This window comes from Sphingomonas sp. CCH5-D11, from assembly GCF_001557395.1.
In the GTDB taxonomy this organism is placed as follows: Bacteria; Pseudomonadota; Alphaproteobacteria; order Sphingomonadales; family Sphingomonadaceae; genus Sphingomonas.
Genome location: NZ_LSKH01000087.1, coordinates 1 through 48418 on the forward strand (window position 1 = coordinate 1; position 48418 = coordinate 48418).

General features: G+C 65.9%; 39 protein-coding genes. 20 read left to right on the plus strand and 19 right to left on the minus strand.

From position 1 onward, the window contains the following. Positions 1-13: 13 nt before the first annotated feature. Entirely contained in the window at positions 14-838 is an 825-nt protein-coding gene (locus AX702_RS05540; RefSeq protein WP_066777216.1) for a class I mannose-6-phosphate isomerase, read from the minus strand. Between the two features lie 132 nt (positions 839-970). On the opposite strand from AX702_RS05540, the gene bamD reads away from it, so the two are divergent. The 5 genes from bamD to AX702_RS05565 are packed head-to-tail and all read left to right on the plus strand — an operon-like array spanning position 971 to position 6257. Beyond that, a complete protein-coding gene (gene bamD, locus AX702_RS05545; protein ID WP_066777219.1) occupies positions 971-2017 on the plus strand; it encodes an outer membrane protein assembly factor BamD in 1047 nt (348 codons plus the stop codon). 34 nt (positions 2018-2051) lie between these two features. Next, positions 2052-3707 (plus strand): DNA repair protein RecN, encoded by a 1656-nt coding sequence (recN, locus tag AX702_RS05550; RefSeq protein ID WP_066777222.1) that lies wholly within the window; start codon positions 2052-2054, stop codon positions 3705-3707. Between the two features lie 44 nt (positions 3708-3751). After that, positions 3752-5368 carry an NAD(P)/FAD-dependent oxidoreductase gene (locus AX702_RS05555; protein WP_066777224.1) on the plus strand — a complete coding sequence of 539 codons (1617 nt, stop codon included), beginning with the start codon at positions 3752-3754 and terminating at the stop codon, positions 5366-5368. Next, a complete protein-coding gene (locus AX702_RS05560) occupies positions 5365-5904 on the plus strand; it encodes a pseudouridine synthase (protein ID WP_066777226.1) in 540 nt (179 codons plus the stop codon). Before AX702_RS05555 ends, AX702_RS05560 begins: the two co-directional genes overlap by 4 nt. Continuing rightward, complete coding sequence (locus tag AX702_RS05565) at positions 5901-6257, plus strand: reverse transcriptase-like protein (RefSeq protein ID WP_066777233.1); 357 nt, start codon at positions 5901-5903, stop codon at positions 6255-6257. The genes AX702_RS05560 and AX702_RS05565 overlap by 4 nt, the downstream gene beginning before the upstream one ends. A 7-nt stretch (positions 6258-6264) precedes the next feature. Here the strand turns inward: AX702_RS05565 and AX702_RS05570 are convergent, their stop codons facing one another. Genes AX702_RS05570 through AX702_RS05585 form a run of 4 tightly spaced genes read right to left on the minus strand, consistent with a single transcriptional unit; the run spans position 6265 to position 10568 of the window. Then, positions 6265-7197, minus strand: coding sequence for an ornithine cyclodeaminase family protein (locus tag AX702_RS05570; protein ID WP_066777236.1), 933 nt, complete (start codon positions 7195-7197; stop codon positions 6265-6267). After that, positions 7194-8087, minus strand: a complete 894-nt coding sequence (locus AX702_RS05575; protein WP_066777239.1) for a bile acid:sodium symporter family protein — start codon at positions 8085-8087, stop codon at positions 7194-7196. The genes AX702_RS05570 and AX702_RS05575 overlap by 4 nt, the downstream gene beginning before the upstream one ends. Beyond that, positions 8084-9220 (minus strand): dipeptidase, encoded by a 1137-nt coding sequence (locus AX702_RS05580; RefSeq protein ID WP_066777242.1) that lies wholly within the window; start codon positions 9218-9220, stop codon positions 8084-8086. The genes AX702_RS05575 and AX702_RS05580 overlap by 4 nt, the downstream gene beginning before the upstream one ends. Then, complete coding sequence (locus tag AX702_RS05585) at positions 9213-10568, minus strand: amidohydrolase family protein (protein WP_066777245.1); 1356 nt, start codon at positions 10566-10568, stop codon at positions 9213-9215. The genes AX702_RS05580 and AX702_RS05585 overlap by 8 nt, the downstream gene beginning before the upstream one ends. 236 nt (positions 10569-10804) lie before the next feature. Here AX702_RS05585 and AX702_RS05590 point away from each other — a divergent pair, with 236 nt between their 5' ends. Then, positions 10805-12148, plus strand: coding sequence for a M24 family metallopeptidase (locus AX702_RS05590; protein ID WP_066777249.1), 1344 nt, complete (start codon positions 10805-10807; stop codon positions 12146-12148). A 294-nt stretch (positions 12149-12442) separates the two neighbouring features. On the opposite strand, the gene AX702_RS05595 is transcribed toward AX702_RS05590, so the two are convergent. The 5 genes from AX702_RS05595 to AX702_RS05615 form a co-directional block, all read right to left on the minus strand. Beyond that, entirely contained in the window at positions 12443-13786 is a 1344-nt protein-coding gene (locus AX702_RS05595; RefSeq protein WP_066777251.1) for a M24 family metallopeptidase, read from the minus strand. 23 nt (positions 13787-13809) lie between these two features. Further along, positions 13810-15063, minus strand: coding sequence for a M24 family metallopeptidase (locus tag AX702_RS05600; RefSeq protein ID WP_066777254.1), 1254 nt, complete (start codon positions 15061-15063; stop codon positions 13810-13812). Next, positions 15060-16472 (minus strand): M20/M25/M40 family metallo-hydrolase, encoded by a 1413-nt coding sequence (locus tag AX702_RS05605; RefSeq protein WP_197420502.1) that lies wholly within the window; start codon positions 16470-16472, stop codon positions 15060-15062. Before AX702_RS05605 ends, AX702_RS05600 begins: the two co-directional genes overlap by 4 nt. Positions 16473-16539: 67 nt before the next feature. Then, complete coding sequence (locus AX702_RS05610) at positions 16540-19521, minus strand: TonB-dependent receptor domain-containing protein (protein ID WP_066777258.1); 2982 nt, start codon at positions 19519-19521, stop codon at positions 16540-16542. Positions 19522-19668: 147 nt separating this feature from the next. Then, positions 19669-21396 carry a hypothetical protein gene (locus AX702_RS05615; RefSeq protein WP_066777260.1) on the minus strand — a complete coding sequence of 576 codons (1728 nt, stop codon included), beginning with the start codon at positions 21394-21396 and terminating at the stop codon, positions 19669-19671. A 248-nt stretch (positions 21397-21644) separates the two neighbouring features. Between AX702_RS05615 and AX702_RS05620 the strand changes: the two genes are divergently transcribed. Beyond that, positions 21645-22466: an IclR family transcriptional regulator domain-containing protein gene (locus AX702_RS05620; RefSeq protein WP_177178965.1), complete on the plus strand. Its 822-nt coding sequence runs from the start codon at positions 21645-21647 to the stop codon at positions 22464-22466. 40 nt (positions 22467-22506) lie between these two features. Here AX702_RS05620 and AX702_RS05625 read toward each other — a convergent pair whose 3' ends face one another. Further along, positions 22507-23604 (minus strand): NADH:flavin oxidoreductase, encoded by a 1098-nt coding sequence (locus AX702_RS05625; protein ID WP_066777262.1) that lies wholly within the window; start codon positions 23602-23604, stop codon positions 22507-22509. 147 nt (positions 23605-23751) lie between these two features. Here AX702_RS05625 and AX702_RS05630 point away from each other — a divergent pair, with 147 nt between their 5' ends. The 3 genes from AX702_RS05630 (at position 23752) to AX702_RS05640 (ending at position 26679) form a co-directional block, all read left to right on the plus strand. Beyond that, positions 23752-24846 (plus strand): acyltransferase family protein, encoded by a 1095-nt coding sequence (locus AX702_RS05630; protein WP_066777264.1) that lies wholly within the window; start codon positions 23752-23754, stop codon positions 24844-24846. Beyond that, positions 24843-25721 carry a hypothetical protein gene (locus tag AX702_RS05635; RefSeq protein ID WP_066777266.1) on the plus strand — a complete coding sequence of 293 codons (879 nt, stop codon included), beginning with the start codon at positions 24843-24845 and terminating at the stop codon, positions 25719-25721. Before AX702_RS05630 ends, AX702_RS05635 begins: the two co-directional genes overlap by 4 nt. 163 nt (positions 25722-25884) lie before the next feature. Next, a complete protein-coding gene (locus tag AX702_RS05640; RefSeq protein ID WP_066777268.1) occupies positions 25885-26679 on the plus strand; it encodes a TerC family protein in 795 nt (264 codons plus the stop codon). A gap of 172 nt (positions 26680-26851) precedes the next feature. Here AX702_RS05640 and AX702_RS05645 read toward each other — a convergent pair whose 3' ends face one another. Then, positions 26852-27658 carry an acyl-CoA thioesterase gene (locus tag AX702_RS05645; RefSeq protein ID WP_066777269.1) on the minus strand — a complete coding sequence of 269 codons (807 nt, stop codon included), beginning with the start codon at positions 27656-27658 and terminating at the stop codon, positions 26852-26854. A gap of 358 nt (positions 27659-28016) precedes the next feature. Between AX702_RS05645 and AX702_RS05650 the strand changes: the two genes are divergently transcribed. From AX702_RS05650 to AX702_RS21535, 7 genes are all read left to right on the plus strand, one after another. Then, positions 28017-29423: an amino acid permease gene (locus tag AX702_RS05650; protein ID WP_156455370.1), complete on the plus strand. Its 1407-nt coding sequence runs from the start codon at positions 28017-28019 to the stop codon at positions 29421-29423. 286 nt (positions 29424-29709) lie between these two features. Then, positions 29710-30633 carry a hypothetical protein gene (locus AX702_RS05655; RefSeq protein WP_066777278.1) on the plus strand — a complete coding sequence of 308 codons (924 nt, stop codon included), beginning with the start codon at positions 29710-29712 and terminating at the stop codon, positions 30631-30633. 83 nt (positions 30634-30716) lie between these two features. Then, positions 30717-31571 (plus strand): hypothetical protein, encoded by an 855-nt coding sequence (locus AX702_RS21995; RefSeq protein ID WP_156455371.1) that lies wholly within the window; start codon positions 30717-30719, stop codon positions 31569-31571. After that, positions 31568-32908: a hypothetical protein gene (locus AX702_RS05665; protein ID WP_156455372.1), complete on the plus strand. Its 1341-nt coding sequence runs from the start codon at positions 31568-31570 to the stop codon at positions 32906-32908. Before AX702_RS21995 ends, AX702_RS05665 begins: the two co-directional genes overlap by 4 nt. Continuing rightward, on the plus strand, positions 32909-34636 hold the full coding sequence (locus AX702_RS05670) for a hypothetical protein (protein ID WP_066777287.1): 1728 nt from the start codon (positions 32909-32911) through the stop codon (positions 34634-34636). A gap of 36 nt (positions 34637-34672) precedes the next feature. Next, complete coding sequence (locus AX702_RS05675; protein ID WP_066777290.1) at positions 34673-35806, plus strand: hypothetical protein; 1134 nt, start codon at positions 34673-34675, stop codon at positions 35804-35806. A 32-nt stretch (positions 35807-35838) separates the two neighbouring features. Beyond that, positions 35839-36147, plus strand: a complete 309-nt coding sequence (locus tag AX702_RS21535) for a helix-turn-helix domain-containing protein (RefSeq protein WP_082745997.1) — start codon at positions 35839-35841, stop codon at positions 36145-36147. A 131-nt stretch (positions 36148-36278) separates the two neighbouring features. On the opposite strand, the gene AX702_RS05680 is transcribed toward AX702_RS21535, so the two are convergent. The 7 genes from AX702_RS05680 to AX702_RS05710 all read right to left on the minus strand — a co-directional run bounded on the left by AX702_RS05680 (position 36279) and on the right by AX702_RS05710 (position 43657). Next, positions 36279-36941, minus strand: a complete 663-nt coding sequence (locus AX702_RS05680; protein ID WP_231731740.1) for a DUF2189 domain-containing protein — start codon at positions 36939-36941, stop codon at positions 36279-36281. Positions 36942-37290: 349 nt separating this feature from the next. Beyond that, positions 37291-38880: a DUF5597 domain-containing protein gene (locus tag AX702_RS05685; RefSeq protein ID WP_156455373.1), complete on the minus strand. Its 1590-nt coding sequence runs from the start codon at positions 38878-38880 to the stop codon at positions 37291-37293. A gap of 57 nt (positions 38881-38937) precedes the next feature. Next, positions 38938-39873: a Gfo/Idh/MocA family protein gene (locus AX702_RS05690; RefSeq protein WP_066777297.1), complete on the minus strand. Its 936-nt coding sequence runs from the start codon at positions 39871-39873 to the stop codon at positions 38938-38940. Then, positions 39870-40862 (minus strand): AraD1 family protein, encoded by a 993-nt coding sequence (araD1, locus tag AX702_RS05695; RefSeq protein WP_066777300.1) that lies wholly within the window; start codon positions 40860-40862, stop codon positions 39870-39872. Before araD1 ends, AX702_RS05690 begins: the two co-directional genes overlap by 4 nt. Next, entirely contained in the window at positions 40859-41473 is a 615-nt protein-coding gene (locus AX702_RS05700; RefSeq protein WP_066777303.1) for a 2-dehydro-3-deoxy-6-phosphogalactonate aldolase, read from the minus strand. The genes araD1 and AX702_RS05700 overlap by 4 nt, the downstream gene beginning before the upstream one ends. After that, positions 41470-42345, minus strand: a complete 876-nt coding sequence (locus tag AX702_RS05705) for a 2-dehydro-3-deoxygalactonokinase (RefSeq protein WP_066777306.1) — start codon at positions 42343-42345, stop codon at positions 41470-41472. Before AX702_RS05705 ends, AX702_RS05700 begins: the two co-directional genes overlap by 4 nt. After that, entirely contained in the window at positions 42338-43657 is a 1320-nt protein-coding gene (locus AX702_RS05710; protein ID WP_082745998.1) for a sugar MFS transporter, read from the minus strand. Before AX702_RS05710 ends, AX702_RS05705 begins: the two co-directional genes overlap by 8 nt. 143 nt (positions 43658-43800) lie before the next feature. Here AX702_RS05710 and AX702_RS05715 point away from each other — a divergent pair, with 143 nt between their 5' ends. The 3 genes from AX702_RS05715 to AX702_RS05725 form a co-directional block, all read left to right on the plus strand. After that, complete coding sequence (locus AX702_RS05715) at positions 43801-44922, plus strand: aldose epimerase family protein (RefSeq protein WP_066777309.1); 1122 nt, start codon at positions 43801-43803, stop codon at positions 44920-44922. Between the two features lie 15 nt (positions 44923-44937). Then, complete coding sequence (locus AX702_RS05720) at positions 44938-46737, plus strand: IlvD/Edd family dehydratase (RefSeq protein WP_066777312.1); 1800 nt, start codon at positions 44938-44940, stop codon at positions 46735-46737. Between the two features lie 144 nt (positions 46738-46881). Next, on the plus strand, positions 46882-48418 hold a 1537-nt coding region (locus AX702_RS05725; protein WP_082746002.1), incomplete at its 3' end, for an alpha-L-fucosidase.

The window sequence follows — 48418 nt, forward strand, 5'->3', positions numbered from 1 at the left end:
CCGCCTCAGCCGATCAGAGCCGCGCCGTTCCGGTATAGGCAAACAGCAGATCGGCATCTTCGGAGGCGTGGAGCAGCTCCGGCCCCGTTACCAGCACGCATTCGCCCGCGCGCCAGGCCACGCCGCCGACTACGCCTTCGCCGCGGATCGGCACCAGCCAGCCGGGCTTCCCATCGGGCAGATTGATCTGGCGCTTGCCGCCGTTCCAGCGTTCGAGAACGAATTTGGGCCCTTCCACCAGGATCGTCCGCCCCGGCTCCACCGTGCCGGGCCGAAGCGGCGCGACATACGGTTCGAGATCCGCCACCGCGATGCCGTCATCCAGATGCAGCTCGCGTGGCCGGCCATAATCATAGAGGCGGTAGGTCGTGTCCGAATTCTGCTGCACTTCGATCAGCGTCAGCCCGGCGCCGATCGCATGCACCACCCCGGAATGCGAATAATAGAAATCGCCCGGCTTCACCGGCTTCCAGTCGAGCTTGTCCTCGATCGAGCCGTCGAGCGCGCTGGCCCGCAGTTCCTCCGCCGTCATTTTCTGCTTCGGGCCGATCGCGATGGTCGAATCCGGCTCCGCATCCAGGATCAGCCAGCATTCGTCCTTGCCGCGCGGCAGGCCACGCTTCTGCGCCTCCTCGTCGGACGGATGATCCTGCACCGACAGTTTTTCGCTGGTGAACAGATATTTGATCAGCATCTCCGGCTCTTCGGGATGCGGCGACTGGAACCACACCTCCCCGATCGGCTCGCCTTCGGGCGCCGGGTCGGGAAAGCCGGGGTATAATTTGTGTCTGCCCCACGGCTTTTCGACGCGCTTGGTGGCCAGCAAGGTTGCAGTCATGTGGATCCCCGCAAAGATGGGCTTTGTCTCTAACTCGTGAACGCCGTCCGAACCAATGCGTTTCCCGCCAGATCACGCCTTGCGCGTTTCAGCATTGTTCGCATGCGCGGCCCTGCGCTAAAGGCCCCCTCGATGCGTAACATTCCGTCTCGCCCACTCGTCGCCCTGCTGCTCGCGGCCATGGCTCTGCCGATCGCCGGTTGCGCCCGTAACCGCACCGGTGGCGACCTTCCCTATGTCGCGCGCGATGTGGGCACGCTGTACAGCGCCGCTCGGCAAAAGCTTGACCAGCGCCAGTATAAGGTTGCCGCCGCGTTGTTCGACGAGGTGGAGCGCCAGCATCCTTATTCCATCTGGGCGCGCCGCGCGCAGCTGATGGGGGCGTTCAGCAACTATCTGGCGCGCAACTATACCGAGGCAATCCAGGGTGCGCAGCGGTTCCTGTCGGTTCACCCCGGCAATCGCGATGCGCCTTATGCTTATTACCTCATCGCGATGAGCTATTACGAGCAGGTCAACGACGTTACGCGCGATCAGAAGATCACGGCGCAGGCGCAGGACGCACTGGGTGAGCTCACGCGCCGCTATCCCAACACCCGCTACGCCGCCGATGCCCGGCTGAAGATCGATCTCGTGCGCGATCACCTTGCGGGCAAGGAAATGGAGATCGGCCGCTTCTACGAGCGTCGCGGCCAGTGGCTTGCCGCCACCCTGCGCTTCCGCCGCGTGGTCGACGAATATCAGACAACGACGCACACGCCCGAGGCGCTGATGCGCCTGACCGAGACTTATCTGGCGCTCGGCGTGCGTGAAGAGGCGAAGCGGGCTGCGTCCGTGCTGGGTGCCAATTATCCGGAAACCTGGTGGTACCAGCGCGCCTTTGATCTCCTGGGCGAGAACCCGGCGCAGACGGTTCGCCCGCTTGCTCCCGGGGAGCAGGTGATCCCGCAGGCCACGGTGCCCAAGCCGGAAACGCCGATTCGCAAGGAAGTGGAGGTGCTGCCGGTCGACAGCGCGCCGACGCCGCGCGCGGAATCGCCCGGTGCCCCCACCCCGGCCACGCCGTCGGGCGGCGCCGGTGCCACGCCGGCCGGCAACAATCCGTCCACCGCCACGCCCACCGGCGTTCAGCCCGGCGCGCCGCCGACGTCGTCGAGCGACGTGCCGCAAGACCAGTGAGGCACCGCCCGGCTCGCCGGGCGTTCGCCCCTTCATGCTGACCGCGCTCTCGATCCGCGACGTGGTGCTGATCGAGGCGCTCGACCTCGAATTCGGCGCCGGCCTTGGCGTGCTCACCGGAGAAACGGGTGCCGGCAAGTCCATTCTGCTGGACGCGCTCGGCCTTGCGCTGGGCGGACGCGGCGACAGCGGGCTGGTCCGCCACGGCTCCACCCAGGCCAGCGTCACCGCCACGTTCGAGGCGCCGGCCGATCTCGCCACTTTGCTTTATGAGAACGGCATCGATGCGGAGCCGGGCGAGCCCTTGATCGTCCGCCGTGTCGTGAAGGCCGATGGCGGCAGCCGCGGCTTCGTCAACAATCAGCCCGCGTCCGCGGCGCTCTTGCGGGAGCTTGGCGCGCGGCTGGTCGAGATCCACGGCCAGCATGACGACCGCGGCCTGCTCAATCCGCGCGGCCACCGCAATCTGCTGGACACGTTCGCCCGGATCGACACCGCCACGGCAAGCGCCGCATGGCAGGCGTGGCGGGGGGCGGAAACGACGCTGGCCAGCGCGCGGGAAGAGATTGAGGCGGCAGCGCGCGACCGCGAGTGGCTGGACCACGCCGTCGCCGAGCTTGATGCGCTGGCACCACAGCCGGGCGAGGAAGAAACGCTCGCCGAACGCCGCCGCACGATGCAGCGGTCCGAGAAGATCGCCGAGGATCTGAACGCGCTGATCGACGCGCTGGAAGGCTCGGACGGCGCCCTTGCCCGCATGCGCCAGGCCGCGCGCATCCTGGACCGCATCTCTGCCGATCATTCCGCACTGGCTGAGGCGCTGACGGCGCTCGACCGCGCGGTGATCGAGGCTGGCAATGCTGGCGAGCAGGTGAGCGAGGCGATGCGGGCGCTCGCCTTTGATCCGCGGGCGCTTGAGGACGATGAGGCGCGGCTGTTCGAATTGCGCGGCATGGCGCGCAAGCACCGCGTGCAGCCGGACGATCTCGCCGCCCTCGCCGAAGAGCTTCGCGCCCGGCGCGAGCGGCTGGAGGCCGGGGAGGAAGGGATCGCCGCGCTCGAGGCAAAGGCAGCCGCCGCGCGCCAGGTCTATGCCACCGCCGCCGCCACGCTGTCGCAGGCACGCGCCGCCGCCGCGCAGCGGCTCGACATCGCCGTGGCGGCCGAATTGCCCCCGCTGAAGCTCGATTCCGCCCGGTTCCGCACCGCCGTCGCGCTTTTGCCGGAGGAGCAATGGGGCCCGATGGGCCAGGACCGGGTCGAGTTCGAGATCGCCACTAATCCCGGCGCCCCCTTCGGCCCGCTTATCAAGATCGCCTCGGGGGGCGAGCTGTCGCGCTTCATCCTGGCGCTGAAGGTCGCGCTGGCGGAAGAGGGCGGCGCGGCGACCATGATCTTTGACGAGATCGACCGCGGTGTCGGCGGCGCGGTGGCTTCCGCTATTGGCGAGCGGCTCCACCGCCTGGCGCAGCAGACTCAATTGCTGGTCGTCACCCACTCGCCGCAGGTCGCCGCGCGCGGCGCCGAGCATTTGCTGATCGCCAAGCGCAACGACGGCGTCGTCACCCGCACCGGCGTGCGTCAGCTCTCTTCGGCGGAGCGGCGTGAGGAAATCGCCCGAATGCTGTCGGGCGCGACCATCACCGAGGAAGCGCGCGCCCAGGCCGATCGCCTGATCGAAACGGCGTAAGGACGCGTTAGCGCGAAGCCTGTCATCGGTGTAAGGGCGCGCCGATGATCCGCCTCAGTGAATTGAAGCTGCCCCTTCACCATGCCGACGAAGCGCTCCCGGCTGCCATCTGCCGCCGCTTGCGGATCACCCCGCGCGAGTTGATCCGCTTCACGGTCGCCCGGCGCGGCCATGACGCGCGCGACAAGAGCAACATCAGCCTCGTCTATTCGGTTGATGTCGCGGTCAAGAACGAAGGCAATGTGCTCGCGCGGTTCCGCAAGGATCGCGACGTGCAGCTCACGCCGGACACCCGTTACCACCCGCCGGTCACCGCCCCCGTCGATGCGCCCCGGCCGGTCGTCATCGGCGCTGGCCCGTGCGGCCTCTTTGCCGCGCTGATCCTCGCGCAAGCTGGCTTCCGCCCCATCGTGCTGGAACGCGGGAAGGTGGTGCGCGAACGCACCAAGGACACCTGGGGCCTGTGGCGCCGCAGCGAGTTGAACCCCGAATCCAACGTGCAGTTCGGCGAAGGCGGCGCCGGCACCTTCTCGGACGGAAAGCTCTACAGCCGCATCAAGGATCCCCGGCACCTCAATCGCAAGGTGCTGACCGAGTTCGTGAAGGCCGGCGCGCCGCCCGAAATCCTGACGGAGGCGCACCCGCACATCGGCACCTTCCGCCTCGTCACCATGGTCGAAAGCATGCGTGCCTCGATCGAGGAACTCGGCGGGGAGTATCGTTTCTCCACCCGCGTCGACGGTCTCGACATCGAAACCGATGGCTCGGGCAACCGCAGGCTTCGCGGCCTTCACCTTCACAATGGCCAATATCTCGCCGCCAGCCATGTCGTCCTGGCGATCGGCCATAGCGCGCGCGACACCTTTGCCATGCTGCTGGACGCCGGCGTCCATGTGGAGGCGAAGCCGTTCTCGATCGGCGTCCGTATCGAACACCCGCAATCCTGGATCGACCGTTCGCGCTTCGGGCACGAGGCCGGCAACCCGATCCTGGGCGCAGCCGAATATCACATCTCGCACCATTGCTCGAACGGGCGCACCGTCTACAGCTTCTGCATGTGCCCCGGTGGCACGGTGGTCGCCGCCACTTCGGAAGAGGGCCGCGTCGCCACCAACGGCATGAGCCAATATTCCCGCAATGAGCGCAACGCCAACTCGGGCTTCGTGGTCGCGATCGATCCGGCGCGCGACTATCCGGGCGATGCCCTCGCCGGCATCCGGCTCCAGCGTCATTGGGAAGAGCGCGCCTTTGTCCTGGGTGGCAGCAACTACAAGGCGCCGGCACAGCGCGTGGGCGATTTCCTGGCCGGCCGGGCCTCCACCTCACTCGGCACCGTCGTTCCGTCCTATCGCCCGGGCGTCAACCCGACCGACCTTGCCGAATGCCTGCCCGATTTCGCAGTGGCAGCGATGCGTGAGGCACTTCCGGTGTTCGGCCGGCAGATTAAGGACTATGACCATCCCGATGTGGTGATGACCGGCGTCGAAACGCGCACGTCCTCCCCGGTCCGCTTCACCCGCGGCGAGGATGGGCACAGCCTCAACACGATCGGCCTCTTCCCCGCGGGCGAGGGCGCCGGCTATGCCGGCGGGATTCTCTCGGCGGCGGTAGACGGGATCAAGACGGCGGAAGCCGTCGCTTGGAGCATCGTCGGGGGATGACGCTTCTCCTGTTCAACAAGCCTTATGGCGTGCTCAGCCAGTTCACCGACCGCAGCATGTCGGAGGCGCGCGCCACGCTGTCCGACTATATCGACCGGCCCGGCGTCTACCCTGCCGGGCGCCTTGATCGCGACAGCGAGGGCCTGCTGCTGTTGACCGACGATGGCCGCCTGCAGGCCCGCATCGCCGATCCGAAGTTCAAGCTGCCCAAGACCTATCTCGTGCAGGTGGAGGGCGATGTCGCGGACGACGCCCTCGCCCGCCTGCGCGGCGGCGTCACCCTGAAGGACGGCCCGACCCGCCCTGCCGAGGTCGAGCGGATCGACGATCCGGCCTTGTGGCCACGCGATCCGCCGATCCGCTATCGCGCCGCCATCCCCGATTGCTGGCTTTCGCTGACGATCCGGGAAGGTCGCAACCGGCAGGTTCGCCGGATGACCGCCGCGGTCGGCCACCCCACCCTTCGCCTTGTGCGCTGGAGCATCGGCGACTGGACGCTGGCCGATCTGCCGCCGGGGCAGTTTCGCCACGCATGAAGATCTTTTTCGACGGTGGCCTGCGCCCCGCTCCCGCCGGCATGGAGCTGGCGGTCGTCGCTGCCGGTCGCAGCCATGTCGAGCGCGGCCTCGGCCCCGGCACCAGCATGGAGGCGGAGTGGCTGGCGCTGATCGCCGCCATGCGGCTGGTGGAGCGCCTGTCGCTCACTGACGCCGTTCTCCTCGGTGACGCCGCCGCCGTGATCGCGCAGGCGAATGGCACCATCAAGGTGCCGCGCGCCCATGTCGATCATCACGCCGCCTATCTGGCGCTGCCCCGCCCAGCGCGTTTCCGCCTCCGCCATATCAAGCGGACGCAGAACCTCGCCGGGATCGCGCTTGCGAAGGGCTGATCCGCCCTCAGCCGCGCTCTTCCCCGCATAGCCAGGCGGCGCAGGCGAGATCCTGAACGATGCTGCCCAGCGACTTGTACAGCGTCACGTCCTCGCCCGAGGTCCGGCCCGCGAGTGTCCCGGCAAATACCTCGCCAATCTCGCCCAGCACATGATGGTCGTCCACCAGGCCTTCCGCCTTGGCGCGCAGGAACTCCGCCCCCTGGTTCAGCACGCCGGCGCGGTGATCGGCGAAGAAACGGCTTCGCACCACCAGATCAGTCGCAATCTCCGCCGGCCCCGCCCGGCTTGATCCAACCGCGTTGATGTGCGCGCCGGGCCGAACGTCGCTGGCGCTCAGGATCGGCTCCGGCGCGGCGGTGACGGTGCAGATGATCCCCGCATCCGCCACCGCCTCGCGCACCGATGCCGCCACGTCGCACCCCAGTTCCTCCGCCAGCGCGGCGGCCTTGCGCGCGTCCCGGCCCCAGATCGTCACCCGCTGCAATGGTCGCACGGCGCGGATCGCCAGGATGTGGCGCTGCGCCTGCTCGCCCGTCCCCAGCACCGCCAGATGATCCGCGTCGCCACGCGCCAGCGCCTGTGTCGCCGCGGCGGATGCCGCCGCGGTGCGGATCGCCGTCACTTCTCCCGCGTCCACGACTGCGCTCGGCGCACCGCTCTCACGGTCGAACGTCACGATCAGCCCCTGGTGCGACATGCCGCCACGCGCGACGTTGCCGGGAAAGACGCTGACCAGCTTGGCGCCAAATGGCCCGGCGTCCAGCGCCCCCGGCATCACGCCAAAGGCATTCTCTCCGTCCAGATCGATGATGCCGCGAAGCAACTGGCGCGTCCGCCCTTGCGACAGCGCGATCATCGCCTCGCGGACCAGCGGCACCGCCACGTCGTAGCGCAGCCGCTCGGCAACCTCGCCCGCATCGATGAACCGGATGCTCATGCCGCCACCGCTTCGCGCGTGATCCGTCCCCGGAACCAGCGGATCAGCAGACTGGCATTGAAGAGCATGACCATTCCATAAATATTCTGCGTCACCGCCAGCGGCAGGCTCTCCAGCACGGTCAGCGTCAGGAACAGCGCCAGCGTCGCATTCTGCACGCCCGTCTCGATCGCCAGCGTCATGCGATCGCGCGCATTCAGCCCCAGCACCCGCCCGACCATCAGCCCAAAGGCCATGGCTGCGATGTTCAGCGCATAGATCGCCGGCGTCGCCGCGATCAGATTCTGCACCACCATGTCGAAGCTGACGACAACGGAAAAGCCGATCACCGCCACCAGCACGACGAACGCGGTGGGTCGCAGCCGCTGTGCGATGCGTGCCGCCGCCTCCGGCGCAAACCGGCGCACCACCATGCCCAGTGCGATCGGCGCCAGCGTGATCCGCGCCAGCTGCCCCATGGTGCTGACGATATCGAGCTGCGGCACCGTCGCGCCCGTCCCGCCCAGGAACCATGGCACCGCCCAGCGCAACAGGATCGGAATCGTGAACACAGTAACCACGCTGGTCATCAGCGTCAGCACCACCGCCAGCGCCAGATTACCCCGCCCGACGAACGTCAGCGCGTTGGATGTCGTGCCCGCCGGGCAGATGGATATGATGAACAGCCCCAGCGCCAGCTCCGGCGGCAGGCCGAACAGCGCGCCGACGGTGAGGCCAAGCAGCGGCAGCACCACCAGATGCGTGGCAAAGCCCGCCGCCGCGGCCCGGCCGCCCGAAAGGATCGCCGCAAAGTCCCGCAGCGCCAGCGTCAGCCCCATGCTGAACATGATCAGCGCCAGGCCGCACGGCACCAGCGCCTGATTGACGAAGGCGATCGCCTCCGGGCTCATGCGCCCCACACGTCGCCGGCGTAGCGGTGGAAGTTCGTCCCCATGACCTTCTCGATCCGCGCCGCCTTATGGCCCCGCTGCTCCAGCAACCCGATCAGCTTTTTGAACTGCCCCGGCCCGCTCAGATCCTCCACGAAGGGAAGCGTGTCAGGGTTCTCGCCCTTGGCTCCGATCCCCGCCGCGCGGCGTTCCGCAATCTCCTGCCGGATCGCGGCGCGGTAGGCGGCCATGTCGTCCACCGCGGTGGTGCCGCCATCGGTACCGAACCCGACATGATCCTCGCCGCACACGTTGATGGCATGTTCGATATGGGCGACCACGTCGGCCGCGCTGGCGACGCTCCGGGGATTGAGGAACGGCATGAAATAGATGCCGACGAAGCCGCCGCGTTCCGCCACCAGCCGCAGCTCCGCATCGGTCTTGTTGCGCGGCAGATCGGTCAGCGCGCGGCAGCCCGTGTGATTGATGGAGATCGGCTGGGCGGAATGGCGCGCCGCCTCCAGGCAGGTACGCTCGCCGCTGTGCGACAGGTCCACCATTACGCGATTGGCGTTCAGCCGCTCGATCACCGTGCGGCCAAAGGCGGTCAGTCCGCCATTGTCCGGCGCCATCGATCCGCTGCCCACCTTGTTGGCCGGATTGTAGGTCAGCTGGATCACGCGCACGCCAAGATCGGCGAAGGTGTCGACGCGACTGGCGTCATCGCCCAGCATGGTCGTGTTCTGGAAGCCGTAGATCACGCCGATCCGGCCGGTGTCGCGCGCGCGCAGGATGTCCGCCGCGGACGTCACCTTGATCAGCGCCTCCGGCCGCGCGCGGATGCGCCGCTCCCACACGCCGATCTCCCGCACCGTCAGCGTAAAGGGTTCGTCCGGTCCCGACACATGGCCCAGCGTGATGTTGATCGCGTCCATGCCCGATGCGCGCGCATCCGCGATCACGCGGTCGCTCAGCAGGCTCCGCGGCTCCACCGGCACCGCCCCATCGCCGCGCCGCGCGTTCGGATCACTGAAGCCGCCCAGCGCATTTACGATCAACATGTCGCGCTTGCCGCGCGCCTGCGCCGCTGTCGGCAGGGCACTCACGGCAACGGCAGCGCCGGCAAGCTGAAGAAAGGAACGTCGATCAGTCACGGCCCAGCTCCTCCGCAGTCACCGGCTTGAATTCCTCGCGCCCGTACGTGCGGCCGCGCTTCACCGTCATCACCACGCTGCGCATGTTCCCGATGTCGGCCAGCGGATCGCGGGCTAGCACCACCATATTGGCAAGCTTGCCCGGCGCGATGCTGCCCATGTCGCTTTGCTGCCCCATCGCCTGCGCCCCGACGAGGGTGGCCGAACGGATCGCCTCCGCCGGCTTGAACCCGGCTTTCGATACCAGCAGCTCGATCTCGTCGAACAGGGCCGGATAGGGCGCGCCCGCTTCCGTGTCGCCATCGGTCCCGGCGGAAATCTGGACCCCCGCCTTGTGCGCCTGCGCGGTCAGCGCGGCGGCGAGATCGAGCGAGCAATAGGCCGGCGCCCCGCCCTTCTGCGCACGCTTCTCGCCCTCCTGATACACCCGCAGCGTGGCATCCAGCAGCATGCCGCGTTCGCGCATGGTGGCGAACAGCCCCGCCATCACCCGATTGTCGCGCGCCATGAACGGCGCAGGGTCGATCGCCACGCGCTGCTGATAGGTGGCGGGCCGCTTCTCCACCGCCTGATAGGCCAGGTAGCAGCTGTGCGACACGACGTCCGGCCCGGCGGCGATCACGTCGGCCGGCGGGGTCGGAAATACCATGCCATGCGCCCACACCTGCATGTTCTGGCGATGTGCCTCCTGCGTGATCCGGGCGATCAGATCGGCCGGCAGGTTGGCGTAGATCTTGATCGCGGTGGCCCCCGTGCCCTTCGCGCGCGCAACCGCGAGCGGCAGGTCGGTCTGGTGATCGATCGCCTGCATCCACGCGCCGGTTCCGGGCTTCACCCCGGCGCTGACGGCCAAGGTTCGCGGATCATCGAAGAAGCTCGGCCCGGCAAACAGCGCGGCGTAATAAAGGTCAGGCGAGGCGATCTCCCCCACCAGGGCGGCGCGCGCGATCTCGGCCACCGATCGCAGGTCATCGGCCATGATCCGCGTGCCGGTGACGCCGCTGTAGAGATCCCGCCGCATCAGCGCCTCGGCGCGGCGGCGGTTCGGCGGCGTCGCGATATGCTGGTGGCTGTCGATCAGCCCGGGCAGCAGATAGCGGCCGGTGAGGTCAACGATGCGCGCGCCCTTCAGCATCTCCGGCGTAACCTTCGCATCGGGCACGACCGCCTCGACCCGTTCGCCGCGCGTCACCACGGTCATTCCGCGCGATGCGGCGCTGCCGGTGCCGTCGATCAGCGTGGCATGGCGATAGATGGTCGCCGGCTTGGGCGCGGCGGATGGCGCACCTGCGCTGGCCATCGTCGGCATGGCCACCGCCAACGCCGCCACCAGAAACTTCAACCGCATCTACTCCCCCTGCTCCCCCGGGCGAACCGCACCGATCGCGGCTTCGCCCTTTCCCCAGCTTCGCGCGTACGGCACCGCTGCGCCAGCGCCATAACGCTTCCTCGCCGATGCAGTGGCTGCATGACCAGCACCGGGCAAGCCGCGCCCGGTCAGAAATTTCGCTTTTCAGCCCCTGTTCTTTGTCACATTAGCGAACAAAGGTGCGAAGTGTGAACATCTGCAACGGGGGGATATGAATGTCGGCACTGCTTTTGGCTCTGGCGCTGGCGGGATCGCCAGCCACTTCGCCCGCTCGCCCGGCCGAGCTTCAGATGCCGGCGATCCTGCCGCTCGAGCGGCGCGCCGAAACCGAGGACCGTTGGCTGAAGCTGCGCTTCGAACAGGTCCTCCCCACGCTGATGCGGCGCGACAAGGTGCAGATGTGGGTGCTGGTCGCCGGCGAGTATAACGAAGATCCGGTGATGGCGACGATGCTGCCGGCCACCTGGCTCCACGCGCGCCGCCGCACCATCCTCGTCTTCTTCGATCCGGGCGAGGGCAAGCCGATCGAGAAGCTGGCGCTCGCCCGCTATCCGGTCGGCGACTTCCAGCCGGCCTGGAACCCGGACGAGCAGCCCGATCAATGGGCGGAGCTGGCCAGGATCATCGCTGAGCGCAATCCCGCAACCATCGCGCTCAACCGATCGGAGGGTTTCCCGCTCGCCGACGGCCTCAGCTCCACCCATTATGAGGCAATCGTCCGCGCACTCGGCCCTGACATGGCGAAGCGCCTCGTCTCGCACGAACGGCTCGCGCTCGGCTGGCTGGAGACCCGCATCCCGGAGGAGATGGCGAGCTATCCGATCGTCTCGCGCATTTCGCATTCGATCATCGAGGAGGGCTTCTCCGAACGCGTCATCACCCCGGGCGTCACCACCTCCGACGATGTCGTCTGGTGGTTCCGCAATCGCATCAACGCGCTCGGGCTGGACACCTGGTTCCAGCCCAGCGTCGCGATCCAGCGCGCCGACGGGGGCAAGTTCAGCGTGCAGGAGATGGGCCACCGCGGCGACACGATCATCATGCCGGGCGACATGCTGCACGTCGATTTCGGCATCACCTATCTCGGTCTCAACACCGACATTCAGCGGCTCGCGTATGTCCTGAAGCCGGGTGAGACACAGGCGCCCAAGGGCCTGCGCGATGGCATGGCGGCGATGAACCGCGTGCGCGCCGCCACCATCGCGGCGCTGAAGCCGGGCCGCACCGGCAATGAGGTGCTGGCAGCCGCACGGCGCCAAGTGGAAGCCGAGGGGATCGACGGCACGATCTATTCACACCCGATCGGCTATCACGGCCACGGCGCCGGCACCTGGATCGGCGCCTGGGAAAGCCAGAAGCCGGCGCCCGGCCGCGGCGATTATAGCATCGATCCGAACACCGCCTGGTCGATCGAGCTGAATGCGCAGGCGAACGTGCCCGAATGGGGCGGCCAGAAGGTCCGCTTCATGCACGAGGAAGACGGCTTCCTCTCACCGGACGGCACCTTCCGCTTCCTCGACGGCGGGCAGGAGGAATTCATCCTCCTACCACGCCCCTAGGCCACAAACGCTTCGTCCGCGCGGCCCAAACACAGGCAAAAACGATACTAATCACCAAAACTTCGTCACCCCGGCCCTGTGCCGGGGTCCAGGTTTCCGCGCATCCTCCCGCTTAAGGTCTGCGGCACGCTGGATGCCGGGACAAGCCCGGCATGACGGGTCGGATGATGCACAACTTCCCCGTTATCCTGACATTCGATCTAACTCTCGCAACTCTACCACCAAAAAGAAGGGCCTCACCCGTCGCCGGATGAGACCCAGTTTTGGGCAAGGGAGTTAACCGCCGGCGCCGCCTCAGCGCGCGTCGATCAGGTGAAACTTGGTCTGCCGGCCATCGATGTAGCGGACAGTTTGGCCGTCGAAGAAAGCGTCCTCTTCCGTCTTGAAGTCGACCATCTGCCCGCCCCACTCGGGCACCGCCTTGGTCGCCATCAGCTCGATCGACCAGGCGATGTTCGGCCGCAGCTTGTATTCGCCGGTCGGCACGAACTTCTGCTCTTCCGACAGGCCGATCGAGCTGCCCGCACCATGGCCGTGATAGCCGATCGGGTGCGAATAGATCGTCGGCTTCAGCCCCGCCGCAATCGCCTTCGCACGCGCGCGGTTCAGCACTTCATTGCCGGTCACGCCGACGCGAAACTCGCTGGTCACCGCATCCTGAACGAGGTTGTTGTCGCGAAGTCCCGCCTTCAGCCCGGCCGGCACGTCCGTCTCGCCGTCGCGCAGCACATAGGCGACATGCTGCGTATCCGTGCTGAAGTTCAGGTAGTGAATGCCGAAGTCGACGCGCAGCATGTCGCCCTTCTGGATCACGCTCGCCTTTTCGCGCAGCACGCCCGGCACGCCTTTGCGCGTCACTTCCACCGAAGGGTGGAACCACGATGCCAGGCCAAGGTCCGCGACGCGCTGGCGATACCACCACACGAGATCCTCGTTGGTCGTCACGCCCGGCTTCACCACCGCGGCCGAGAAGCCTTCGCCGATGATCGCATGCGCCACGCGCACGATCTCGGGATAGACCTTCATCTCTTCCGGCGTGCGCGTCTCCAGCCAGCCGATGGCCAGTGGATAGCCGGAGACGATGCGCCCCTGCTGCTCGGGCGTCAGCGCCTTCATCAGGTCGGTATACTGGCTGTGGGTCAGGCCATCGCCGAACGCCGTCAGGGAGGAGATGTTGAGCGCGATCTTCTTCGGGTTGCGCTCGGCGATCAGCTCGCGGACGCTCGCGAACTGGTCGGGCTGCTTCTCCATGTCCCACACCGGCTGGTACAGGGCGCCCATGCCGTGCTTGCTGACGACCAGCCGCTCGATCGGCTTGCCCTCGCCCGGATCGAAATAGATGAGGATCGTCCGACGCCGCGCCCGCAAATTGGTCGCGTTCAGCATGGTCGAAACGACCGGGTCCTCCAGATACTCCCGCGCGATCAGCACCCACATGTCGATGCCATTCTCGCGCATCAGCTGCGGCAGCACCGTCTGGAAGCGGCGCTCCAGCCAGGCGTCGCGCAGCTGCGCCTGATCGCGCAGGCTCATGATCTTCGGCAGTGCCGGCGACATGGACTGTTCTTCCTGCGCCATCGCTGCGGGCGCGAGCGCCATCATGGCGAACGCCGCAGCGCCGCCCAACAGGCTCTTCATTCCTGGCATCACGCCCTCCCCTTCTATCCGAATGGCTTGTCGAGCGAGGATGGCGGCTGCGTGAAGAAGCGCGGCCCCTGCTCGGTCATGAAGAAACAATCCTCGATGCGGATGCCGAACTTGCCCGGCAGGTAGAGGCCCGGCTCGTTCGAAAAGCACATGCCCGGCGCCAGCGGCGTGGTTTCGCCATGCACCAGGTTCACCGGCTCGTGCACGTCGAGGCCGATGCCATGGCCGGTGCGATGCGACAGGCCCGGCAGGGCGTAGCGCGGACCGTAACCCAGCTTCTCGTAATAGCGGCGCACGGCATCATCCACGCTGCCCGCCGGCGCGCCGACCTTCGCCGCCTCCATCGCCACCGTCATCCCCTGGCGCATATGGCCGAACACGCGCCGCTGCTCCGCCGTCGGCTCACCGAAGACGAAGGTGCGGGAAATGTCGGAGACATAGCCGTGCACGCTGCAGGTGCAGTCCATCAGCACGACGGTGCCTTCGGAGACCTTCAGTCGCTCCTTGGACCCATGCGGCAGTGCGCTGCCCGGCCCCACCTGCGCGCTGCTCGACGCGCGCTGGCCACCGTTGCGGGTGAGTTCCCGCTCCATGATCGCGTTGATCTCATTGCCGGTCATGCCCGCCTGCACCTGGCCATAAGTGGCGCGATAGGCGGCGATCATGATGTCGTTTGCCCGCTGCATCAGCGCGATTTCGGCCGGGCTCTTGATCATGCGCAGCGCATTGACCGGCGCGGCGCCCGATACCGTCTTCAGGTCCGGCAGCAGCCGGCGGACGCCATCGACGATGAAGAAGCGCGTCGTCTCCTCTACCGCCAGCGTGCCGGCGTCGAGCTTCTTCTCCTTCAGCCACCCCGCGATCACCGCAAAGGGGCTTTCGTCCTCCTGCCACACGCGCACCTCGCCCGGCACGTCCAGCATCTCGCGGATCGAAGGCTCCTCGAAGAAGGGCGTAACGATCAGCACCGGGCCATCGGCGGGGATCACCGCCGCGGTGGTCCGCTCGCTGCGCCACCAGTCGACCCCGGTGAAATAGACGAGGCTCGATCCCGCCTCGACCAGCAGCGCCGACAGGTTGCGCCGGCGAAGCTCCGCCTGCATCCGCGTCAGCCGCGCCTCGCGCTCGGCCCGGCTGATCGGCGCGACGGGGGTAAGCGACGCTGCCGCCGCGCCCTGCCCGGCGAACGCCGCGCCCGGCAGCGCCGCAAGCGCGCTCCCCGCCGCCGCGCCGCGCAGCACGTCGCGTCGTGCCAGCGCGCCGATCACTTGCGACCTCCCAGGTCGCGCAGCAGCACGTCCCAATAATCGAGCTGCTTCAGATACGCCGCGATCGGCACGCGCTCGTCCGTCCCATGGGCGCGGGAATCGTCCGCCCCCAGCGCCAGCGCGCCCGCGCCATAGGTCGGGATGCCGGCGCTGCGGAATTCGCGGCCGTCGGTGCCGCCGGAAGACATGCTCGGCTTCAGCGTCACGCCCGGATAGGTCGCGTCCATCGCCTTCTGGAGCCGGGCGAACAGCGCTGGATTGACCGGTGACACCGGGCTCTCGACGCCTTCGCCGACCAGCGCCACGCTCAGCTTGTCGTCACCGATGGTCTGCGCGATCCTCGCCCGCACATCCTCCACCTTGGTGCCCGGGAAGATGCGGCAGTTCACGTTCGCGGTCGCATTCTGCGGCAGCGCGTTGGGCGCATTGCCCGCCTGAAGCATGGTCGCCACACAGGTCGTCCACAGGATGTTCGCCTGGTGCGGGTATTTCTCCGCCACCGTGCGCGCCGCCGCATCGTTCGGGTTCGCCAGCAGCGTGGTCAGCGCATTGCCCAGCTCGCCGCCCTTCTCCTTCGCCATGTCGGCGACCATGATGCGGGTGATCTCGTTGAATTCGACCGGGAAGCGAAGCGCCTCCAGCTTGGTCAGCGCGCGGGCGAGATCGTAGATCGCATTGTCGGCGCGCGGCGCGGAGCTGTGCCCGCCGGGGTTCTTCGCGGCGATCACATAATTGGCGTAGGTCTTCTCGGCCGCCTGGATGTTGAAGCGATATTTGCCGTCCGCGCCGATCTGCCCCGATCCGGCGTCGGAATTCAGCGCGAACTCGGCGCGCGAGACGAGCGGATGCTTGGTCAGCGCCCGCGTCGTCAGCATGCCGGTCTCCTCGTCGCCCGAGAAGGCGAGCAGCAGGTCACGCTCCGGCACGAAGCCCGCGCGCTTCAGGCGAATGAAGCTCGCGACCAGCGCGGTCACGCCGGCCTTGTTGTCGGTCGAGCCGCGCCCGTAAATGTACCCGTCCTTCTCGGTCGGCACATAGGGGTCGGTGGACCAGTTCTCCTTCAGCGCATCGACCACGTCCATGTGGCCGAGGAACGCGATTGGCTTCGCGCCCGGATTGCGCCCGGCATAGCGCACGACGAGGCCCGCGGTCTTCTCGCCATCGATCTCGACCGGCACGGTCATGATCTCGTCCGCCTTGAAGCCCGCCTCGCCCAGCCGCGCCGAATATTTCTCGATCAGCGCCGGCACCTGCCCGCGCCCTTTGGCGGTCGGCGTGGCGATCGCCTCTTCCAGCATCTGGCGTGCCATCGCCCGGTCGGCGTCGGTCACGGGCGCGGCCGTAGCCGCCATGGCACCCGATGACAGGACAAGCGCCATCGCGGCACCGGCACACCAACGCAATTTCATGATCATTCCCCACCCAAAAAGATGCCGGAGGCGCTACCTTGCGCCCCCGGCCGTTGGCAATGTTTCCTCAGAAGCCAACCGATGCGCTGAGGAACAGGTACCGTCCCGTCGCATCGTAGAATTGCGGATAGGTGTTGCCGTTGCCGCCGTCCTCGATCGCCGCGGTGGTGGTCAGCGGCGGATCCTTGTCGAACAGGTTGTTGATGCCCGCGCGGAAGGTGAAGTCCTTGCGCACCTCGAACGAGGCCGCGAGGTCGAAATAACTGCGCGCGCCCAGTTCGCGGTTCACTTCGGAGAAGCTGCCCGTCAGTGCCGGCTGGTCGCTGGTCTGCGCGATCTTCACCGACGAGACGTAGCGCCACGTCGCGGTCAGGCTGAACCGGTCGGCCGGTGCCCAGGTGGTCATGAACTTGTGGCGCCATTCCGGGCGCGGACGACCGCACAGGCCGGCATAAAGGCCCTTGCACTCATAGATGTCGCTCTCGGGCGAATTGGGCAGCGGCACCGTCTTGTAGGAGTCGAGATAGGTGCCAACCAGGTTGAAGTTCAGGCGACCGGCATTGAGCCCCAGGTCGTTCAGGTTCATGCGGTAATCGACCACCACGTCGACACCCTTGGTCTGCAGCGAGCCGGTGTTGACGTTGAAGCGCCGGAAGTAACCGTTCTCTCCCTGCCACAGCGATCCGCTTTGCGGGCTGCGCTGGATCAGGCTGCAGAAATAGGGATCGCCATTCGCCAGGCAGTTGGCGATCGACAGGTTCGGGTTGACGCTGCCGACCAGGTTCTCGACCTCGATGTCGAAATAATCGACCGAGATGGTCAGGCCCCGCACGAAGCGCGGCTCGAACACGGCGCCCAGCGACAGCGTCTTGGCGGTTTCCGGGTCCAGGTCCGGGTTGCCGCCGATCAGCGAGTTGAACTGGCCGGCCGGATTGTCGACGATGTTGCCATATTGCGCGGCGGTCACGCCGGTGCGTGCGCATTGTTCAAGGGTCGCGATCGGGTTGGCGCCCGAGCAAGGATCATAGGAGCCGTCGGCATTTTCCGTCAGCTCCACCTCGAACAGCTGCTGGCTGGAAAACAGCTCGATCACGTTCGGCGCGCGGACGGCGCGCTGGTACGATCCACGGAAACGGAAATCATCGACCGGGGACCAGTTCAGGCCAAGCTTGTAGGTGTCCGTCTTGAACCCGCTGTCATAATCCGAATAGCGATAGGCGCCTTCGAACGACAGGCTCTGCACGAACGGCACCTGCTCGACGAGCGGAACGATCAACTCGCCGAAGAACTCCTTCACCGAAACCGAGCCGTTGATCGGCAGTTCGGGGCTGGCCGCCGCCTGGTAGATTTCGTCCGGCTGGTAATCGACCGAATTCTTGCGGAATTCGTAACCGAACGCCACGGCCACGCCGCTGTTGGCGAGCGGCGATTTGATCCCCCATTCGCCCAGGTCACCGTCCACGGCCGCCACCACGTTGACGAGGTTGGTATCGCCCGTGATGCTCTTCACCTCGGCGACATAGTCGACGGCATCGGCGCTCGCCTGCGGCCCGAAATAGTCGAGCGGCGAGCAGTTCGCGTCATTGTTGTTCGGGTTTGCATCGGCGTTGATCGCGCAGACGATCTGGCCGGCGGAATTGCGCACCGCGTTGAAGGCGTTCGCGGTCCGCTGCCGGTTCGCATCGCCCGAGAAGCGGCTGCGATAGCTCACCTTCGAATAGATGCCGTACACATCATATTTGAACGGCCCGGCGATGTCGCCACGCGCGCCCAGCACGATGCGATAGCTCTGGTGCTGGATGTCGTCCTGGCGGTTGCCGCCTTCCACGTTGCGACGCGCCACCAGCACGCCCTGCGCCACCGATTGCGGGCCGACGTAATTGCCCGACGCGTCATAGATGCTGCCGGTGGAAAGCCCGCGGCTGGTGCACAGGAAGCTCGCCTGCTGCGCGCTCAGGAAGGGATTGTCGCAGTTGATGCCGCTGATGCTGCCCGCACCCACGGTGATGCCGGCGCTGTTGGTGCCCGGCGCGATCTGCGCGACGGAGCGGTCCTCCATGAACGACGCTTCGATATAAGGGGTGAAATTCTCGTTCACCTCGTAATGTGCCATCGCGCCCAGCGCGTAGCGCTCGTCCGGGCGCTGGTAGTAATTGTACGGCGCGAAATTGTACGTCAGCGTGCCGGGCACGAACTGGCTGTCGCCCGTCGCGCGGAAAGACGTGGGCAGGCCGGGGATGCCGCCCGCATTGGTGAAGTTCGCCGGGGCGTTCGTTGCCGATCCGCTGCACGAGAAATCGGCCCCGCCCGGTCCGCTCGCGCCGAGTGCGCATGCGCTGTAGTCGTAATCCGCCTGCAGGATCGGGTTCACCTTGCGATAGGTCGCATAAGCGGTGACGTTGCCACGGCCCTCGCCGATGTTGCCGCCGGCGACGGCCGACAGCTCGGTTGTGAAGCCGTTCCAGATCCCCTTGTCGGGCTTCAGATACGCGCCCGGCACGTTGGCATTGTTGCGGTCCAGCAGGTCGCGCAGCTCGTCGCGGTCGTTGGTGTGCTGAAAGCCGGCGATGCTGCCGGTGAAACGGATGCCGCTGAAATTGTCCATCAGCTTGAAGTTCACGACGCCCGCGATCGCGTCCGATCCGTACACCGCTGATGCACCGCCCGTCAGCACCTCGACCGACTGGATCAGCGGCGTCGGCACCTGATTGAGATCCGACGGAATGTTCTTGGGCGAACCATAAGGCAGTCGGCGCCCGTTGATCAGCACCAGCGTGCGCGACGGGCTGAGACCGCGAAGGTCGACCTGCGCGGTGCCGGTCGCCTCGTTGGAGTTCGCCGCGCCCTGCGCCGCGAACACCTGCGGCAATTGGTTGACGAGGTCCTCGGTGCGCACCGTGCCGCGTACGGCGAACTCCTCCGCCGCCACGGTCGTCACCGGGCTGACGCTCTCGAGGTTGGGCGAGCGGATGCGCGAACCGGTGACCACGATGTCCGCGTCACCCGTGCTGCTGCTGGTGGTGCTATCCGCCGGGATATCCTGCGCCATGGACGGCATCGCCGCCCCGGTTATCATCACGGCGGAGCAGAGCAGCAACCGACGCAAGTGTGACCTGTTAGCCATCATCAAACTCCCTGATTTCGAGTGAATGCCGCACGTCGCCGGCTCCCCAGCCGGCGCGGCGAACCGTTCTTTTTACTTGTACCGCCAGCTCGTAAGGTCAGCGCCCTTGGGTGCCGCCGCCTCGATCCGCTTCAGGATCTTGGGCACGTACATCCAATTGTATCGGAGGCGCCCGACGGAATTGGGCTGGGTGGGATCACCATTCCAGCAATGTTCGTCACGATCGCCGTACAATATTTCCCCGCCATAAGCGGGCTGTGCCTTCTTCAGGAAATCTTCCATCAGATACACGGCATTGTTCAGATAGAAGTTGTCCATGTCACCGACATAGATGTGGATCTTGCCCTGCAACTTGGGGGCAAGCTTCTGCCAGTCACGTTCCAGGATGTGACGCATGTCGTAATTGTCGCGCCAGTAGGTCGCGACAGCGGGATCGATCTCGCCGCTGGCCTTGTCCCAGATCCGCTTGGGATAACCGTCCTCGCCCATCGGCGAATACACCGCTTCCCACACGTCCCACTGGCCGCCCGAGCGCGTCTTGTCGCCCAGCACCAGCTCCAGACGGTTCTCGTCCTCGATCGTGTGCGACAGATGGCCCAGGTAATCGCGCTTGCCCGGCTTCGCGACCTTCCCGAACGGCCCGGTCCAGAAATAGGCGTTCTTGTCCGTGTAGATGTCCGTGACCATCGTCTGCCGGAAATCGATCGGATCCGGGCAGGCGGCGAAGGCGCCATTATATTCGTCGGGGTAGAAGACCTGCGCGGCCAATGCTTCCCACCCGCCGGTCGACCCGCCGTACAGGAACCGTGCCCAGCCCTGGCCGATCCCGCGGAATTTCTTCTCCAGCGCCGGGATGAAATCATACGTGATCGCATCGCCATAGGGGCCGATGTTCGCCGAATTCACGGCATAGCTGTCGTCGTAATAGGGGTTCGAGTGGTCGATCTCGACGATCAGCATCCGCGGGAAGTCGGGCGACACCCATTTCTGGTAGAAGCCATACGCCTCCTGCTGCTCGGTGCGGGCGTAGCAGGTCTCGTTGATGAAGCGCTTGTTCGGCGCGCACTTGATGTTCGCGTCCGGCGGCGTGGTGCGAAACCCGCCGAAATCCTCGGGAAAATGCCCGTGGAAGATCGCGATGGGATAACGGGCCTCGGGATGCTTGTCGAAATCCTTCGGGACCAGCACGTGGCCGCGCATATAGACGTCGCGGCCCCAGAATTTCGACAGCCGCTCGGACTTGAACTTGAAATGACGGACGAACTCGGTGTCCTTCGGCTCCTCGACCGGGCCGATCACGTCGGTCAGCGCGATCCTGATCTCACCGGCGCGCTTCGGATCGAAGTTCACCTTGATCGGCTTGCTGATGATGTTGCCCGGCTCCTTGCGCCAGTTCTGCCCCGCGCCCCGCGCGGCGGGCAGCTTCACCACCTTGCCATTGCCCAGCTTGAACGTGTCGTACTTATGCAGAACGGCCTGCACATTGTACGTGCCCGCCGGAATGTCGGACAGGCTGCGGCCCGGATAGCCCAGCACGTCCGTGCCGATCACCTTGGCCTGCCCGTTGCGGAAATCCTCGACCTGGATGCCGAACACCTGCGCCGCGTCGTGGCTGGCGTCGACCTGAAAGCGCGGCTCCGTCTTGTCGTCCGCCGCCAGCACCAGGATCACCCGGCCCTCATAGGCAGGCTCCTTCGCCCCCGGCGCCGACAGCTCGACCCGAAAATCCTCTGCATGCAACGCATGCGTTCCCATCGTCAGCGCCGCCAATGCAGCGCCGACTGCGAACGTCTTTCGCATGTCACATCCCCTTGTCGCGGCTAGCTCCCCGCTCCGCCGCACGTTGAATGTGACGTACCTGAAATCATTGTCAACGGAATTTTGATCGCATAGCGAACGGACGTTGCAATAGCGCACACATTCGCTCATTGCCGGATCATGGCTGCTGGCCTCGGTCTCGGCGGCCGCGTTCTTGATTCTTTGGCCTGATCCGGCTTTTCCGCAACGGATCGTTAGCCACGCAGCAGCTATTCCGGAGGATGTACGCAATGTCAGCCAGCGAAGGCGACCAGATGGCGGATGATGAAGCGTCCCTGCCGAACGAGGCGGAAGACGGCGACCGGGACTATGTCGCCTCGCTGGCACGCGGCCTGGAAGTCATCTGTGCCTTCACGCGCGACACCCCGTCGATGACGCTGAGCGATGTCGCCAAGGTCACCGGCATGTCACGGGCGACCACCCGGCGCCTGCTGCTCACGCTCGTGCGTGAAGGCTATGCCGAAAAGCGCGACCGTCACTTCTCGCTGCGGCCCAAGGTGTTGCAGCTCGGCTATTCCGCTCTGTCCTCGGTCGGCATTCTGGACATCGTTCAGCCGGTGATGAACGATCTGTCGCAGAAGACGCAGGAATCGATCTACACCGCCGTGCTGACCGGCGACGATGTCACCTATCTCGCGCGATCCACGCCCGATCGCGTGATCTCGGTCAGCATCAATATCGGCAACCGCCTGCCCGCTTATGCGGTGTCGACCGGCCGGGTGTTGCTGGCCGGCGAAAGCGACGAGACGCTTGAACGCTATTTCGATCGCGTGAAGCTGGAAAAGCACACCACCAGCACGGTCAGCTCGGTCAAGCAGTTGCGCGCGATCATCGCCGAAACGCGGGAGCTCGGCTATTCGCTGGTCGATGAGGAACTGGAGGTTGGCGTGCGGTCGCTGTCGGTGCCGATCTACGACGCCAGCGGCCATGTGATCGCCGCGCTGAATGCCTGCTGCCCGTCCATGCGCTTTCCGGTGGCGGACATGCGCGAAAAGCTGGTGCCGGAACTGCGCACCGCGGCGCGAAGCATCAACGAGCGGTTTCAGCAATGACGGGCCGGCGCCGCGAACGGCAGCACCGGCCCTTCCACGCTCAGGCCGCCGCTTCCTCTTCAACAAAGCCCTTCCAGTTGCGCATATAGGTCACGAACTGCGGGCTCAGCCCCTCGTCCAGCAGATGCTGCGCGGTGACGGGAAGCGCCGGCGACACATAGTCGTGCTCGCGCCGCACGCGCTCGGGGAAGTCGTGCCGCAGGATCGCGCCCCGGCCGATCACCACGAAGTCGCAGCCGGCCTCCAGAACGCCGCGTGCATCGGCCGCGCTCATCACCTTGCCCGCCGCCCCCAGCCGAACGTCGCCGCGCGGCAGGTCCGTGAAATAGCTCATCAGCGAGCGGCCCTGGAATTCCGGCTCCACCGGCTCCTTCGCGACATCCCACAGCGACATGTCGAGATAGTCGATCTGCGCCTGCCGCAGCAGTTCGGCCGCAAGATCACGGATTTCGGCCAGCTTCAGGCCGAAACGCTCCGGTGACAGCCGCAGACCAACCTGGAAGTCACTGCCGCAGGCCGCGCGAATGCCATCGATGATCTCGAACAGGATGCGCGAACGGTTCTCCAGGCTGCCGCCATAAAGATCGTCGCGCTTGTTGATCTCGGCCGACAGGAACTGCGCCAGGATGTAACCGTGTGCGCCGTGGATCTCCACGCCGTCGAACCCCGCCTGTTCCGAACGCTTGGCGGCGGCGATGAAATCGTCGCGCAGCTGCGCCACTTCGTCCCCCGTCAGTCCGCGCGCGCCGGTTTCGGGGTCATCCGAAGGACATACCGGCGTTCCCACCAGCTCCTTGGGAGAACGGTTGCCGGCATGATGCAATTGTACCGACGAGATCGATCCTTCGGCGCGGATCGCCGCCGCCAGCCGGGTCAGCCCCTCCAGATGTCGGTCGTCGAACACGCCAAGCTGGCCGGCAAACCCCTGCCCGACCGCCTGAACATGCGCCGCAGCCGTCATCGTGATGGCAAAGCCGCCCTTCGCCCGCATCGTCAGCCAGTGCTGCTCCTCCGGCGAAAGCCGCCCATCGTCGAAACTTTGCTGGTTGGTCAGCGGCGCCAGCATGAAGCGGTTCTTCATGGCGGGTCCGCGCGGCAGCGTCAGCGGTTCGAACAGCTCGTCTGTGCCCACGATCATCTCCTCAGATTCGGTTGCGCACTACCATATGGGGTGTGACACTTGCAGGCGCCCTCGCCCCTTCGCGCGCATCGGCCGGTTCACCGATAATCTTGGCAGCCATTGCCGATCGGGTACAAGCCGCCAGCACGCATTCGGAGATCCTTGATGACCTTCCCACCAGGGCGCGCGGGCGTCGATCACGCGCCGTTCGCTCCCGGTCATCACCAGGGCGTCTTTTACTCCATCCAGTATCTCCGCGGCATCGCTTCCCTGATGGTGCTGCTCTATCACGCCGGTTATGATCTGAACCTGATCACCGAGCAGGGCCGCCCCCACTGGCTTGCGGCGGGCGTCGACATCTTCTTTGTCATCAGCGGCTTCGTCATGGTCGCGTCGACCAGCGACCGCGCGGTGACTGCCCGCGGTTTTCTCGCCTCCCGCATCGCCCGCGTTGTTCCGATTTATTGGCTCGCCACGCTCGCGATGGTGGCGGTGCTCGCCGTGCGCGGCAAAGAACTTCCCGGGATCGGCGAAGTCGTCCAATCCTTTCTGTTCATTTTCTACTTCAATGAACGCGTGCAGGATACCAGCCCCATCCTTGGCCCCGGCTGGACCCTGAACTATGAAATCTACTTCTACTTGGTCTTTGCCGCGCTGATCCGCTTGCCGATTGCGAAGCGGATTGCCGTGATGACCGTCCTCTTCGTGGTCATTACCGGCCTTCGCCCGCTTGTCCCGTCCGACCATGCTTTTCTGACCCGGATGACGAGTCCGATCCCGCTGGAATTCGTCGCGGGCATGGTGATCGGCTATTGCCGTGCCCGCATCATGCACGCGCCGGCGTCGCTCGGTTTCGCTGCCGTCCTCCTTGGCTTTGGTGCGCTCGCGCTCCTCGATCCGCCGCTTCCCCGCGTCGCGTTCTTCGCGCCGCCCGCGGTGCTGATCGTCTTTGGCAGCGTGATCCTGGAACGGCTGTTCGGCCGCCGCCGCTTCGGGCCGCTCGGGGCGCTGGGCGACATCAGCTACAGCCTGTACCTGACGCACCCGCTCCTGCTGGCCATCTTCATTCCGATCGTGGTTCCGCCGCACCTGGCGATGCCGCTGGGCGCGCTGATCGTGGCGGCCTCGATCGGCATCGGCTTCGTGACCTATCGCTGGGTGGAGGTTCCCGCCACGCGCGCCGCTCGCCGGCTCCTTGGCGGTCCAAGGTCGCCGTCGCGATCGCCCGGCACCACCGATATGAAGCCGACCGCCGATTGATCCACGCGCGCTGGGGCGATAGCGGTGCGTTCGGCTTCAATTGCAACGCGCAGGATTTCAACGTGAAGTGGCTCAAGATCCTGCTCGCGGTCGCGGCACTCCTGCTTCTTGCCTTTGGCGTGTTCGTCTGGGCGACGCGGCCTGATGCCGGCCCTGGCAAGGTGGTGGTGCCTGCGAAAACCCCGTTCACCAAGGGCTCCTATTTCGCCTTTGCCCAGCCATGGGGTGGTGAGATGGTGACCGTGTTGAAGCCCTGGTCGCCGCACGCCGACTCCTTTGTCGTCGATCTCGATCGCTTTCCTGCGAACACGACCTTTCACTGGCGCTGGCCCCCGGTCAGCGCCGGCTTCGGGCCGGGCGTCTGGGGCTATGATGCGGTCATGTACGGCAATTACGATGGCGGCGAGCCGGAGCGGCCGTTGCCGCAAATCCGGATGCGCGACCTTCGCGAGCTTCGTCAGCGCTTTGCCTGGACCATGGAAAACCGGTTCGGCGACGGCAACGTCCTGACCGAATTCTATCTTCGTTCAAGCACCACGGATGTGAATGCTAAGGTGATCGAGGTCGGCTGGTTCCTCCACATGCCTGCCAGCACCCGCGCCTTTTTCGAGCGGTCCGCCCCGGTCGGTGTGTTCGTTGATGCGCAGAAGCGCCGCTGGATGGTGCGGATGGCGGAAAAGTTCTGCATGTTCGCGCCCGAGAAGTCCGAGGATCTCCGCAGCGGCACGCTCGATATGCTCCCGGCGCTCGAATGGCTGCGGCAAAAGGGAAAGATCAGCGGCGACGAGTGGATGTCTGGCCTGGCGATCGGCGTCGAGCCGGTGCGCGGCCTGGGAAGCCTCTCGGTTGACCAATGGTCGGTCACGATGCGCTGAACGACGGCGGGGGCGGCAGTCGCACGCTCCTGCAAGCCAACGGTTCAGGCATCCGCACTCCCGGATCAGCTGCCGGGGAAACTAAAGCCTCCGTCCGGATTATTGTTACGCAGCCGCCACGTCATCGTCAGGGTCGGCTGGCCGGAATGGAGAGGAATATGCGATGGAAAGTCTGCTGGCGCTCTTTTCCGATCCCACGGCATGGGCCGCTCTGGTCGCGCTGGTGGTGATGGAAGTCGTGCTGGGCATCGACAATCTCGTCTTCATTTCCATCCTCTCGAACAAGCTGCCGGAGGAACAGCGTACGCGGGCACGGCGGATCGGCATCGGCCTCGCACTGGCCATGCGCCTGATCCTGCTGTCGATGATCGCCTGGCTGGTCGGCCTGACCGCCGTCGTCTTCGATCTCGGGCTGCGCGGCCCGCTGAACGATTATGGTCAGCCTGCCTTCGAGACCGCATTCTCCTGGCGAGACTTGATCCTGGTGGCCGGCGGCCTGTTCCTGATCTGGAAGGCAACCAAGGAGATCCATCACAACGTGGACGCGACCCCCAGCGACGACCTGTTGGACAAGAAGCAGGCGGCCGCGATCACCTTCGGGTCCGCGCTGGTGCAGATCGTGCTGCTCGACATGGTGTTCTCGATCGACTCCATCCTCACCGCTGTCGGGATGACGGACAATCTGGCGGTGATGGTGATCGCCGTGCTGACCGCGGTCGGCGCCATGGTCCTCGCCGCCGACCCGCTGGCGAACTTCATCGCCCGCAATCCGACGGTGGTGATGCTCGCGCTCGGCTTTCTTCTGATGATCGGCGCGGTTCTGATTGCCGATGGTTTCGGCGTTCACGTGCCAAAGGGATATATCTACGCGGCGATGGGGTTTTCGGTGCTGGTCGAATTTCTCAACATCCTCGCGCGGCGGGCGCAGCACCGGAAATCGAGCGGTCCCGGGGCTTGATCCCGGTCGCCTGAACTACCTGCCTCGTCCGTCCTCAGCCTGTCCAAGACCACGGCTGAAGGAAATGGCCGGGCAGGTTCCGGTTGAGGCCGATCTGCGCCGAAAGGCGGCCGAAACGGGCCGCCCGCACGACCTTGTCGGCCGCTCTCACCCCGGTGAAAGGGCGAGCAGCTCAGTCCATGAAGCGCAGGATCGCTGACTGGCTGCCGCTTGCCATCATCGTTCCATCCTCGGCGAACATATGGATCGCCCCATGCCCAAAGCCGCGGCTCGCGGCACTGATCCTGACGTCGCAAAGCACCCATTCCGTCGGCACGATCCGTGCGATCCGTAAGGTGTTGTCGAGACTGTTGCCGCCGCCGCGCCGCCCAAACGCGGATGCCAGGCCCGATGGCACGAAGTCGGCAAAAATCGCGAGCAGGCTGGTATCGACCGGTGCATTCTCCTTCGTGCGGATCCACACCACCATGCGCCCGTCACTGGAGGGCGTTCCGTCGAGCGGCCCCGCGCCATAGCGCCCGGGCGCCAGCCGCACGTCCAGCCGATCCATCAGCGCCGCATCCTGCACGGGCCACAGCGGCCGCGGCTTGCAATCCTCCGGTCGCGGCATGTCGGGCGGTGTTATCCATTGCCCGTCAGGCAGGCCCTCCCGGTCCCCAAGCGCCGCATTGACGGTGAGCACCAGCTTGCCCGCGTCGGTGCCAAGTACCCGAACCTGGCTGACGTTGCGGCCGGCGGACAGGACCTCCACCGTCAGGTCAAGCGTGTCGCCGACGCGTGCATAGGAGATGAACTGCGCGCTGGACCAAATCACCTTCCGCCCGGTGGCGCGCTCCGCGGCAATGGTCGCGGCGCCAAGGCCAACGCCGCCGAACATGAAGACATTGCCAGGCGGGCCGACGCAAATCTGCTTCGTGATGTGAAGTCGAAACACTCCAGCATCGGGTGTTTGCTGCACGTCGAGGAATTGTTCGGTCATTCCTCTGCGTTCACAGGTTAGCAGGCGGCTGTCCAGACAGCTCACTTGCTGCTCTGCATAGCGCTGCTACGCGCGCAGCCGGGGCCGGAAGATCGTCACCCGCGACATTACAGCGTGGAACGCTATGGCATTGCCTCATCGTCCTGATCACCCAAAGAATTTGACAGCGAGGCCAATCGCCGACTTACCGCATGGAGCGGATCCGCTGCCGTCAGGCGGGCCGCGCAAGAGGGGCTTTCGTTGCGTCGTCGCCGTCCATGACCGAAGCTCGCACGCGTGCTGCGGTGCGGACCGGGCCTGAAAACATGCGCATGGACATCAGGATCGACGATCAGCGCGATCGAACGGGGAGAATATAGTGAGCTGGAATTCCCGAAAATCGGCTGTGTCACACGAGGATGTGAAGCCGGAACATCGTCTAACGCAGAGCCTGTCATGGCCACATCTAATCGCGCTTGGCGTCGGTGCGATCGTCGGCACGGGCATTCTCACGCTGATCGGCGTTGGCGCCGACAAGGCCGGCCCCAGCGTCATCCTGTCATTCGTCATAGCCGGCCTGATCTGCGCCTGCGCTGCCCTCGCCTATGCCGAAATGGCGACGATGATCCCCGCCTCGGGCAGCGCCTATACCTATTCCTATGTCGTGGTTGGTGAACTGTTCGCCTGGGTGGTCGGCTGGAGCCTGATCCTGGAATATTCACTGGTCGTCAGCGCAGTCGCGGTTGGCTGGTCCGGCTATGCCGCTCCCCTGTTACACGAGGCGTTCGGCGTCCCGATGGCGCTGATGCAGGGGCCGGAGATCGGCGGGATCGTGAACATCCCCGCCGTCGTGATCATCTTTGTCGTTGCCGGGCTGCTGATCCTTGGCACGCGCGAAAGTGCGACGCTGAATGCGGTGCTGGTGCTGGTGAAGCTTGTCGCGCTCGTCGTGTTCGTGGCCGTGACGCTCCCCGCATTCAACAGCGCGAACTTCGATCCGTTCATGCCCTTTGGCTTCGGCAAGGCGATGTCCGCCGATAGAGTTGAGCGAGGCGTCATGGCCGCCGCGGCGATCATCTTCTTCGCGTTCTACGGCTTTGATGCGATCGCAACCGCGGCGGAGGAAACCAAGAACCCCAGCCGTGATCTTTCGATCGGGATTGTCGGCTCCATGGTGATCTGCGTCTTGATCTACATGGCGGTTGCCGCCGCGGCGATCGGCGCGCTTGCCTATACGTCCTTCGCTAACAGCCCGGAACCGCTGGCGCTGATCCTGCGCGAACTCCAGCACCCTTGGGCGGCGCGCTATCTCGCCATTTCCGCCGTGATCGCCCTTCCCACCGTGATCCTCGCCTTCTTCTACGGGCAAAGCCGCATCTTCTTCGTCATGGCGCGCGACGGACTTCTTCCGCAAAGCCTGGCGAGGGTGTCGGAGCGCGGATCACCCACGCGAGTCACCTTGTTCACCGCAGCGATCGTGGCCGTGCTTGCCGGTCTCATCCCGCTGAACGAGCTTGCCGCCTTGGCTAACGCAGGCACGCTCGTGGCGTTCGGCGCGGTCGCCGGTTGCATGCTCATCATGCGGCGGCGTGCACCGGAGGCCGAGCGCAAGTTCCGCGTGCCAGCCGCCGCGCTGGTGGGCGCCATCGCGATCTTCGGCTGTGCTTACCTCTTCTACAGCTTGCCCCGCACCACGCAGATCTACTTCGCCGTGGCGCAGGTCGCCGGCCTGGTGATCTACTTCACGATCGGCCGTCGCGGCAGCGTAGCCGGAACACGTGGCTGAGCGCCCAACCGAAGCAAAGGAATGCTATTGAAAACGCGAGAGTTCCCGCCGGAAGCGGCGGGACTTTTCGCACCCTCGAAACGTCCTACTGAGGAACCGCGCCGCGACGCCGGACGTCGCGGGCGTTCATGCCCTATAGCATGGATGAGCTACCATAAGCGGGGTAGTTGGTCGGTGCGACTAGATCAGATCAGGTATGCGGAGCGATCCTCCCGCGTGACTTTGGAGTCGACCAGAGGGGTCCGGCTCCCAAGCTCAAGCCGTATCGCGCGGAGGAGCCCAGACCATGTACGAAACCCAGACATATGGCGAAATGGAGACCGATCCCTTTGAGCTGAACGAAGCGGACGGGTACGGCTTCATGCAGGCCGAGAGCGAGACCGGCGCCGGGGCAAACGGCGGACTGGCCGAGTATGAAGCGCTTGTCGGCGGCAGCAGCAGCGACGGCTTCGATGGCTTTGACGGGTTCGACCAGGAAGCTTGGGAGGGAGAAAGCTTCGACCAATTCGAGCCGTTCGACCAATTCGATCAGTTCGGAGACATGGAAGGCGACCCGTTTTTCGGCAAGATCTGGAATGCGGCGAAAAAGGCCGCAAAGGTTGTCGCCCCGATCGCCAAGAAGTTTGCCCCCGCCATCGGTAGTGTCATCGGCGGCGCATTGGGCGGACCGGCCGGCGCGGCCATCGGCGGCAAGCTCGGCGGCTTCGTCAAGAACATGGAGGCGGAGGATGAGGGCGAGACCGAGGATGAGCTGAACGCTCCCGTCCGCGTCCCGGCGACCGACGATCAGCTTTCCGAGGCGATGGCTGCCGCGGCTGCCAGATCCACACCGCTGGATGCCAGCGCCCTTGGCTCGGCACTCACCGTGACCATCGCGAGCAGAGCGCCACTTCCGGTGAAGGCCGTGATGCCCGTGCTGGCCAAGGCCGGAAGCGATGTGGCGCGGCGCCTTGCCACCAGCCGTGATCCCAGGGCCAAGGCGCTGATCCGCACCCTTCCGACCATCCAGAAGAAGACGGTGGCAACGCTGACCCGGAAGGTCCAATCCGGTCGCCCCGTAACTCCACGCACGGCCGTTCGCGTGATGGCACGCCACGCCAGCCGCACGCTTTCCAACCCCCAGGTGATCGCAAAGGCGCTGGCGGACAATGCGGCGAAAAAGCGCGGCATTGACAAGAAAGCCGTGGCTGCTGCGGAGCGTTTCTTCTAAACTCCTCCCACCCCCAACTGGGGAGACGAGCCGTGAGAGTCGAGGATGTCGACCGACTGGTAAGCGACGCGGGGCTCGCCCTGGTGAACGCCCAGCATTACGCGGCTACGGTAGCGGCCGTTACACCGCGGCAATATGCGGCGCGGCAGCTTGCCGCCACGCGCGAGGTGCAGGGCAACTTCGTCGCCAAGCTACAGGGAAGATTTGGCGCTGTCCTTCCCTTCATGCACCTTCTGGACGGTGGACGGCGGCAAGCTCTGGCTCGCGTAGCCGGCATGTTGAACCACAGCCGCCAGTTGCTCGCCACCCGGCCCGGCCGGACGGACACGCTGCCGGGCATCGGGCCGGCACGTCCGCCTAAAGGGAAAGCCAACGCCGAACTGCCGTCTCAAATGTCCGGTCAATCTGACGGCGAACTCAGGCCCGGCGCGCGTCGCCGGGCCGGACTTGCCCCTTCTCGTGAACGGATTCGGGTAGATCGGCTGCGGACAAGTCGCGCTCAAATGCGCAGCCGTGCCGCGCAGAGCAAGCGCGAACACCGTCGCGCGCTCCTGGTCCGTTATCGGCGCGTGGCGCCCTCCGCGTTTCGCAAGGGGGTGGAGACCACCCTGGTGCGCCGAGGTTATCCGCTTCGCTTGATCGCACTCGTCATCTCCGTCGCGGCGAGCGACTTTGTGCAAACCATGGGCAAGCTGCTGGGAGACGCAGACGGATCATCCCCGCTGACTGACACGGTCGTGAACGCGGCCATCGCCTCCGCGCTCGCCGTGGCTGCGAACCGGGCCGGCATCATTGACCCGCCGGCGATCGAGGCTGCTGCCAAACTGATCAGTCAGTTCCTGTCCGCCACCTCGGCGATGCGCGAGCAGGAGTCTGAACCACGCCGGTTGGATGAGAATACCGGGCAACAGTCGCTGCGCTGGGGATTGGCGTCGTGACCAGCATGGCCGCCCTCCGCAGCAGCAAACCGGATGCGGCCGGCGTGATCGCACCGACGAGTGCGACGCTCAGTCCTGCCGATCCGCCTGCAGCTCTCACCTATTTCGCCTGGCGGACGGCGGTGAACTCGCGCCGCTATTTGGATGGCCTGCGCCCATTCAGGCCCGGTGAGTTTGGCTCCGGCCCATCCTCCCCCAGTGCCGCCCATCTCGATGCTGTTAATCGCATGATCGGTGCCGCACGGCTCCGTCAGGAACGTGAGGAGCGCAAGCTGGCGCTCCAGGCCCGCGACGTACTGAGAGGCGGTGATGCCGCCCGCGCTACGCTCCTGACCGTGAAGGAACGCAGCGAGACTCTGGCGCGCGAAACCGAGCAGGTCTGGGAATTTTACCTGAATATGTTCGGTCAACGGACCGGCCCGTTTGCCGCCTGGCTAGGCGCCCTCGATCGGGTGGCTCTCGACTGCTACCAAGCGGTCTATCTCGGCCTTGGTCGAGCCCGCTCCATCCCCTCCCCCTCGCCGTTCTCCTACATGGAGACCGGCTTCGGACCCGCGACATTCCGACGGGGTGTCCGGCTGGCCCGGCTCGGCCGGCAGCCAAACCCGTTTCCTTTAGTGAAGATACCCTATCACCGGCTGCTGAATCCGTGGTCGCTTGGCGCCGTCCCGCACGAGGTGGCCCATAACCTCCAGAGTGATCTCGGACTGTGGGAGGTGATGCCCGATCGCATCGGTGCGCAGTTCAAGCGTAAGGGCTTGCCGCCCCGCAATGCCGCCGTGTGGCAGCGCTGGCACAAGGAGACCTATGCCGATCTCGCCGGGGTGCTGCTGATCGGCCCCGCTTACGTCGGCTCGCTGATGGATGTGGTGGGGCGGTCGCGCGAATCCAGCGCGGCATGGAACGACGAAGCAGTTCATCCGACGCCAATCATTCGCGTGCCGCTCGGCCTGCGATTGTTGGAGCGCATCGGCTTCGGGGGAGACGCCCGCGCGTTCCGCCGCGCCTGGGACGCCTTGTACCCGCGCGCTGCGTGGGAGCCGGTGCCCGCCTGGGTTCGTGCGCGGCTTGACGAACAGATCGACGCGGTACTCGACGCCATCTGCTTTCAGCGTTTCGATCAATATGGCGGCAAGGCATTGTGCAACGTCGTCCGCTTCGAACCGAAGCACGCCTCGCTGGTACGGGAGGCAGCGGAGCGGCTGCAGGTGGGAATGGACACGGGCGTCTTGCCGGAGCGGTTCCTGATCGCCGCCGTGCGCCAGGCGCTCGCCTGGGCCAAGACGCCGCCGGACGTGCTCGCCCGCAATTTCTACGCCGCTTTGGGGAGAGGGTGAATGATCGCCGCCTCCACATCCCGGCGAGAGCCGCATGATCTGCCACTATCCGGCTTCCGCGACGTGCTTGAAACCACGTTGCGGCAGATCCGGCAGGCGCGCTTGCCGATCGGCAAGCTACGTCATCGGGGCGAAACGCGGCTCCTTACCAATCTGATCGAGGCGTTGCGGGTGGCGGAACGGCGCGGATCAGAGGCAATCGCTGCCCTGACCGAGCACCAGCCAGGCGCAGCCGTCAGCCACGCGGTGGAATTGTGCGACGTGCTTCGGGACGGCGTGCTCAATCGCGACAATTCCGATGATCTGGACCGGGAACTTCAGGGTGAAGGAGCAGCGGGCCAGAACGCGGCGCTATGGTCTTTGACCGAGCGTTATTTCGAGGCGCTGCAGAAGAGCTGCGGAGAACTGGCCGAAACGATCGTGGCGGTCTCGCCTGGCCTGGATGTGAAGGAGGCATATGTCATGAGCACCACGGACGATCCCGTCGGGCGGCAATTCAGCGACATGAGTGAGATCGCCGCGGCGGTGGCGCTGCTCGGCGGGGGATCGGCAGCGATCGGCCGCACATCCGGGCGCCGGTTCGATACCGTCTCCGATCAGATGTCGGCGACGCTCGATGCCATCGGATTGCCGCATGACGGTGTTCAGCTGTCCTCCGGCAGCAACCCGGATGCCGCGCGCACGCGCCTGGTAGAGGCGCTTTCGCGCAATTTCAGCTCGCGCGAACGAGACGGCAATCGGATCTACCAGCGCACCGCCCCTCAGCCGTTCAGCCGGGACACCTATGGCTCAAGCCAGCTTCTGCGCGGTCGAGGCCTGGTCAACGCAAACCTGTTGCGGGCAGAGGCCGATGCGCTCCTGGGCATCCTTGATCGCCTGCCCAGCATGGCCCGCTTCCAGCTCGCATCTCCAAGATTGGAGGGGCCAATCGAACGGGAGATCATCCGGGCCGAACTCGATGCGCTTGTGGAAACCGCTCGAGACCCGATGGGCGTGAACCCGCCGCGCGCCCGTTTCCAGTTGCGCCGGCTCAATCAGGCGATCGGCGACTATCTCGACAATGCGGAGATCATCGAGATCGACGGTACTGCCCGACCCTGCCTCTCCGACGCGCTTGCCGCGGCAGAAAGTGTGGAAAAGCAAGTCGATCTCATGACCGGCTTCCGGGACAACGAACTTTGCGCCCCCACCAGCGTGGTGCGCGATGAAGAAGTTCGCACCGAACTGGCGAACCTCATCTCGCTACAGGAGTCGATCTGCAAGCGTCTGACCGCCAGTCGGAACAGCCCGCAATTGGGCGTAGCGGCAGCGCGGCTGGAGGAACTGCTCACCGCTGCGCTGACCTCGGTGGATCAACTCGAGGCCTATCTGGAGCAATCCGGCACGGACATTCCCGAACAGGACGTGCAATTAGAACCCGAAAGCGAGGACGGTGGCACCGTGCGCCTCTCGATTGGCCAGTTCATCCGTTGGGTCCGTTCAACGGCGCTTCCCTATGCGGACGCCGAACACCGCGCGGCGACACTGCGGCGCAATCACGCGCGATTGCTCGCTGGCGAGTTGCAAAGCCTGTCGGAAGCGGCGGGCCGCTTCGCCGAAAGTCGCCGTCTCGGGCTGTCCCGCCCCTTGCCCCGAATCCAACTGCTTGAGCTTGCCGGCTACCTCAACTCGGCTGGCGAGCAAGCCCGGATCCTCGCTGGAAAGCAGGCAAGCGACAGCCAGGATTGATCTTCATGCGTTGTTCTCGAACCGGAGCCGCACACCATGGCCGACCATCCGCAAACCCTAGGTGAGCTGAACGACCTGCTCGCGAAACTGCAGGCTCTTCGCGCCACGATGGTTCGTGACGCCCGAGACGAGTTGGCGAAGACGCCTGCGCAGGCAGAGCTCATCAACCAATATATCAGCGATGCGGAAACGCTGCTGATGGATGCCCTGAAAACGGTTCCCGGCGTTCCCGAAGACGATGGCGGGCTCGCCAGCCTGATCGGCCTTGGCGATCGTGTCGCGTCCCGACTGGATGAGGTGAGGCCGGCGCCGCTCGTCCCTACCTATGATGATCAGATCAGCCGCGATCGGCTGACCGCGGTTGCCGACCTCTATTACATCTATCAGCATGAGCGGGCGGGGGTGTTCCGAGGCGTGCTGAAGCTGCAGCAGCTTTTCCAGTCGGGGGAGGTGCGGCTGTCGGACGGGCCGGGAGCGCTCTCGCTCTACCAATTCGATCGCAAGCGCGTACTGCGTTACACGCAGCGCGAGCGCCGCTCCGTGTACCGCAAGGTCTTCGGATATACCGAGTCCCTCCCACCGGATGGCGCAGAACCCAATACCGCCTTTCACGCGCTGCTCAGCACCTTCTGCCAGCACGTCTCCCGCTTTTTCGAGGACAAAAGGGTGTCCGAGGTTCTCCGCCCCGATGGCGGACGGGAAACCTTCGGTAGCATGGCGGTGGTGCGCCGATCCGGGCTGGACCTCAGACACAATCTTAAGCAGGTTTCATACGGCCACGTGGCCGTGCTTCGCAGCGAGGTGATGACGCTGCTGCAGGAAGCCTTCGACATTCTAGGGTCGAACGACGTGATCAATCTTTTCGGCGCCGACAATGCCTGGGACGCGCTGGAAGAAATCATGAAGCGCTACCTGAAGGAGATCCCGGTCACCTCGCAGCGCAGCCGAATGGCTGTCACCGGACGCGAGATCCTGCGCTGGCTGGCCGAGGACTATCTTCTCAACACGGTGAGGATCGACTTCGAATCCTTGCTGGAGGCGATCGTCGACGCGTGCGACGATTGGCTGACCAGCGCGGAGTCGCTGGGGCTGCGAAACCAGCCAGGTGCATTGCGGGACAATGTGGTCACGTTCAGGCCGGCGGCGCGGGCGTCGCGGAGAGTGCCTTAACAGGGCTGCGAACAGGCGGCTGGGGAAGCTAGATGCGGTCCGGTATCCACTTTTCAGGGCAGGAGCGGTTCGAGCCGTGGCCCGCGCCTGAACGATCGCCGTGGAGCCCCGCAGGGCTACCGCTCGGGGCTCCCTCGCTCACGTCGCTGGATGCTCTTTCTCCCCGCGAGCGTGAGATCGCTGACATGGTCGCGCGCGGACTTTCCAACAAGGCGGTGGCGATTCATCTGGGGATCAGCCACTGGACAGTTTCCACGCACTTGCGGCGGATCTTCGCGAAGCTGGACATCAACGGCCGCATCGAGCTTTGCCGACTTGTGATTACGTGCACACGGTTGTGAGGCACACCAAAGGATGCGGCCGACCGACATGATCCAGGCTCACAGGCGGGTTGCGGCATGCACTCGAAGAACTCGAACTTGAACAAGGCGCCACCGGCACGCACCGGCATTTAGCGGCACGCAGCCTTCGGTCAGCGTTCAACCAGCATGTCGTAGAGGTGCCATGTGGCATAGCCGAGGACCGGGAGTGCCACGGCCAGACTCACAAATAACGGGATACAGGCTGCCGCGAGGATGAGCGCCACCATCAAGCCCCAACGGCTCATCGCCATCGGGTTTGCCGAGACGGCGCGGATCGAGGTTCGCACGGCGGTTATTCCACTAACGGGTTTGTCCACCACCATCGGCACGGACACGACGGTCAGCGCAAGCGTCAGTGCCGCGATACAGGCGCCGACCGCATTGCCGAGCACGATTAGCGTCCACCCTTCCGGCGTGGTGAACAGAGCATGTAAGAACCCGCCCAGACCGCGAGGCTCCAGCCGGCCCAGCGTGGCTTGATACAATGTCCACGCGATCAACAGCCACGCGAAGAAAAGCATGATCAGCATCGCCCCAATCGCAAGGATGCCGTGCCGTCGCGCCGGTCGAAGCGGATCCAGGAAGTGGGACCAGCCGGCTTCCTCCCCTTCTGCGCGCCGTTTCGCGATCTCATAAAAGCCGGCTGCGACCAAAGGACCGACAATGGACAATCCCGCGACCAGCGGGAAAAACAAGGGGAGCAAGGCGCCTTCCAGCGTCACTGCCGCGACAAACAGGCCGATAAGCGGATACAAGACGCCGACGAACAGCACGTCGCCCCGCTTGGCGAGAAAGTCTTCCCAGCCCAGCCGCAACGCGCGACGTAGATCGGCAGGTGCGATCGTCCGTACGCCGGGCAGTTCAGCCGTGTCGCTCGTATGAGTCGAATGAACGGTGGCTCTGATCATGGCAGACACTCGCGCTCTGCAAGCGGGGGTCTCATCCCTCTGTCGCCATCATGCTCGCGGCACCTTCGGTGGCGATGGCGCCTGTATACACCTCAACGCGCGCGCTTTCGAGTCCGGACAGATCGGATTATTGCTGTCATCCGATCGCTCTGCCGCGGTTCCGATCAGCTGGTTGCCTAAGAACCGCCACCAGCACCAGCTTCAGCGCCTCCCGCTACCGCTTCGGATAGCTGGCGAGCTTGACGCGCAGCAGCTGCGGCGCGGCGGTGAAGTTCAGCCCCCAATCGGCCTGATCGCCGTTCCACACGCGCTCGAACACCCATTTGCCGGCTTCGTCGTAATGGCCTTCCTCGATCCGGTCGTAGAGGATGTTGGCGCGGGCCTCGTCGGTCAGCGCGAAGTCGATGCGCGCGCGGTAGCCGGTGACGAGATATTCGTCGGGCGCTAGTTCCGCGATAGCCACGCCGCCCGAGGGCTCCGGATTGCCCTTGGGCGGCGCCATGCCGAAGTCGGAGCGGCCGAAGCTGGCGGTGGCGACATATTTGCCGAGCTTCATCACCTGCTGGTGCTGGTCGGCGGGATCGTTGGGCTCGGCAGCGCCCCAGGTCTTACCGGCAAAGGCGCGCTCGGCCCATAGCCGCGCGATCGGACGGAACAGCGCGAAGTTCGCGGCGAACGGAGCGATCACTTCGGCGTTCAGCTTGGGGGTCAGCGGCAGCGTGGGCAAATAGCGATTGCCGTCCACGCCGAAAGGCGCCCAGCCGATTGCGCCGCGCCCGACCGCCTCGAAGAAGTAGCGGGCGTATTCCTTTGAGTGGCCGGTCTCAGGCACCATCAACGGATTGTCCGGCCGATCATAGGCGGCGAGGAAGCCGCTATAAGCCTTGTGATCGGGATTGTAGATGTCGGGCGCGAGCACGTCGAGGTGCGGGGCGGCGGCCTTGTACACGTCGATCACGGTGTTGGCAGGCCCGCCGCTCGCGTAGCTTTTCGGCTCCTGCCAGGTGAATGGATCGCCGGGAAGCGCGGCGTTGACGTACATCGGGATCGGCTTGATCGCCTTCCCGGCCGCGGCGACCTGATCAATGTATCGGGCGACGTGCCAGGCGTGGAAGTAGAGCTCAGCATCGCGGCCGAAGACGCTGGTCCAGTCGCCCGGCTGCTTTTTCGTCTGCTTGAGTAGCGCGGCGGGCACCGGCGCGGCGAAGGCGGCATTGGCCTCGGGCGAATGGTCGCGCGGCAGGCCGTAGGAGCCGGGCTCGTTCTGCACCTGCACCATCACCACGGTGTTCTGCGGATCGGCCTGCTTCAGGTGGCGGATGAAGGCGGCGAACGCGCGGCTGTCCGCCGCAAGCGTCTCGCGGCCGAAGGGCGAGAGCGCGTAATGATTGGTGCCGTCCGGCTTGCGCATGCGCGGGAAGCGCTTGTTGTCCAGCTTGACCCAGCTGGGCGTGTATTGCGGGTTGGTGTTCTTCCATGTGCCGAACCAGAGAAGGACGAGGCGCATCTCGCGTTCGCGCGCCTGGGCGAGCAGGAGGTCGAGGTAGGAGAAGTCGAACTTGCCTTCCTCCCGCTCGATCTGTTCCCAGGCGATCGGCACCTCGACGGTGTTGACGTGGAGCGCCTCCATTACCGGCCAGACCTTTGCCATCGCGGCGGGCCAGGCGCTGCTATTGTTGACCTGCGCGCCGAGCATCAGGAAGGGCGCGCCGTCGACGATCAGCGCATGGCGGCCGTTGCTGCTCGCGATGCGCGGCACGGGCGTTTCCTGCGCCGCCAGCGGCGCGGCGAGCGCGAGCGCCATGGCCGTGACGGCTCGAATGTTTTTCAGCTTTCCTCTCCTGGCGACTGTTCTTGTTGGCTATTCGATGAGGGCCTCGACCCTGTCGTGGCGACCGGACAGGAAGGCGTCCGCGACCAGCCGCAACGGTGTGACGTCAACATCACTGGCGCCGACCTGCACGAGATCGGCGAAGCGGGCGTAGAGCGCGGCATATTCGGCATGGTCCCCCGCGGCGGGGAGCGTGGCGTCGCCATCGGGCAGCGCGAGTTCGTCGCCGCCCTTGGACAGCGTCAGCGTGCCGGCGTCGGTCTCGACCGCGATATCCCAGCTTTGCGGGCCTTCCTGGCGGAAATCGAGGTCCATCACGACCGGCACGCCCGCGGTGTCGCGGAGGGACACGCGGGCTGCGATCGGAGCGGCGAGGTTCTCGGGGATATCTAGCGCCGCCTGTTCGACGACGAGCGGACGCGGCAAGATATGGGTGACGATCGACAGCGCATTGATGCCGGGATCGAAGACGCCGAAGCCGCCGGGCTGCCAGATCCACTGCTGGCCGGGGTGCCAGACGCGCACGTCCTCACGCCATGTCACTTTTACAGCGCGGATTTCGCGCTCTGCCAGCCAGGTGCGGGCGGGTTCGACTGCGGGAGCGTAGCGCGAGTGCCAGCTGGCGAAGAGGGTGACGGCCTGCTCCTCGGCGGCGGTGCGGAGCAGTTCGACTTCGGCGAGGGTGGAGGCGGGCGGCTTTTCGAGGAAGACGTGCCAGCCCTGCGCAATCGCCTGCAAGGCGACGGCACGGCGGACCTGAGGTGGGGTGCAGATCGAGACGGCGTCGACCGCAATGCCGCTGGCGATCAGGTCGGCGAGATCCTCGAAATGCGGCGTGCCATCAATCCCTTGGCCGTGCTTGCTGACGGTCGCTGCAAGCGTGAAGGCGGGGCTGGCCTGCACCACGGGGAGGTGCTGATCCTGAGCGATCTTGCCGAAGCCGATCAGGGCGAGGCGGATGGTCATAGCTGGTGCACCGTGACGGTTTCGGCGGGAGCGATCTCGAGGCGGTTGCGGAGCGGCAGGGCGAAGGGATCGGCGGTGATCTCGAACACATCGCCCGGTTGCGTTTGCACGTCGTCGCTAAATGACAGGGTGGCGGTGCCGAAGAAGTGGACGTGAATGTCACCCGGGCGGCGGAAGGGCGCATATTTGAAATGATGCGCTTCGAGGTTGGCGATGTAGTGAGACATATTGTCTTCGCCGGTCAGGAAAGGCTTTCTCCACAGACACTCGCCGTTGCGCATGATGCGGCTGGTGCCGCGGATGTCGGCGGGGATTGGGCCGAGCAGCAGTTCGGCGCCGAGCGCGGCTTCGCGGAGCTTCGAATGGGCGAGCCAGAGGTAGTTGTGGCGCTCGGTCACATGGTCGCTGAACTCATTGGCGAGCGCGACGCCGAGGCGATACGGGGTGCCGTCCTCGCCGATCAGGTAAATGCCGGCGAGTTCGGGTTCCTCGCCGCAATCCCGGGCGAATGCGGGCGAGCGCAGTGCTTCGCCGGGCCCTTTCAGGCCGTCACCGGGGCCCTTGTAGAACCATTCGGGCTGCTGACCCTGCTCGCCGGGCCGAGGCTTCCCGCCTTCGACTCCTTCGAGGAACATGCGCATCGAATCGGTCGGGTGGTCGGCGCTGGCGGCGGCCTTGTGCATCGCGTCGCGGCCTTCGGCGGAGCCGAGATGGGTGAGGCCGGTGCCGGCCATCATCAGCCGGGCGGGGTCCGGATGGTCGATCGCCGCGAGTAGGCGGCCGGCGTTGAGCTCGGCGGGCAGATCGACGGCGCGGTTCGTGCGACGGGCGCGGGCGGCGTCGGCAAGCGTGGTGGCTTCAGCGATGGCGAGGCGCGCGAGATCGCGAGTGGTCGCCACGCTATCGAGGAAGACGGCGGTGGTGGCGTCGGCGAGGATGACCAAGCGGGTGCCGTCTTCGGCGCGGTGCTGGAGCAGGCGGTCGGTCATGCGAGGGCCTTGATGTAGCGGCGGGCGTCTTCCGCGACGTCGGCGGCGGGCTTGCCGGGTTTGTAGAGGTTGGAGCCGAGGCCGTAGCCGTTGGCGCCGGCGGCCTTCCACTCGGCCATATTGTCGGGGGTGATGCCGCCGACCGCCAAGACGGGTACGTCGCGCGGCAGGACGGCGCGCTGGGCCTTGAGCATGGCGGGCGTGGTGCCGTCGGCGGGGAAGAGCTTCAGCGCAGCGGCGCCGGCGGCGAGCGCGGCGAAGCCTTCGGAGGGGGTGAAATAGCCGGGCATCGAGATCAGGCCGGCAGCGACCGTCGCGCGGATCACGTCGGGGTTGGTGTTGGGGGAGACGACCAACGTACCGCCGGCGTCGGCGACCTGCCCGACCTGCTCCACCGTCAGCACGGTGCCGGCGCCGACGAGCGCGCGGCCGGCGAGGCGATCGGCCATCGCGCGGATGCTGGCGAAGGGATCGGGCGAGTTGAGCGGTACCTCGATCAGCGTGAAGCCGGCGTCGGCGAGCGCGTCGCCGACCGTGGGTGCATCGGCAGGGGTGAGACCGCGCAGGATCGCGACGAGCGGACAGGCGGCGAAGGCCTCGGCGAAATTCATGACAATTGCTCCCGAAGGGCGTGGATGCCGGCGAGAAAAGCGGTTTCGCTGTCGATCGTGACGGGGCGGGCGCCGGCCTGCGCGATGGCGACGGAATAGAGATCGGCGAGCGCACCGCTGCCGAGCAGATGGACGTCGTGGCCGGAAAGGTCCGGGCGGGCGGCAACGTCAGCACCGATCAGGATGCCGCTGGCGAAGCTTGCCGCATCCTCCGCAAGCCGCGTGCCGAGCAGGACGGAGGCACGAACCTCGAACAGCGCCGCAGGGAGATCCCCTGCCCCCCCACGCGCGAGGCCGTCGCGAAAGGCCGGGCCATCGATGACCGCACCGTCCAGCATGCCGGCAAGGATGCCGTGCGCCTTGAGCAAGGCGAACAATTCGCCGGTCATCGCGGTGGTGAAGTCGGCAATCGCGCCGGCTGCCGCGACGATCCACTTGTTATGCGTGCCGGGCTGGCAGAACAGAGCGTCGGCGGGCGCGAGGCCGGCGGCGATGGCGCCGAATACCTGCACCTCCTCGCCGCGCATCACATCGGCACGACGATCGTCGCGGTACGAGATGCCGGGGAGGATCGTCACCCCCTGCCCCGCCTCCAACGCGCCGACGGCGAGCGCGGCGGGATCGGCGGGGGCGGCGACATAGGGGACGTCGTGCCAGCCGCGGGTCGACCCGATCATGCCGGCGGCGAGGATCGGCAGGTCGCCGTGGGTCGCGCGTATGGCGGCGATCTCGGCCGGGTAGCCGCCGGCCGGGACGGCGAGGACGCCGCGATCGTCCTGCACGCGGTGGAGCAACGCGCCGTCCGCCGCCAGCGCATAGACGCGACGGTTGGTGGTGCCCCAGTCGAGTGCGAGATAGGCGGCTTCAGGCACGCGGGGCCGCCTCCGCCTCGACGGGCTGATCGAGCGATACGGTGACCTTCGATCCCCAGAGCGCGTAGAAGAGGATGTACACCTCGCACGCGACGGTGATCAGAAACGAGGGCTGGAGGCCGATCGTGTCGGCGATCTTGCCCTGGAGCGGCACCAAGGCGCCGCCGGCGATCGCCATGATGAGCAGGCCCGAGCCTTCCTCGGTCAGCGGGCCGAGGCCCTTGATCGCGAGGGTGAAGATCGTCGGGAACATGATCGAGTGAAACAGGCCGACGAGGATCAGCGACCACATCGCGACGGGTCCGTCGAGGAACACCGCGCCGAGCATTACGACAAACGCGCCGATCGAGAAGCCGGCGAGCACCTTCGCCGCATCGACCTTCTGCATGATTGCCGAGCCGATGAACCGGCCAACCATCATGCCGCCCCACAGGAGCGTGAGATACTGGCCGGCGCGCTCGGTGGTCATGTCGCCGATGTCGGGCTGGCTGACGAAGTTCACGAAGAGATTGCCGACACCGATCTCGGCGACGAGGTAGATGAAGATCGCCGGGATGCCCCACACCAGATTGCGGTGCTTCCACAGCGAATGGTTGTGGCGATCCTCCTTGGCGACGCGGCTGGTGGCCGAGCCCATCGTGGGCAGCGGGAAGCGCGCGATGATGATCGCGAGGACGACCAGCACGGCCGCGACGATGGCATAGGGCAGCACGACCGACTGCGCGTCGGCGAGCCGCTCCGCCTCGGTCAGTACGGTGCCGTGCGCGGCGGTGCCGCCCTTGGAGCGGCCGAGGATCAGGAAGGAGCCGAACAGCGGCGCGAGCATCGTGCCGGCGGAGTTCATCGCCTGGACGAGGTTGAGGCGCGAGGATGCCGTCTCCGCCGGGCCGACGACGGCGACATAAGGGTTGGCCGCGACCTGAAGCAGCGTGATGCCGCTGGCGATGACGAACAGCATGGCGAGCGTGACGCCATAGGATGGCAGGCTGGCGGCGACCGTCATGCCGAGCGCGCCGGCGGCCATGATGCCGAGGCCGGTGACGAGCGACTTCTGGTAGCCGATCCGCTCGATCAGCTTCGCCGAGGGGATCGAGGCGAAGAAATAGGCGATGAACCACACGCCCTCGATCAGCGTCGCCTGGAAATAGCTGAGGTCGAACACGCTCCTGAGATGCGGAAGCAGCGTCCCGTTGATGACGGTGATGAAGCCCCACATGAAGAACAGGCTGGCCAACAACGTCAACGCGGAGCGATACGACGCCCCCGCTGGCTGCGGCGATACACTGCCGATTGAACCCGGCACCTGAGGCATTCCACTCTCCCCTTCAACTTATGGTAGCGCTATCGTCTTGTGCACCGCCTGTCCATCGGCGTAATGGGAAAAGCAGGCCGGTGCATTCGCAAATCCGGTTTCCTGCGTGGAGGGGTTCGTTGAACAGGCGTACCGCAGCATTGATGGCCGGCTTGGGCCGCAGCGCTACCATCGTGGCGGCCCCGGCGGCTGCCGCCACGGCGCAGCGCGCGGCGTTCGGTGCACTGGCGGACGGCACCGCGATCGAGGCGGTGACGCTGACGGGGACGAATGGCGTCAAGGCGCGGATCATGACGCTGGGCGCGACCTTACAGGCGCTGGAAGCGCCCGATCGCGACGGGCGCGTGGCCGACGTGACGCTGGGGCATGACGATGCCGCGAGCTACATCAGCAAGCCCAATTACTGGGGGCAGACGATCGGTCGCTATGCGAACCGAATCGCGGGCGGGCGCTTCACGCTTGATGGCAAAGCCTATCAGCTGACGCTCAACGAGAAAGCGGCCTCGCTGCATGGCGGCACGACCGGCTTCGACAAACGGGTATGGCGGATCGTGTCGGTGGAAGGCAGCAAGGCCGCGAAGGTCGTGCTGGCGCTGACCAGCCCGGCGGGCGACCAGGGCTATCCCGGCAAGGTCGAGGCGCGCGTGACCTATGCGCTGGACGATGACGGCGCGCTGACGATCGACTTCGATGCGACCAGCGACGCGCCGACGATCGTCAACATGACCAATCATGCTCTGTTCAACCTGGCCGGCGAGGGATCGGCGGGCGGCGCGACGGGGCACCGCCTGACCATTCCCGCCGCGCGCTATATGCCGGTCGATGCCGCGCTGATCCCGACCGGTGAGATGAAGCCGGTGGCGGAGGGTGCGTTCGACTTCACGAAGCCGCGCGTGATCGGCGACGCAATCCGCGACGGCCGCGATCCGCAGATCGTGCTGGGGCGCGGCTACGACCATAATTGGGTGCTCGACAAAGGCATCACCGCAGAGCCGCAGCTGGCGGCGCGGCTAGAGGATCCCGCTTCGGGGCGCGTGCTGGAGGTGCTCTCCACCGAGCCGGGTGTGCAATTCTATGCCGGCAACTTCCTCGACGGGACGCTTCGGGGAAAGAGCGGTCACGTCTATCGCATGGGCGACGGCATCGCGCTGGAGCCGCAGAAATTCCCCGATACGCCGAACCAGCCGGCGTTCGGATCGGCCCGCGTCGCGCCCGGCAAACCTTACCACCACCGCATGATCTATCGCGTCTCCGTGACGCGCTGACCGGAGTATCTGTCAATGACCGACCGCACCAACCCGCCCAAGCTCCGCAGCCGCGCGTGGTTCGACAATCCCGACAATATCGACATGACCGCACTGTATCTGGAGCGGTATCTGAACTTCGGGCTGAGCCTGGAGGAATTGCGGTCGGGCAAGCCGATCATCGGTATCGCGCAGACCGGCAGCGACCTTTCCCCCTGCAACCGCCACCATCTGGTGCTCGCCGAGCGCGTGCGCGAGGGCATCCGCGAGATGGGCGGCATCGCACTGGAATTCCCGGTGCATCCGATCCAGGAGACGGGCAAGCGGCCGACCGCGGGGCTGGATCGCAACCTCGCCTATCTCGGGCTGGTCGAGGCGCTCTACGGCTACCCGCTCGATGGCGTGGTGCTGACTACGGGGTGCGACAAGACCACGCCGGCGCTGCTGATGGCGGCGGCGACGGTGAACATCCCGGCGATCGCGCTGTCGGTCGGGCCGATGCTGAACGGCTGGTTCAAGGGCCAGCGCACCGGTTCGGGCACGATCGTGTGGAAGGCGCGCGAATTGCTCGCCGCGGGGCAGATCGATGACGAGGGCTTCATCAAACTCGTCGCCTCGTCGGCGCCGTCAACGGGCTATTGCAACACGATGGGTACGGCGACGACGATGAACTCGCTCGCCGAGGCGTTGGGCATGATGCTGCCGGGGTCGGCGGCGATCCCGGCGCCCTATCGCGACCGGCAGGAAGTGGCGTGGCGCACCGGACAGCGCATCGTGGAGATGGTGCGCGAGGATCTGAAGCCCTCGGATATCCTGACGCTGGATGCGTTCCACAACGCGATCATGGTCAACAGCGCGATCGGCGGGTCGACAAATGCGCCGATCCATCTGGCCGCGATCGCGCGGCATGTCGGCGTCGAGCTGCCGCTGAAGGACTGGGAGGATGTCGGGCACAAGATCCCGCTGCTGGTGAACCTGCAGCCGGCGGGCGAGTATCTGGGCGAGGACTATTATCGCGCGGGCGGCGTGCCGGCGGTGGTCGGCCAGCTGATCAGCCAAGGGCTGATCCGCGAGGGCGCGATGACGGTCAACGGGCGCACGATGGGCGACAATTGCCGCGACGTGGCGATCGAGGACGAGGAAGTGATCCGGCCGTTCGCGGCGCCGCTGAAGGAGGAGGCCGGCTTCCTGGTGCTGTCGGGCAATCTGTTCGATGCGGCGGTGATGAAGACCAGCGTGATCTCGGACGAGTTCCGCGAGCGCTATCTGTGCAATCCGGACGATCCCAATGCCTTCGAGGGGCCGGCGGTCGTCTTCGACGGGCCGGAGGATTATCATGCGCGGATCGACGATCCGGCGACGGGGATCACGCCCGAGACCTTGATGTTCATGCGCGGCGCGGGACCGGTGGGGTATCCGGGTGCGGCGGAGGTCGTGAACATGCGGCCGCCGGCTTACCTCATCACCGAGGGCGTGCATGCGCTGCCGTGCATCGGCGATGGACGGCAGTCGGGGACGTCTGGGAGTCCGTCGATCCTGAACGCCTCGCCCGAGGCGGCGGCGATGGGGGGCCTGGCGCTGCTCGAGACGGGGGATCGGGTGCGGATGGACCTCGCCAAGGGTGAGGTGAACGTGCTGGTTTCGGACGCGGAACTGGCGGCGCGGCGCGAGAAGCTGGTGGCGGCCGGGGGGTATCAATACCCGGCTTCGCAGACGCCTTGGCAGGAGATCCAGCGTGCGGTGGTTGGCCAGCTGAATACGGGCGCGATCCTTGAGGGGGCAGAGAAGTATCAGCGCATCGCCCAGACGATGGGGCTGCCGCGGGATAACCACTGATCTGATGTGATCGGAACGCCCCTCCCCCGTTCGTACTGAGCCTGTCGAAGTACGTGCCCAACACGGTTCGCGCGCTTGGGACACGCCCTTCGACAGGCTTAGGGCGAACGGGGCTTAGGTGGTGCAATGAGGGAGAGGACACCGATGACCCAAGGACCGTCACGGCGTGCCGTGATCGCTGCCGCGATGGCGGCCCCTGCCCTCGTCGCCGCGCGGCGCGGCGAGCGGGTGCAGCCGAACTGGCCGTCGCTGGTGCAGCATTATAGCTATCCCGACTGGTTCCGCGACGCGAAGTTCGGGATCTGGTCGCACTGGGGGCCGCAGGCGGTGCCCGAGCAGGGCGATTGGTACGGCCGCTTCCTGTACATGCAGGGCCATCCGATGGCCGACTTCCACCGCAAGACCTACGGTCATCCCACCAAATTCGGGATGAAGGACCTTTTCCCGCTGTGGAAGGCCGACCGATGGGAGCCCGAGGCGCTGATGCAGCGCTTCGTGAAGGCGGGCGCCAAATATTTCGTGTCGCTGGCGACGCATCACGACAATCTCGATTGCTTCGACAGTAGCCACCATGCGTGGAACACGACGCGCATCGGGCCGAAGCGGGATGTGGTCGGCACCTGGGAACGTGCGGCGAGGACAGCGGGGCTGCGCTTCGGCGTCTCCAACCACATCTCGCACGCCTGGCATTGGTATCAGCCGGCCTATGCGTATGATCCGGTCGGCCCGCGCAAGGGCGAGCGCTACGACGCTTATCGGCTAACCGCGGCCGACGGGCGCGGGCAGTGGTGGGACGGGCTCGATCCGCAGGAACTGTACACCGGCCGCCATGCCGTCGCCCCCGACGGGATCGACAGTATCGAGGCGATGAACGCCTGGCACGACAAGCACAACGGTCAGTGGATCGAAACGCCGCCGCCGGGCGACCGCCGCTTCGTGCGCCAATGGCTCTTGCGCCAGCAGGAGCTGATCGAGAAGTACAAACCGGACCTTTGTTACTTCGACAATCACGAACTGCCGTTCGGCCAGACCGGACTGGAAGCGGCGGCGCATTACTACAACAAGTCGATCGACTGGCACGGCAAGATCGACGTGGTGCTGACCGCCAAGCAGCTGAAGCCCTATGCCCGCTTCGGCGTGGTGCAGGATGTCGAGCGCGGCTTTGCCGACAAGTTGTGGGACGAGCCGTGGCAGACCGATACGTGCATCGGCGACTGGTTCTACAACCGCAGCCGCTTCACCGATCGCAGCTACAAGAGCGCCGAGGACGTGGTGCAGCGGCTCGCCGACGTGGTGTCGAAAAATGGCAACCTGCTGCTCTCGGTGCCGCAGCGCGGCGACGGCAGCATCGATGCTGAGGAGGAACGGATCCTCGACGATCTCGCCGGCTGGATGGCGGTGAACGGCGAGGCGATCTTCGGCTCGCGGCCGTGGCGGGTCTATGGCGAGGGCCCGACGCAGCTGACGGCGGGGATGCAGAACGAGGGCGCGTTCACGGGCTTCGACGAACGCGACGTGCGGTTCACGACGAATGGCGGCGCGCTGTACGTGCTGTTCCTGAAGCGGCCGGCGCGGCCGGTGACCATCGCGGCGCTGGCGGGCAAGCGGGTCGCGCGGGCGACGCTGCTGGGCGGCGGGCCGGTGACGGTGGCGCAGCGCGCCGGCGGGCTGGCGGTGACAG

What these genes read in the sequence shown, in the direction of transcription:
- AX702_RS05540 (WP_066777216.1), bottom strand. Translation starts at nt 838, where the DNA reads ATGACTGCAACCTTGCTGGCCACCAAGCGCGTCGAAAAGCCGTGGGGC.
- bamD (WP_066777219.1), top strand. Translation starts at nt 971, where the DNA reads ATGCGTAACATTCCGTCTCGCCCACTCGTCGCCCTGCTGCTCGCGGCC.
- recN (WP_066777222.1), top strand. Translation starts at nt 2,052, where the DNA reads ATGCTGACCGCGCTCTCGATCCGCGACGTGGTGCTGATCGAGGCGCTC.
- AX702_RS05555 (WP_066777224.1), top strand. Translation starts at nt 3,752, where the DNA reads ATGATCCGCCTCAGTGAATTGAAGCTGCCCCTTCACCATGCCGACGAA.
- AX702_RS05560 (WP_066777226.1), top strand. Translation starts at nt 5,365, where the DNA reads ATGACGCTTCTCCTGTTCAACAAGCCTTATGGCGTGCTCAGCCAGTTC.
- AX702_RS05565 (WP_066777233.1), top strand. Translation starts at nt 5,901, where the DNA reads ATGAAGATCTTTTTCGACGGTGGCCTGCGCCCCGCTCCCGCCGGCATG.
- AX702_RS05570 (WP_066777236.1), bottom strand. Translation starts at nt 7,197, where the DNA reads ATGAGCATCCGGTTCATCGATGCGGGCGAGGTTGCCGAGCGGCTGCGC.
- AX702_RS05575 (WP_066777239.1), bottom strand. Translation starts at nt 8,087, where the DNA reads ATGAGCCCGGAGGCGATCGCCTTCGTCAATCAGGCGCTGGTGCCGTGC.
- AX702_RS05585 (WP_066777245.1), bottom strand. Translation starts at nt 10,568, where the DNA reads ATGCGGTTGAAGTTTCTGGTGGCGGCGTTGGCGGTGGCCATGCCGACG.
- AX702_RS05590 (WP_066777249.1), top strand. Translation starts at nt 10,805, where the DNA reads ATGTCGGCACTGCTTTTGGCTCTGGCGCTGGCGGGATCGCCAGCCACT.
- AX702_RS05595 (WP_066777251.1), bottom strand. Translation starts at nt 13,786, where the DNA reads ATGAAGAGCCTGTTGGGCGGCGCTGCGGCGTTCGCCATGATGGCGCTC.
- AX702_RS05605 (WP_197420502.1), bottom strand. Translation starts at nt 16,472, where the DNA reads ATGAAATTGCGTTGGTGTGCCGGTGCCGCGATGGCGCTTGTCCTGTCA.
- AX702_RS05610 (WP_066777258.1), bottom strand. Translation starts at nt 19,521, where the DNA reads ATGGCGCAGGATATCCCGGCGGATAGCACCACCAGCAGCAGCACGGGT.
- AX702_RS05615 (WP_066777260.1), bottom strand. Translation starts at nt 21,396, where the DNA reads ATGCGAAAGACGTTCGCAGTCGGCGCTGCATTGGCGGCGCTGACGATG.
- AX702_RS05620 (WP_177178965.1), top strand. Translation starts at nt 21,645, where the DNA reads ATGTCAGCCAGCGAAGGCGACCAGATGGCGGATGATGAAGCGTCCCTG.
- AX702_RS05625 (WP_066777262.1), bottom strand. Translation starts at nt 23,604, where the DNA reads ATGATCGTGGGCACAGACGAGCTGTTCGAACCGCTGACGCTGCCGCGC.
- AX702_RS05630 (WP_066777264.1), top strand. Translation starts at nt 23,752, where the DNA reads ATGACCTTCCCACCAGGGCGCGCGGGCGTCGATCACGCGCCGTTCGCT.
- AX702_RS05640 (WP_066777268.1), top strand. Translation starts at nt 25,885, where the DNA reads ATGGAAAGTCTGCTGGCGCTCTTTTCCGATCCCACGGCATGGGCCGCT.
- AX702_RS05645 (WP_066777269.1), bottom strand. Translation starts at nt 27,658, where the DNA reads ATGACCGAACAATTCCTCGACGTGCAGCAAACACCCGATGCTGGAGTG.
- AX702_RS05655 (WP_066777278.1), top strand. Translation starts at nt 29,710, where the DNA reads ATGTACGAAACCCAGACATATGGCGAAATGGAGACCGATCCCTTTGAG.
- AX702_RS05670 (WP_066777287.1), top strand. Translation starts at nt 32,909, where the DNA reads ATGATCGCCGCCTCCACATCCCGGCGAGAGCCGCATGATCTGCCACTA.
- AX702_RS05675 (WP_066777290.1), top strand. Translation starts at nt 34,673, where the DNA reads ATGGCCGACCATCCGCAAACCCTAGGTGAGCTGAACGACCTGCTCGCG.
- AX702_RS21535 (WP_082745997.1), top strand. Translation starts at nt 35,839, where the DNA reads ATGCGGTCCGGTATCCACTTTTCAGGGCAGGAGCGGTTCGAGCCGTGG.
- AX702_RS05685 (WP_156455373.1), bottom strand. Translation starts at nt 38,880, where the DNA reads ATGGCGCTCGCGCTCGCCGCGCCGCTGGCGGCGCAGGAAACGCCCGTG.
- AX702_RS05690 (WP_066777297.1), bottom strand. Translation starts at nt 39,873, where the DNA reads ATGACCATCCGCCTCGCCCTGATCGGCTTCGGCAAGATCGCTCAGGAT.
- araD1 (WP_066777300.1), bottom strand. Translation starts at nt 40,862, where the DNA reads ATGACCGACCGCCTGCTCCAGCACCGCGCCGAAGACGGCACCCGCTTG.
- AX702_RS05700 (WP_066777303.1), bottom strand. Translation starts at nt 41,473, where the DNA reads ATGAATTTCGCCGAGGCCTTCGCCGCCTGTCCGCTCGTCGCGATCCTG.
- AX702_RS05710 (WP_082745998.1), bottom strand. Translation starts at nt 43,657, where the DNA reads ATGCCTCAGGTGCCGGGTTCAATCGGCAGTGTATCGCCGCAGCCAGCG.
- AX702_RS05715 (WP_066777309.1), top strand. Translation starts at nt 43,801, where the DNA reads ATGGCCGGCTTGGGCCGCAGCGCTACCATCGTGGCGGCCCCGGCGGCT.
- AX702_RS05720 (WP_066777312.1), top strand. Translation starts at nt 44,938, where the DNA reads ATGACCGACCGCACCAACCCGCCCAAGCTCCGCAGCCGCGCGTGGTTC.